The organism is Bacillus sp. HMSC036E02 (assembly GCF_001836235.1).
In the GTDB taxonomy this organism is placed as follows: domain Bacteria; phylum Bacillota; class Bacilli; order Bacillales; family Bacillaceae_G; genus Bacillus_A; species Bacillus_A cereus.
In genome coordinates, this window is the sequence record NZ_KV827846.1 from 57,672 (window position 1) to 113,697 (window position 56,026).

Genomic DNA, 56,026 nt, shown 5'->3' on the forward strand with positions numbered 1-56,026 from the left:
ATTGGACTCTGGAAGTCATTCGAGCTTGAAGGAAGTTGAATGAAACCACCTGCTCCAATTAATTGTAAAATTTCTATTGCACGGGGGTAATATTTGGAACCAAGATTCCTTGCAGTTTCGATATATTTAAATTTCGGCAAATAAGTTTTTGTTTCATTTGTAGTACCTTCAACTTCTGCAGCAATTAAAAGTGCGCGAATTGTTTCGATTTGCATAATTAATTCCCCAAGCTTCTCTTGAACATGCAAATAAGTAGTAGCACCAATCGCTTCAGCAATTTCATAAGCAATTGCAGTTATAAATTCTAGCTTTACTACTAATCGTACAATTGCTTGGTGATAAGCTAAACTACTAGAAGCTATATCTGACTTTATTGCCCATAACGCTTCAGGGTTGTTATATAGTAAGACACGTTCCCATGGTACAAATACATTATCAAAGATTAATAGTGCATCCATTTCATCGTACTGTGAGCTAAGAGGGGAATCAACTATAATTGAATGTGTATTCGCAAATGGTTCTCTACAAACCATATGTAATCCAGGAGAATTGGCTGCCACAATGAGAAAGTGAGCTAAATCTTTTTGAGTATCAGTCAGTTTTGCTAATGGATAGATTAATAAATCATTTGAATAAGGAGAAGCAGTACCAATCATTTTAGCACCACTTAAATAAATTCCGTCAGAAGTTTTCTTCGTAACTCTTAGTAATCCTAAGTCATTTGTATTCAACATTGATTCTGTAGATCGATTTATTTGTGGATCACGTTGAACTACGCTTAAGAACAAGTGATTATCTCTCGCTTCTTCATAATAAGATGTAATTTTATCTGGAAACTGTACATCGAATTTTTTATAAAAATATTTTGATACGTACCAGCCGGTAAGTCTCGATCTTGCGTAATCAGATAGTCTACTCATTACACCGTCTGTAGCATAACTCCACGTTTCAAAAGCGGTTCTCCTCATTAATAATTCGTTATAGGAATTCGGAATTAAAAAGGCTGTATGGACAAATTCTTTCGTTTTTGGGCTAACATATCCAACAGAATCTCTTCGTATTGGATCATCAAACAATGAAAATAAATTAGAAATGGTACTTAATGTTCCTGCAAAATGTTTGTCTGTAGTTACATCTACTTTTTGTCCATAGAGCCAAACGTTACGACCATCTTGTAAGCTCTTTATATAGTATTCTTTCAAATTTTGCATATTTCCTCCTTCTAAAGACTATTCATATATTTGGACATCTTTTAATGGTGGGGAATATACGTGGAAAGTTATTACTGCCGAATCTGTTATACATTTTATGCACAGTATCTTTTTTTACTGTGAAAATATTTCCCTCTGTAAACTCTTCAATCCGCTCGCTATTATTTTCGTACGTTATATTTTGTAGCGTACCATTGACTATTAGTATACATCCTACAGATATTCCGTGATCGTGCACAAAAGTCTTTGCTTTGCTGGGGAAATTTAATACTAAAATCTCTACAAATTCAGACTGATAGATAACGTTCCGTCCGTATTCAAGATTAACTGGTGAAGTAATAAAAGGAGATATTTTATGAAGTGAAATATTTAATGATTGAATAACGTGTATTAAATTGACCGTATCGTAGTTACATAGGTTATTAAACGTTTTTTTGTATGTTATGAATCAATTGCATGTAAAACTTCCTCCTAAGCATGTACAGTAAAAGAAAACCTAATCTAATATTATATAGAGCGTATTGAATTACATAATATTGTATTGAAACATTTCCAAAAAGTTACTTCTTTTACTTAGGAAGTTCATTTAATTTGAAAATTTCGTTAATTATTTCCGTTAAAATGATATGCTTGAACTATATATTTTTTATCCCGCTAAATCCCGACTGGTGAGGGCTGATAATCAGTGGAGGATGAACAAACCCCCCACTGATTAAAGTTTCACTTTATTGGAAAGGTGATGAAATAAATGGCAGTTCTTTTAGTGGAAAATCTATATCAAATGTCTATTGTTTTACTGATTTTATGTTCATTTTGTTTTTATAGATATTTAAAGAAAATAAAAAGGGAAAGAAAGCTTACAGGTTTTGAAATTACGATGTATATCGTGACACAACTTGCGTATTTCATTTGGGCGGCAACAACTTTTCTTAAAATGTTATCAGAATAGTAATCTTAAAGTGTTAGATGCTGAACAGTAATGTACAGGAGCAGTAACGGTATAAACGTGGGCAAGGGTAATTTCTCTAGTGGGTAAATAAATATAGTCGATAACTAGATGGATAACAATATTACTTATAACATCTTTATAAAAAGAGAGGATATAAATGGAACAATATAAATTAATTTTAAAAGGGCCTAAACAACTCAAGTGGGAAATAAATGAAATTAAGGACATACAGGACGATGAAATTATCGTTAAAACAATCGCAGGAGCGATAAGCATTGGGGCCGAGTTACCACAGTATAATGGATCCGATGTTACGGAAACGAATCCTTTTTATCCAAGAAAAACTGGATATGAAAGTTATGGTGAAGTGATTCAAGTTGGTAATAAAGTAACACATGTAAACGTAGGTGATAAAGTAGTTTCTTTTTATGGACATGAAACGATAGGATAGGGATAGTTAAGGGGCATAAAGTAATCCGAGTGCCTAGTTCTATACAACCTAAAGTTGCTTTATTATCTATTCTTTCGTGTGATGCCGCTAAAGGAGTATTGAAACTAAACCCGCGACAGGATGAAAAAGTACTTATAACTGGAATGGGAGTTATTGGTTTACTCGCTTGTAATTTCTTAAAATACTATGTAGGCATTGAGCACGTGGATGTTGTTGAGCCTAATAAAAATAGAAGAGATTTTGCAAAGAAGTTTGGTGCGAAAAACATATATGATTCAGAAGAGAAAATAATAGAAACATATAATTATGGTTTTGAATGTTCTGCTACAAATAGTGGGTTCCATACTTTGCAAAAAACTCTTAAAACTAATGGTGAAATATGTATACTGTCTGATGGTAATATAGAAGAACTAACATTAACTGCTAACTTTTATCAGAAAGAATTGCAAATCATTGGATCAAGTGATGGATCCGATTATCAAAAGCATGCAGATTGGTTTTTTGAAGAAATAGGAAAAACACCATTTATAGAAGAGATCTTTCAACATGAAATACATTATACTTCACTCATAGAATGCTTTGATGAATTGAGTTTAGGGATAATTAAACCATTAAAAGTATATGTTTCATATGAATAACGAAAAAAATGAGTAAATATTTGTCACATACCTTACAAATGTTTCGTCACATTTATGATTACTAAATGAGGAGGAACATATATGAAAATATTTGTAGCAGGTGCAACTGGTGTAATAGGACGTTCTTTATTACCACTGTTAATAAAAAATGGGCACACGGTGTTTGCGATGATCCGTACTACTTCGCAAGTAGAAGCAATGAAAAAGGTTGGTGCCATACCAGTAATAGCTGATGTATTTAATAGAGAGTCTGTATTTTCTGTATTAGAAGAAACAAATCCCGATATAGTTATTCATCAATTAACGTCATTGTCATCATGGAATTTTGAGGATAATGCAAAAATTAGAACAAAAGGCACTCGTAACCTTGTCGATGCAGCTAAAAATGTAGGGGTACAGAAAATAATCGCTCAAAGTATTTCATGGGCGTATGAACCAGGGGATACATTTGCGACTGAAAAAGATTCACTACATATTACTGCTTCCGCGCCTCGGCAAGTCACTGTTAATGGCATATTAAAATTAGAAGAAGCTGTTACTGAGTTACCTGAATCGGTTATACTTCGTTATGGCACATTATATGGACCAGGAACATGGTATGCGGAAAACGGATTAATAGCAAATCAAGTTCGTAATAATGAGATTATCGCATCAGACGGGATAAGCTCGTTTATACATGTCGAAGATGCTGCAAGAGCTACTATGCTAGCCCTTAATTGGCCTTCAGGAATCGTAAATATTGTAGATAATTATCCAGCAACTAGTAAAGAATGGTTACCAATATATGCAGCAGCGATAGGGGCACCTAAGCCTAAAGTTCAAGATGGGAAAAATAGTTGGGAAAGAGGAGCTTCCAATAATAAGGCACGTAAAGAGTATGGTTGGATACCTTTATTTCCATCATGGTCTGAAGGATTTAACAACTTAATAGGTAAGTAAAACACAACTTTAATGGGAATGATAGTAAAATACACCATTAAAGGATTGGGTTATTATGAATATAATTTGGGAAAGTATTATATTAACTTTTACTGGAATAATTGTCTTGAAAATGACAGGTAGTGCATCTGTCAGCCAAATGACAAGAGCTGAAATCATTATAGTTGTATCAATCGGCCGTATTATTGTAGAACCTGTATTAAGTAGAAAAGTAGTCCCATCTATATTTGCGGCCATCATATTTGCAAGCATACTACTTATTATTCATTTCTTTGAATTGAAATCAAAGAAGGTGGAACAATTTCTAAATGGAAGTAGCATTATAATTGTTGAAAACGGAGAGATTGTAAAAGAGAATTTGATGCAGGCAAAAATGTCGGAGCAACAACTATATATGCAATTAAGAGAAAAAGGGATCCATGATGTAAAGAGTTTACAGCAAGTTACAGCGGAACCGAATGGGCGTATTGGTTATCGATTAATAAAAGAAGCAGAACCAATAACTTTAGAAATGTTAGAAAAAGTATTAGATCGGTACAATATAAAAAGATAATTTCTTATGTGAAATGCCAATATACAATTGAATTATTGGCATTTTTTATTTTTTCTAAATGTAAAAGTTAATATTTAGAATAGATATTCAGCCAATCTTTAAATTAGATATAGGCTTATTAATATGCTATATTCAATGGAGCTATAGTGACTGTGGTGAAAAAAGCAGCGTTAAAATGAATAGGTCTTTCATGTGATATTAAACATGAGATAAGAATAAGGAGATAGAAACATAATGGAATTTTGGGAATCAAGTTTTATTGAAAAACAAACGATGTGGGGATTGGAACCTACAGAATCTGCAATTTTGACAAAAGATTTTTTTATTGAAAAGAACGTTAAGGATATATTAGTTCCGGGTATTGGTTATGGAAGAAATGCAAAGGTTTTTATCGATAATGGTATAAATGTAACAGGTATTGAAATTTCGAAAACAGCGATCGATTTAGCAAGAGAAAACGGACTAGAAGATGTTAGTATGTATCACGGTTCAGTAAACGAAATGCCTTTTGATAATAAACTGTATGATGGGATATTTAGTCATGCACTTCTTCATTTGTTGAATGGACAGGAAAGAGAGAATTTTATTGAAGATTGTTATAATCAGTTAAAACCAGGCGGATATATGGTTTTTACAACTGTTTCTAAAAAAGCTCCCATGTACGGAAAAGGAAAACAGTTGGATAAAGATTATTATGAGATAATGGAAGGTGTAAAAATGTTCTTCTATGATTCTCAATCTATAAAAAAAGATTTTAATCAATATGGATTAGTACAAGTTTCGGAAATTGATGAACCAAATAAGAACATGGCAAATAAACCTCCAATTAATTTTTTAACGATAAAATGTAAGAGAGAACTATAATTAAAAGTTATTAAGAATTATTAAAGATGTTTATATATTGATTATGCACAAATAAAAAGGACAAGCATATAATAGAAGTACCTATTAACTTTAAGTAACCTTAACTTTCGTTAATAGGGTATCTCAAAATCCCCAAAAGAGCACTTGCGGAAACAAGTGCTCTTTTATTTTTTTGTTTCATAAATATTTATACTTGCAAATTTCGTGCAATAAAAATAAATCTGAGAGAAATAACCATATCTTTATTATACGATTATTTCTGAACTACAAACGTTATAGCATTTGTTTTTAATTGAATGTGTCTTTCATTACGAACCATATTATAAGCTAATTCTTTTATTTCAACTTTTACTTCTTTCCATCCTTTATAAATACTTTTTAATAGATGTATCATTTCATCAGTTGGGAGATTAATTTCAATTAAAGCTTCTAATTCTTCATTCGTTTTTAAAACAATTTCTTGTATGTTAGAGTTAATAATTAAACAATTAATACCGCCGTTTTTTGTCCCTTGTTTCATAGAATGGAGCACTTTTTTTAAATCTTCTTTTGATTTAACATGCTCTAAACTTGATACTGCAACGATATAATCATAAGCGTTAGAGTCAATATGATAGTTTTCAATTTCTGCTTGTTCTGTTTTTATAGCCTCGAATACATCATGTTCTTTACTATAAATTTTTAGCTTTGTTAAAGCGGAATCAAGTAAATCAACACATGTAACAGTGCCATTATAATTTTTTATTATTTGTGCAATTGGAATGCTATTTCTACCGATGCCAGAGCCAAGATCAAGTACTTGCAAGTTGTTTTGTCCTTCAAAGTGATCCATCAAGTCCATAACTGTTTTAACCGGTTTGTACAGCCAAGAGCCAATTTCAAATAGTTTATATTGTTCATAGCAAAGGTCGTGATATTTCTTTTCTTCTTGTCTTATGTATTCGATACGGTTCATATTGTTTCAGCCCCAATATTTTTATTGCAAAATGAATAGGTGGGACAGCCTTTAACATTTGTTTGAATTCGAAAAATACCACCAGCATGTGGATACTCTTTTAATTCGTCATCAGTCATTCTTGTTCTGGCTGTTGTGATATATAAATCTGTTAAATTAGGTCCTCCAAATGTACATGATGTTACATATAAAGCTGGAATTGGAATGCTTAATATTTTTTCTCCAGTAGAGGGATTCCATCTAGTTATTTTTGAACCTCCCCAATGTGCAATCCATAAACAGCCGTCTTCGTCAATTGTCATACCATCAGGTAGACCATCATTTTCAGAGAAAATGATTACATCAATTGGATTATGAATGTCTCCAGTACGTATATTATATTGATAGCGAACCACTTTTTTAGTAGGTGTATCTATAAAGTAAAAGTATGTATGATCAGGTGACCAAGCAATTCCATTTGATGTATTTACATGTGAAACTTTTTTCTCTACACTTAAATTATGATGTAAACAATACAAGGAACCTGCAGCATTCATACCGTATGTATCTGTAGAACCTGCCCAGAAACGACCAGCTGGATCACATTTTCCATCATTGAAACGATTTTCTATTAAATGTGGTTCAGGGTCAAAAATATGTGTCAGTTTTTCGGTATTTATATTAATAGAATAAAAGCCTTTTTCCATAGCTAAGAGTAGTACATCCTCTAAATATGGAACAACACAGCCGATTTGTTGATTGAGTGCAATTACTCGGTTCGTATTAGCGGTAGGATTGTATATGCATAATTTTCTCTCCATAATATCAACCCAATATAAAAGTTGCTTTTTTCCATTCCAACATGGTCCTTCAGCTAAACTTGCTTTAGCATCTAAAACTAATTCTATATTACTGAACAAGATGTTCACCTCGCGTTATAAGATATTAATATAATTCGATAAGAATAGAGGTAAACCTTTTAGTCAAAGGATATTAAAATTTATGCTGTAGAAAAATGACCTTCTCACAAGTGATTAAAAAAGTGTATAAACAAGGAGAGGAAAATGCATATGATGTTTTATGAGATTGTTTGCTTTTCTTGTAAGAATATATTTCGTGTTTACGAAGGCAGTGAAAAATATAAGCGATTTAAAGAAAAACCAAACGGGGCATATTGTTGTGATGAGTGTAGTCATAAAATTCAATTAGAAGCGATAAAGAATTTTTTTAGATAATTAAACTAAAATTCCGGAAGTCATAACTTAATTTTTATTTTAGAAGATTTTTTAAGAATAATGTCTAAATATAGAATGTAAATAAAGATGAAGTATACACAAAACAATTCGTTTAATCGATAAGTATATATTATGAAAATTGAGTTAGAAATAAAAACGGCAAGCTAGAATTCGCTTGCCGTTTTTTTTATAGTTTTGTATGTATTTGTATACCTTTTGCTTTTTCTTTTTCGTTCTTTACGCGTACAATTAAATTATAAGATCCAGATTTTGGTGCTTCAAAAGAAAGTAAACCTTCTTTTTGAGAAGTGACTTCTTCTTCGTAAATGACCTTATCGTCTTTAGTGATTTGTAATAAAATTGTACCCTCTTCAACGGTTGCATCAAAAGGAAATTGTACATTTCCTTGTTCAGTTTTGATCGTTTGTACATCGTAATACCCTTTCAGGGAGCCAATGTTTAAAGTTGTTTCGCCGTTTTTTTGAACCTTGGTGACTTTTACTGCTGTATTACCACATGCGCTTAATAATACAACAAGAGTTAGAATGAGAAATAAACGTAGTAATTTCATAGTGATCCCCTTTTTATCATTATAAAATTTTTCCAATGCGTAAATTAGTTTATCATTTTTTTATAAACAAATATATACATTAAAACTAAAAGTTGTTATTTAGTGATAACCTCTTATATACCATTTGGTTTCTATTAGTCTAAGAAACTTCAGTACATGTTGAATATTCGATTAATAAAATGTTATAGGAGTTAAATATTTTATCTTACTATTAGATTACTTGAATGAAAAGAAAACACCGAAAGTATATATAAAAGCAGGTACTTTCGGTGTTTTCTTTTTTACTATCGTGAATACATTTTTGGACATTCATCACCACTTGGTTCATAAAAACAATGGCTTTTAAACTGTCCTACAAATGGCTGATTATACCATTCAGGTGGACAAGCTCCAACTGGACGGAAATACCAAAGAGCCCATCGTGCAGGCCAGCGCCATTCACCTTGTAAAACTTTTCGTGCGATTTCTTTTTCTGATTCACGAGCACGTTGATAAAAATATCCATATTGTACTGCTTCAAATCCGCCGGGGCTTTGATATACAGCGTCTCGTACGGTACGGAGTTGTTTAAAATCTAAGCAATCACAAAATACACGGTTTACTACAACGCATCCAACTAACTCCTCACCTTGGCGGCCTTCGCCTTCAGCTTCAGCACGAATTAAACGAGCTAGTAAATCAACATCACTTTCGTTGTATGGAATAAGGGGCATAGTGATACCACCTTTCTGTTATAGTAAAGAGTGTATGTTATAAAACAATCTGCGTGCTTTTTTACATAAAAATAACATTTAATTTTAAGAGGAGCTTGTATAAAAAGAGCTAATTAGTAATAGTAGATAAATATAAAAGGGAGAGGTATTATGTATCGAATTCATAAAGACCATATCATTTACTCAATGTCACCAGAAAATAAGCCTTGTATGGAAGTGGAAATTGGGAGCAGTCTTGTATTTGAAACATATGATTGCTTTGAAAATCAAATCGATTCTGAAGATGTTGTGTTTCAAGAATTAGATTGGAATCGAATTAATCCAGCGACTGGACCTGTATATGTTAAAGGAGCAGAACCTGGCGATATATTAGCCGTAACGATTGAAAAGATTAAAATTGCAGAGCAGGGCGTTTTAACTACAGGTGCAAACCTTGGTGTAATAGGGGATGAGTTAAATGAAAATACAGTGAAAATTGTCCCAATACATAATGAACATGTTTTGTTTTCAAGTGAACTACAAATCCCGATTAATCCAATGATTGGGGTAATTGGTACTGCACCGAAAGAAGAGAGCATTTCATGTGGCACACCGCATGATCACGGCGGGAATATGGACTGTAAAGAAATTAAAGAAGGAACAACATTACTACTACCAGTTAATGTCCCAGGAGCACTATTAGCGCTAGGTGATTTACACGCAGCAATGGGTGATGGTGAAATTGGTGTTAGTGGTGTAGAGGTTGCTGGTGAGGTAACGGTAACAGTTCAAATTATAAAAGAAAAGAAATGGCCGTTACCAATGGCTATTCAAAAAGAAAAAATGATGACGATTGCTTCAGAGAAATTGTTAGATGATGCAGCAAGTCGTGCTGTACATAATATGGTGACATTTTTACATGAAGAATTAGCAATGTCTAAAGCTGATGCAACTCTTTTATTATCGGCAGCAGGTAATTTAAAAGTTTGCCAAGTTGTGGATCCGTTGAAAACGGCGCGTATGGAATTAGGGATGGATTATGTGGAGAAACTAGGATTTACTTTTAGTAAATTTCATATTAAATAGATAAGGGACGAAAAAGGATGCTTTTGTATAAAAGCATCCTTTTTTAATTTACGGATTTTGTGAAAAGAGGTAGTATTTATTTTATATAAGTATATTTGAGATTGTGGATTAAAAAGGAGTTCAATAATGGTCAAAATTATGATTGTAGAAGACGATATGAAAATTGCAGAACTATTATCAACACATGTTGCGAAATATGGTTATCAAGGAGTTATTGTATCGGACTTTCAAAATGTATTAGACATTTTTTTAGATGAACAACCAGAGTTAGTTTTATTAGATATTAATTTACCGAGTTTTGATGGGTACTTTTGGTGTCGTCAAATTCGCGGTGTTTCTACATGTCCGATATTATTCATTTCGGCTCGTGAAGGTACGATGGATCAAGTTATGGCGTTAGAAAATGGTGGCGATGATTTTATTCCGAAGCCTTTTCATTATGAAGTTGTAGTGGCGAAAATTCGTAGTCATTTAAGACGTGCATATGGAGATTATGCACCGAAACTAGAAGAGCGAATGATTGAGCAACAAGGCCTTTGTTTATATCCTGAAAGACTTGTATTGAAACTTAGAAACGAAGAGATTGATATAACGAGAAACGAAGCTATTTTATTAGAGACATTAATGAAAAATTATCCGCGTGTTGTGAGTAGAGAAGTGTTACTTAATAAATTATGGGATAGTGAATCTTATGTTGATGATAATACATTAAGTGTAAATACAACACGTGTGCGTAAAAAGTTACAAACGTTACATATAGAAGGTGCGATTGAAACGATTCGTAGTGTTGGATATAGATTGCATATTACTTGGGATACTGGTATAGAAAAATGATAAGATTGTTTATACGTGATCATATACCACTTATTTGCTTTACTATAATTCAACTACTAGCTATATTTCTCGTATATTGGTTTGATGGGCATAATCATATTACAACGGCGTTATATGCAATGTTTCTAGGTGTTTTCTTTATGGGAAGTTATTTAGTGTTTCGTTATTTTACACATCGTTCTTTTTATGAGCGCTTAGCAAACCCGATGCAATCTTTGGATGAATCTGTTCAAAAATCTGATTTTGCAGCTGTATCGGCTGCTCTTCAAGAACTACTTGAGGTGCAATATCGACATTATCAAAATCAGCTGCAAATGCAAGAGAGAAAAAATAATGACCATTTAACCTTTATGAATCAGTGGATTCATCAAATGAAAACACCTTTATCTGTAATAGAATTAATTACACAGGATGAAGTAGATTCACGTTTTGAAAGTATAAATGAGGAAACTGATCGATTAAAAAAGGGATTAGAAATGGCTCTGTATGTCGCACGTTTAGAAGCATTTACACAAGATTTTTATGTAGAAAGAGTACAACTACATAAAATAGTGAATGATTCGGTACATGAGCATAAACGGTTCTTTATCCGGAATTTTGTATATCCAGAGCTTGAAATTGATAAGGACATTACTGTAGAAAGTGATGCGAAATGGTTACAATTTTTAATTGGGCAAATACTATCGAATGCGATTAAATATTCATCAGGTAGTAGAGAAAAGATTAAAGTGAAAGCTTGTAAGGAAGGTAATACCGTTATACTTGAAATTGCTGATAATGGCGTAGGTATACCGAAGCAAGATTTAACAAGAGTCTTCAAACCTTTCTTTACAGGAGAAAACGGTAGAGATTTTAAAGAATCAACAGGAATGGGGCTATATCTCGTATATGAAATTACGAAGCAATTAGGACATAGTGTAGAAATCCATTCAGAAGTTGATAAAGGTACGGTAGTACGAGTAATATTTTTTAATGTGTAAAAAGTGATCAAGGCTAAAGAACGTTGGAGATAAGTTTTTTAGCCTTGTTTTGTATTTTTTAAAAAGTTTTCATATGAATAAATGATACAAATTAGTAAAAATTAAAGATATGAGCACATGAAATTGTAAAAATAAACTTGAAGAAAAATAATTGCTTTTGAAGTACAAATAATAATATTTACGCATACAGTATTATCATGGTACAATTATAGTTACTAATGACGGAAAGGAATGATGGGTGGACGATGATTAACTAATCTTATTTTTAAATGTTGAAATTCAATAAATTTCAATTTCTAAAAAATAGGATTAGTCTGCCCAATTTCCATAGAACGGTATTGCTATTTATGTTACGTAATAGCTTATTTGGGTGTAAATATTTTAACGACTAATCCTGCCAAATTTATTTGGGAGGATTTTTTAATTCTCCCTTAATGAAAGGGATCGGTATTATGAAAGAACTATTAAAATTAAATGATGTTTATGTTGAAATAAAAGAAAATATGTTGTTAGAGAAAATGAATGTGACAGTAAAACAAGGGGATGTTATCGGATTAATTGGTAAAAACGGTGCTGGTAAATCAACGTTACTTCAATTAATAAATGGAAAGATTGAGCCTTCAAAAGGGATTGTTGAATGGCAGCAAATGAATATGACAACCGCATATGTTGAGCAAGAAATAGAATCTTTTATTAATAATGATGTAATTGCAAAAGAAGCAGAACTTCTTGCGAAATGGGGCGTGCCAACGAACGATTTTCATACTTTAAGTGGTGGTGAAAAGCTGAAAATTCGATTAGCAAAAGGATTTGCTGAAAATCCTAATGTCTTAATATTAGACGAACCGACAAATCATTTAGATGAGATCAGTACGGGATTTCTCATTAAACAAATAAAAAACATGAAAGGTACAGTTATCGTTGTATCACATGATCGATATTTTTTAGATGTTGTCGCAACAAAAATATGGTCAATTGAGGACAAAAAATTAATTGAGCATAGTGGTAATTATACGAGCTACATGAAAGCACGTGAGCAAAAAAGAAAGTCACAACAGCGTGAATATGAAAAGCAGCAAAAAAAGATAGAACAAGTAGAAACACATATAAAAGAATTGAGTTCATGGTCACAAAAGGCACACGCGCAGTCTACAAAACAAGAAGGTGTGAAAGAATTCTATCGTGTAAAAGCGAAGCGAATGGATGCACAAGTGAAGTCAAAACGAAAAAGACTCGAAAAAGAGCTGGAGAAAACGAAAGTAGAACGTGTGAAAGAAGAGTATTCAGTTGAGTTTTCTATTCAAGCGAACAAAAAAGTAGGAAAACGCTTTTTAGAAGTGAAGCAATTAAAAAAAGACTTTCATGGGAAAGTATTATTTGAAAACGTTAATTTTACAATTCAGCACGGTGAGAAAGTTGCGATTGTTGGACCAAACGGTAGTGGGAAAACAACATTACTGAAGATGATTATGGGAACGGAAACTGCTGAAGGAGAAATATGGATTTCACCTTCAGCAAACATCGGCTATTTAACACAAGAAGTTTTTGATTTACCGCTTGATAAAACACCAGAAAATTTATTTTTTAAAGAGACGTTTGAAGAAAGAGGAAAAGTCCAAAATTTAATGAAACATTTAGGATTCCAAGCGTCTCAATGGAAAGAGCCGATTGAGCATATGAGTATGGGAGAAAGAGTAAAGTGTAAGCTAATGGCTTATATTTTAGATGAAAAAGATGTACTCATTTTAGACGAACCGACGAATCACTTGGATCTACCTTCACGTGAACAACTTGAAAATACATTAGCTGAGTATAACGGAACATTAGTAATTGTATCTCACGATCGATATTTTCTGGAGAAAACAACTAACACAAAACTCGTGTTTTCAAACAATACGATACAAAAGCAGCTAGAAGAACCTACTAAAACAAGAGATGATATTGAAGAGCTACGTTTAACGTTAGAAACAGAGAGACAAGAAGTATTAGGGAAATTAAGCTTTTTAACTTCTAAAGACAAAGAATATAAAGCACTGGATGAACGGTTTATGGAACTTACGAAGCAGATTAAAGAGCTATAACGTAAGTAAGGGGGATTAACATGGGAGAAGAGAGATTCACTAAGTTATTTAAAATAGATTGTGGAGATATATACTTGCAAGAATTTACGGTCAAAGATGCAGAGAGTATTTATAAAATAGCAAATCAACCGGAAATAGCAAAATTTTTACCGGACTGGAAATCAACGGAAGAACAAAGGGTGGATTGGATTGCAGATTATGAAATACCAGCAAACAAAGCATTTCTTGATGCAGTGAAAACTACGAATAACATAGATAATCATACGTTAAAGCTAGGAATATTTAAGAAAGCTACAAATGAACTCATTGGATGGTGCTGCACAGGTATGAAAGAAGAACTCCCTTCACCAAACAGAGAGATAATGTATGCTATCTCAAATGAATATCAAAATCATGGCTATGCTACAAAAGCGACTAAAGGTTTAATTGACTATTTGTTTAAAGAAACAAATTTAAATGTCCTTAACGCAATTGCTTTAATTAACAATGTAGCATCAAATAAAGTTATTGAAAAATGCGGGTTTATTTATAAGAGCCAACAGAGGATAGAAAATCAAATATATAATCATTATATATTGAGAAAATCTGAGTGGATAAAAATATAACGTTTGGTAGTAAAAGACCGATAGCAATCGGTCTTTTCTCATTTATATAATAAAGATTTATTATACATTATATTTCCTACTACTATACAATTATTATAAGATAGTTATGCGTTAATTTTAGTTTGAAATAATTATGTTGTCAGTTTTTTCAGAAATCTTACAAGCGTGTAAGGTAAATGAAAGATGAATCAATATGAGCTGTAAGACAATTCATTTACACTTTATAGTGAGCAGTGGAAATGAAGGGAGAATATACATGGAAATTTTACATGCAAAAAGTATTAGTAAAGTATATAAAGGGAAAGTACCTTATAAAGCATTAGTAGATATTGATTTATCAATTCAAGAAGGTGAATTTGTAGGAATTATGGGTCCATCAGGTAGCGGAAAAACAACGTTATTGAATATGGTATCTACTATTGATTCTCCATCATCGGGAGAAATATTTATTAATGGCACAAATCCTTTTCAATTATCATCAGAAGAATTAGCGTTATTCCGCAGAAAACAATTAGGATTTGTTTTTCAATCATTTAATCTTCTTAGCACACTTACTGTAAAAGAAAACATCGTATTGCCGATGACTTTAGATGGTGTTTCCGTGCAAGAAATGAACAAGCGATTGGAAGAGATTGCAGAGAAGTTAAATATTACAGATATATTGAATAAAAGAACGTTTGAAATATCAGGGGGACAAGCTCAAAGAACAGCAATCGCTCGTGCGATCGTTCATAAGCCGCAATTATTACTTGCAGATGAACCAACAGGGAACTTGGACTCTAAATCTTCAAATGATGTAATGGAGATGCTTGATACTCTTAATAAAGAAGAAAAAGCAACGATGATGTTAGTTACACATGATCCGTATGCTGCGAGTTTTTGCAGTAGAGTAGTATTTATTAAAGATGGTCAACTATATAACGAAATTTATTGTGGTGAAAGCAGACAAGCCTTTTATCAAAAGATTATGGATGTTCTTTCTTTGTTAGGAGGGAAAAGGCATGACTTTTCGTCAGTTCGCATTTAATAATATTTTTCGCAATAAGCGTACATATGCTGCCCATTTTTTAAGTAGTACATTTTCTATTATGGTTTTCTTTACGTATGCTCTTTTATTATTTCATCCTGATTTACAAGGGGAATTAAAATCAACAAGTGCAACAATGAGTGCATATGGTACGATGGGATTTACAATTTCGCAAGGTTTGATTTTTGTATTTTCATTTTTCTTTATTTTATATTCAGTTAGTTCATTTTTAAAAACTCGTAAGAAAGAATTTGGCATATTAATGATGCAAGGTATGTCAATGAGACAGTTTAAGAAATTATTATTAATTGAAAATATGTTGATTGGACTTGGTTCAATTTGTATAGGGATTTTCATTGGACTCATATTTTCTAAACTAGTTTTATTGATAAGCGCAAGTGTATTAATGATTAATAATGGTTTGCCTTTTTATACACCAGTGAAGGCTGTATTATTAACAGTTATCACTTTTCTTTTCTTATTTTTCATTGTTTCACTATTTACATTTAAAATGGTAAAAATAACGGAACTTGTGGAACTTATTCGAGCAGAGGAAAAACCAAAACCTGAACCGAAATCTTCAATTTTATTATCACTGCTTTCTTTAATTAGTATAGGATATGGATATTTCTCAGTATTTCGCTTTATTTCAAGTTCCAGTTTTACTACACTTGGAATGGGTGTCTTACTAGTAATTATAGGAACGTACTTTTTATATACACAGTGTAGCGTTTATATATTACATCTTGCTAAAAGGAGAGAATCTTTCTTTTTAAAAAGAACAAATATATTAACGTTTTCTGAATTAATTTACCGTATGAAAGATAATGCAACGATGTTTTTTATTGTATCTATTATTTCAGCAGTTGCATTTACAGCTATTGGTACAACAGCTGCTATTGGTAATAGAAATTTAGTGTGGATGACAAACCCATATACATTTCTGTATGAAAGCTCTGAAAACAACAAATTGGTAGATAAACATCTCTCTATTATAAAAAAACACCTCTTGGATGCAAATATTCTGTATCGAATGGCTTCATCTTCAAGTAAATTTACAGAAAGTAACGTAAATGTATTGAAATTAAGTGAATATAACGAACTTACGAGAGCACTCGGGTACCAACATGAAACGATTGAAAAAGAAGATGAAATTTTACTAATCCCTGGGAGGGTGTCACAAAAGCAAGAATTTAAAAATGGTGACTATAAAAAAAATATTGAAGTCATTCAAGGAGATTGGACAAAGACATTTCGTGTGAAGAAAACTGTAGAGAATTTAGTTTTACCACATGATTCTAGTAGTATTTATATTGCTGTTCAAGATCATGTGTATGATGAAATTCCTCTGACGAGTAATCCAGAGGATAAAGATATTCAACATCGTACTTACGGATTTGTTGTAGATGATTGGATAAGAACGAAAGAGATTTCAAATCAATTAAAGAGTATATTCGATAAAGATCTTAGGGACAGTGATTTCTACTTTGGAGCTTTAACATTAAACTTGTTGGAGGCAAAGCAAAAAAATGGTTTATTACTTATGGCAAGTGTTTTAGTCGGAATCGTTTTCTTTACATTTGCTGCTAGTTTTATTTATTTCCGATTATACACTGATTTGGACCGTGATCAACAACAATATAAAATGATTTCGAAAATGGGATTAAGTAAACAAGAGTTAAAAAAAGTTGTAACGAGACAGTTATTATTAATGTTCTTCTTACCGATTGCTGTTGCGGTGATTCATACTGTAGTAGCGTATACGGCACTGCAACAATTAGTTAGTTTTTCTATTTTAAATAGCTCGATTTTTATTTTAATTTCATTTATATGTATACAAGTTTTATATTTCTTTATTACTCGTTGGCGTTACCTACAAAAGCTTTATAAGACTATGGAGCAATAAAGGATATCAACTAATAAAATTACAGAAAAGCATGTAAAAAATGATATGAATTATGAAAGGAACCGTGATGAAAAGAACTTTAACTATTTTTATGTTAACTATAATACTTTTAATAAGCTTTAGTTCATGCTCTAAAAAGGATAACTCATTTCCTGCAAACGGTGTATTAATTATTGGAGATGAAAATAATATTTCACCAATTATTAATCGTTATCAGGAAATTACGAAAGAAAATGAAGTGTTTTCTGTGAAAAAAGGTGAAGTCGGAAATGGACATGTATTAATTTTAAATGAATCTACAGCACTAGCACTGATTAAAGAAAAAATTTTTCATAAACGAGGTAATGGCTCCAATTATATTTTAGATACGTTACCAAAATTCCCAAAAGAAGGATCACTATTGTTTACAAATGAAGACGAAAAGACTATGAAAAGTATTAAAATAGAAGGAAATGAGATTCCTGTTACATACGATAGTGACACTTGGATAGGAAACACTCGTAAATATCCAACGCAATCGTATGTGATTGTAGCAAAAAATAGCGTATATAAGGAAATAAAAGCAAATGAAACGAAAATGCACCTTCTTCAATTAAAGAGATCTTTAGGCGATGAAAGACCTAAAATGTCGACAGATAATACAATGGTTAATGAAAATGTCAAAGTAAAAAAACTAATTAAAGGTTTGGAAGGAGAAGTATCTTTTCAATTTGTAACGATTGGCGAAAAACCTTAAAAAAGAGTTCGGAGTTGATAAAAATTTCATCAGCTTCGAACTCTTTTTAGTCTATAGACAAATCAATTACTATGCTTTACATTACTTCATTTAATCGAGTCTCGTTTGTTTCCTCAATCCCATTTGAATTTTGAACTGAATTATTTTGGGCTTCTTTTTCTTTACGAGCCTTTTGTAGCATTTCAAGGATGATCCATAAGGGAACACCTTTATCCTTTAACATCTTCCATAAATCTAATTCATTAAATTTATGCTCAGGCTGTTTCATTTCTTTTTCAGATGAACGAATATCAAACTTGATAGGATCATTTATTTTCTTACTTTCAAGTTTAGTAGAAGAGATAGTATTATGCTCAAGAGTAGATGGAGTTATTTTAGTAGGTTGAGATAATGTATGAATATTTGATCCGATTTGCATGCTTTTTCCTCCTTTTCAAGCAATGAGATTAGTTTTCTTATGGTTTTTAAATCTTTTTAACATGAGGCAACTATATCTAATTATAAATTCAAATAAACAGATTTACAAGTTGTATTGTAAAAAGTAAATATTTACTTGAATTAATATTTATCAACATTTGTATATGTTTTCTATATATACAACGTATATAAAATACTTTACATTATGTTTAAGTTGTTAAAGTATTCTGTTATTTTTTAAAAAAGAAACATGTAAACGTTTTATTAGGGGGAGGAAGTATGGGGAAGTTATTTTTAAAAATATGTTTTTTCGCATTAGTGACCGTATGTTCATTCGCAGCAAAAATATCATACGCTGAAGAGAGGCAACAAAATAATTATCCTATCATATTGGTGAATGGATTTGCTGGATGGGGTAGAGAAGAAATGCTTGGCGTAAAATATTGGGGTGGTGTTCATGATATACAGGAAGATTTGAAACGCAATGGTTATACGGTACATACCGCAGCTGTTGGACCTGTTTCTAGTAACTGGGATCGTGCATGTGAATTGTATGCACAAATTAGCGGTGGGACAGTAGACTATGGTGCAGTACATGCTGAGAAACATGGACATAATCGTTTTGGCAGAACTTATAGTGGTTTTGCGCCGAATTGGAGTGAAACAAATAAAGTTCATTTAGTTGGACATAGCATGGGTGGACAAACGATTAGAACATTAGTACAGCTATTAAAAGAAGGTAGTTTTGAAGAAAAGAATTATGTAAAAAATCACCCAGACACCAAAATATCACCACTATTTGAAGGCGGAAAATCATATGTTCATAGTGTTACAACATTAGCAACCCCTCACAACGGTACAACACTTGCGGATGGTAGTCTTCTACTGCCGTTCGTTAAAGATTTACTCATTACAGCTGCAAGCTTTGGAGGAAACAATAATTTATCATTATATGATTTTAAATTGGATCAATGGGGTATAAAGAAAAATGCTGGAGAGTCCTTTTTCCAATATAGTAATCGTATTCTAAATAGTTCACTTTGGAAAAATACAAAAGATATAAGTCAATGGGATTTAAGTACAGATGGTGCAAAGGAGTTAAATAATTGGGTAAAGACGCAACCGGATGTGTATTACTTATCTTATAGTGGGCATGCATCACAAGCAGCACCTATAACAGGTTTACATTTACCGCATATTACGATGAATAAAGTGTTGATGGGGAATGCATTTTTCTTAGGTTCTTATGCTAGATATGAAGAAAACCGTCCGTTAGTTGATACTTCTTGGTGGCAAAATGATGGTGTAGTAAATACGAATTCTATGATTGCACCATCTTCTAATGTTGCTGTAAATAATAATGGGTCATTACAGATTGGAAAATGGAATCATATCGAAACGAAAGCGAATTGGGATCATCTCGATATGGTAGGATTAAGTGTTTCAGACTCATTAGGTTTTTCTAGCATTCAAGAGTTTTATAGAACAATTGCTGAAAAGCTATCACGTTTACCGAAATAGGTAATAATAAAGCGCTCTCGATGGAATTCGAGAGCGCTTTATATTATATTGAAAGAGGGATTTGGTAGAAAAATATGGGGGGATATTATGAAAATTCAAGTTGTATTATCAGGATACGGAACAGTAGGCAGAGAGTTTATAAAATTATTAAATGAAAAATATTCATATATATATGAAACATATGGGATTCAATTAGTTGTAAGTGGCGTATTAGGGAGAAATATTGCAATACATAATGAAGACGGCTTATCACTTCATCATTTATTGATGTATGGTGGCGGTACCGCTGCAATTGAAAAATATTTAGAGTATCATCCGAAGGAACGTGCAACAACTAGCATAAGTGGCACTGTATTGGTAGAATCAACAGTTACAAATCTTAAAGATGGAAATCCAGGAAGACAATATATGAAACAAGCGATTGAGAAACAGATGGATATAGTAGCAATTTCTAAAGGGGCGCTCGTTACAAACTGGAGAGAAATAAATGAAGCAGCAAGAGGCGCAAATGTACGAATTCGATATAGCGGTGCAACAGCCGCTGCATTACCGACCCTAGATATCGGACAATTTAGTTTAGCCGGTTGCAGTATTGAAAAAATAGAAGGAATATTAAATGGAACAACTAATTATATTCTTACGAAAATGTATGAGGAAGATATGACATTTGAAGAAGCATTGAAAGAAGGACAAGATAAAGGAATTGCTGAGACAAACCCTATATTAGATATAAGTGGTTCAGATAGTGCGTGTAAATTGTTACTTTTGACAAACAGCTTAATGGAAACAGAGAAAACACTTACTGATATACATATAAAAGGAATCGAGCATGTTACAAAACAGCAAATTAGAAATGCTAAGGAACAACATAAAATTATTAAATTAATAGCATCAATATATAAGGATGAGGGTGGCAATGTCAATTTAAATGTTGAACCGTGCGAAATAGAGAAAGATCATCCGTTAGCAAAAGTAAATGGGACCGAAAAAGGAATTACGTTCTTTACAGATACGATGGGACAAGTTACTACAATTGGTGGGGCTTCTAATCCACGAGGCGCTGCAGCTGCAGCTTTAAAAGATGTGATTAACTTATATCGAAAAGATTTGTAAGACCGTACCGCCCTTTATAAAAAATACATATGTCGTGGACCTTTTGAGAATGAAATAAATATGAAAAAATGATTGCAGGGGGTAAGGAATTGTTTAAGGATTTTAAAGTAGTTAAAGATCGTCCCGTTTATATTCAATTGAAAGATTATTTGAAGAAGATGATTATGAAAGGGCATTTGCTCGGGGATCAAAAAATCCCATCAACAAGGGAACTAAGTGAATTACTAAGTGTGAGTAGAAACACTGTACTCGCTGCTTATGCAGATTTAGAACAAGAAGGACTCATTTATGCAGTTAAAGGAAAAGGGAACTTTGTTGCGAAGGTGGATATATCTAACACTTCGTCTGTTGAAATAAATTGGAAAAATAAACTTAATACAGTGACCGCATTAGCGGATGAATTAGATTTAATGAAACATGGTGTTCGTTGGGAAAAGGGAATGATTGTCTTTAATAGTATAGCCCCGGATGAGAAGCTATTTGATGTTGAAAATTTCAAAAGAGCTTTTCTTACTCGTATGTCCATTGAAGGAGACATCGTATTGAACTACGGATATGCAAAGGGATATAGACCGTTAATGAATTATTTACTTCATTACATGGAAATGAAAGGTGTAGACATTTCGAATAAAGATATTCTAATTACAAATGGATTTACAGAAGGATTGGATATTGTACTCTCTTCTTTATCAAAAAAATCTGGTCGTGTCATTTGTGAGAATCCAACTCACCACGCTGCACTAAAGCTGTTCCGTTTACATGGACTTGAAGTTCATGGGATTGATATGCATGAGGATGGTATTGATACGAATGAAGTTGAAAAAAGTTTGCGTGAAAAAGATTTTGATTTTGCTTATTTAATTCCTTCTTATCATAATCCAACCGGTATTGTTACGAGTTCAGAGAAAAGAACGGAATTGATGAGGTTATTCTCAAAATACAACGTTCCTATTATAGAGGACGGATTTAATGAAGAATTACGTTATTCAGGTTCACATTTAGCTCCATTATTAACTTTTGCGGGAGCTGGCAATAATGTGATTTATATTAGTAGCTTTTCAAAGGTGCTTTTCCCTGGTTTACGTGTAGGCTGGATTATTGCAGATAAAGAGCTGATTCATTATTTAGAAAGCGTAAAAAGAGCAAGAACGATTCACACATCTACGCTAGATCAAGCTGTTCTGTTTCAATATTTACATGAGGGATATTTTGAGAAATATTTAAAAAAGGCAAGATCTGTTTATAAGAAAAAATATGAGTTAGCTGTCGGGGCATGTAACCAGTACATTCATTTCAAAAGAATGACTGGAGATGGTGGACTTCATTTATTTATAGAACTAGAAGAGCATATGAATGCCCGCACACTTTTACAAAAGTGTTATGAGAAAGGCGTTACGTTTTCACCTGGAGATGTTTTTTACTCTGATGGAGAAGGAGCGAACACTTTCCGATTAGGGTTTTCGCGCTTGAAAGAAGAAGAAATAGTTCGGGGAATTAAAATAATTGGTGATACATTAAAAAATGAAATTTGGAGTTGAGAAAATGAAAATCGGTGTTATTATGGGCGGGGTATCGTCTGAAAAACAAGTTTCAATTATGACGGGGAATGAAATGATTGCTCATTTAGATAAAAATAAGTATGAAATAGTTCCAATTACATTAAATGAAAAAGTGGATTTAATTGAAAAAGCGAAAGACATTGACTTTGCGTTGCTCGCGTTACACGGAAAATACGGAGAAGATGGGACAGTTCAAGGAACACTGGAGAGTTTAGGGATTCCTTATAGCGGAAGTAATATGTTATCTAGCAGTATATGTATGGATAAAAATATTTCGAAAAAGATTTTACGTTATGAAGGTGTAGAAACACCAGATTGGATTGAACTTACAAAAATGGAGGATCTAAATCTTGATGAGTTAGATAAGTTAGGATTTCCATTAGTAGTAAAACCAAACTCTGGCGGATCGAGTGTCGGAGTGAAAATCGTTTATAATAAAAATGAATTGATCTCAATGCTAGAAACTGTATTCGAATGGGATTCTGAAGTAGTAATTGAGAAGTATATAAAAGGTGATGAAATTACATGTTCAATTCTGGATGGAAAACAGTTACCTATAGTTTCAATTCGACATGCAGCCGAGTTCTTTGACTACAATGCAAAATATGATGATACTAGTACAGTTGAGGAAGTTATCGAACTTCCAGCAGAAATTAATGAACGTGTAAATAAAGCGTCACTTGCTTGTTATAAAGCATTAAAATGTAGTGTTTATGCAAGAGTTGATATGATGGTGAAGGACGGAATTCCATATGTAATGGAAATTAATACATTACCAGGGATGACACAATCAAGTTTATTGCCAAAAAGTGCAGAAGCGGCGGGAATTAGTTATAGCGAACTATTAGATATGATTATTGAAACATCATTAAAAGTTAGAAAAGAAGAAGGGTTTTAAGGGAATTATATAACTAATTTTTTGACAGTTTCACGAAGTATGCTATGATGAATACATTATAAAAACAAAATATTTATCCACTAGGGGGGCCTTTTATAGGCTGAGATCAAATGTGATTTTGAGACTCTTAGTACCTGATCTGGTTCATGCCAGCGTAGGGAAGTGGGAAAGACGTTGCTATTTAATGAGTAAATAAATACTGTCGATTTCACTTTCTTTACGCCTGTAAAGAAAGTTTTTTTATTTTAAAGCTTTAATAATTGTGGATAAATATCTATATTTTATATATTATTGGAGGGATTTAAATGACTTTTTCACAATCGTTACGTAAAGAAGTAGATTCAATTTGGGAAGCGAGTTTTAACCATCCTTTTGTAAAAAAACTTGGTGAAGGAACGTTAGATTTAGCTAGTTTTCGTTATTATGTGCTTCAAGATTCATATTATTTGAGCCATTTTGCTAGAGTACAAACTTTAGGAGCTGCGAAAGCTCTTGAATTAGAGACGACAGCTCGTATGGCACATCATGCTCAAAATACATATGAGGCAGAGTTATCTTTACATGAGAATTTTGCTAAAAAGCTAGGGATAACGAAAGAAGAAAAAGATAATTTTATTCCTGCGCCAACTGCATATGCGTATACTTCACATATGTATCGTGCTGCGTACGAAGGACATTTAGGCGATATCATTGCAGCAATTTTACCTTGCTATTGGTTGTATTATGAAATTGGCGAACGCTTAAAAGAGTGCCAGCCGGAAGAGCAAATTTATAACGAATGGATTTCTGCTTATGGATCTGATTGGTTCCGTACGCTAGTTGAAGAACAAATTACACGTTTAGATACTATCGCTGAAAAAGTAACAGAGGCAGATCGCAAACGTATGAAACAGCATTTTATTATTAGCAGTCAATATGAATATTCATTTTGGGAAATGGCTTATACATTAGAAAAGTGGCCAGTGGATACAGACGTAAAAGACGTAATTGGATAAAGAATAGAAGTAATGTTATAGCTAGGTATGGATCATACCTAGCTATATATTTTTTCTTGTCAAATTTGCGTAAAGTCATTAGTGCTACGGAAATGGCGAAATAGAATATCGATAATTTAGCTCATTTACTTGTCTACGCATTAACTGGATAAACTTCTGTCACATTTATTTTACAATCAAAGAACGTAAATGTTGGTGGTATGAAGTTAAATAAGAAAAGAAACCCGAGCTGTTAGCTGTAACGGAGTTGTTTTTTCTTTGCAGGAATTTCTAAATTATCATGGAGTGTTGTTAATACGATATGCAAATATGCATATCGTATTTTTTTGAGTTCTTTATGTGTTAAAATTAGATATAGAGATATAAAAATATAAAGAAGCAAAAGCAGGAATATCCAATGAATTTTGAGAGGTGTTATATGTTTACAAATAAGAAATTAATTCGATTTGGTTTATCGTTGTTTGTATTTTTAGGGATAATTAATTTTACAATCAGCTATTTCCAAACATATCTTGAAACAGCAGCAGATATTAAATGGGTAATTCCAGAAATTTGGAAAACTATTTTGCTAGATGTTCCTCAAGGTATACTTGTTCTTTTAGGCGCAATTGCTTTATATGATTTCACAAAAGAGGCATCACAAAAAGACGCATCAATCTAAGTGTGTCTTTTTTAATTAACAATTTCATAGAGAGCTTTGCTGGAGAAATAGAATGAAAAGCCCTAATTAGGGCTTTTTTTGTTGGAATTTCTTAACCGTCATAAAAACTGGTCACTTGGAGGTGTTATAGCGAAAGCCATTTACAGTACAGAAAAATCTAAGCAGCAGACGGAAATATATAGGATATGGATCATAATTATTGAAAAATTAATTGAACTTAGTAAGTATGAAGATATGACGCTAGAATTCATATTTTTTAATTTTTATTTATCCCGCTATTTGCCGGGCAGTAAGCCCCCCACCTCAAAATTCAGCGGAAGCAAAGAAGTTAGGTAGGGGATGAACAAAACCCCACTGATTAAAGTTTCACTTTATAAAAATGAGCCCATAGTAAAAATAGGTATATGAACAAGGTGCATCATCTAGTGATAAGTCATACTTTGTTGGTGTACGTATTGAACTTAGTTTATAGTATCGTGTGCTACTTCTACTTAGATTTAACGAACAGAAATATAGGAAAGCGTCGAAAGGTTTAAAGTTAATAAACGGAGGTCATGAAAATGAATCAGTTTCAACAAGAACTACAAGCGTTAAGCCTTAATGATTACCAGTCTGGAAATGTTGTGTATTGGGACCAGCAAAACCAATATCCATATTACTATATTGAAGATGCTGCTCGCCGCTGTGGTGGTTGTGGTCGCTGTGGCGGTTGTGGTCGTTGTGGCGGTTGTGCAGGTCGCTGTGGTGGATTTCGTTGTTTTGGTTGCTTCGGTTGTTTTGGTTGTTTTAGTTGTGGCGGTTGTGGAAGCTGTGGTAGTTGCTCTAATTGTTTTAATGGTACTTCTGATGCTATTGTAATATATGAATATTGACTACGAATATTCATATAAAATATTAGCTTTATATATGTACATGTCGACAAAGAATATAGCACCATCGCTAGTGGATATATTCAATCATTCAAGTAAAAGAGTAACTCGTACCTTACTCTTTGTTCATATAGTATAGGATTGTTAGCGGAAATCCAAGACTCTTTATATTGAGAAATCAAGAAGAATCATCTTAAAGAGTCTTATCTTTTTTTCATACATTAAAGAGAAGCTAGCAAAAGCTAACTACTCGACCCTGGGCATGAAGGGAATAAGAAACTGTACTTTTTTTATAGACAGAATATTTCGTTTTGTTGAAGAGGTGGATATTCGTATTTTTCAATAAACGAAACTATCTATGTAATATTTAAAAGTTTATAAGAGTGAAACGAGGTATAGGTGGTATGGATAAAAAGAATACTAGGGTTGTTAGGGTTTTTATAGCAAGTCCATTTTTTAATGATGAACAACTTAACAGGGTAAAAAGACTAGAAAATGCGCTTAGTAACAATCCTTTTGTTGCAGATATTTTTTCAGCCAGGTTTTATCAACATGAACATTTAACTTTTGGATCTATGGAGTGGAGAACTGCAGTTTTTCATAATGATTTAAAATATTTAAGAAGAGCGGATGTAGTAGTGGTAATTCATGACTTTGTGAATGGATGTGTAGATAGTGGTACGGCTTTTGAAATTGGTTATGCATATGTATTTCAAAAGCCTATTATTTTGATAAAAGAAAAAGAAAGCATACCTAATCTTATGTTAGTCGAAAGCTTACATGCCTATCTGACAAATGTAGAAGATATTGCCACGTATGATTTCATTAATATGCCACGTATTCCATATAAAGGGCCACTGGAGTAAATTGAAGCAGCATAACATTCCTTTTTGTATAGCGCTTTACCTCAACGAATTTCATTTCATTCCCTTTGTAAAGGATAATATCTTTTCCACCATCATTAGAACCAGAAGTAACCTGAACTTTATAACCAAGAGAGCAAAAGAAGTCGGCTACAAAGTATTGAAATTCTCTTGGATCCATTACTTCTAAATGACTTCGCAAAATATTCCTACCTCTTTATAAAAAAGTACTAGATTTTTCTGTTATTTTTTCGCTTGTATAGGCAAACTCCTTCTTTCTAGATTATATACCTTTATCAAGACCACGAGGAATACCGAGTGGAATCAAGGTCATCAAGAGGGAAGAGCGCGCGTATGCGTTGGCAATATTCACATTTGAATGAAACACCTTACCTGTATCCATCAAAAGAATTAAGTATAAGGGTTCTAGTGGAAAAAAGAAACAAATGCAATTGTGGATCACATGGAAAGACATGAGGTTTTCAATAATCGTGAGTATAAAGGTTATTACCGTTTATCAAACGATATAATGGATGATTTATATGAGGATGAAGTGTTTGATTGGGGAGATGTCATCAATGAGTATCAGCCGGTTATGACTTCTAAGGGGTTACAACTTATTCGAAAAGAGGGATTCAAATGACAATCGTAGGTGAAGCGGTAGTGGTATGGACGGCAACTAGCTTGTCAGTAATTACGATGAAGGTCGCAGAAAAAATAGAGAAGAGTGTTCCACGTTAGCTTCCACGTATGACTATGTACACAACGCTAACAGGCTCGTTCTTGTATATTCTACGTTATGTGCTTTTCGTGTTTCTATAAGGGAATACCGATATGGAATTGTAGGACATTTACTGGTATTTGATATAGAACATGTATGGGAGTCTTCCGAAAATAAGGGATATATACCCTTATAAAGGGTATATGGGGAGTTGATAAAATGCTTGAATTACTACTCGTTCCAGCTGCAGGTTTAACAGTTGCCAGTGAAAACAGAAGCGAAAAAAATAATAGGATAGTGAAAAGAGGTATTGACCATACATATTATGTATGGTCAATACCTCTTTTATAATTTTTTGTAAAATTATTGTAAATCACAAATACAATACGTAACTAATATTGTATAATCTGAATGTAATACATTTATGATTTATAAGGGGGATATGTATGAAAATTTCTTTTAACTTTTATCAGAGTCATGTCATTAATATATAAGTCGGATAAGCGGTATTTGCTTCTCTTTTAAATAATTAAATTATGTGATGATACTTTAGTTTTTTGAGATCAAGAAAAATGAAGAAAGGAAGTAATCATTTTATGGAAAAATTAAAGTTGTTAACATTTGAAAATATAGTAGAGCCCCTTTTAAATGAAAAGGTATCATTTATATACTTTCCTATTGAATGGCTGGACATCGTAGAGATACATTATAAGACGTTTTTATTAACGAGTAAGTTGAAACGTTTGAATGAAAGATTATATGATATGTTTTCGGATATATTGTTTATTCAGCATAATCCGTACGTATTAAATGAAAATATACCATGGATTGTATCAAAAGAACCTATTAAACAAGAGCAACTCGATTATATTTTTCAAAGTTGGTATGAGATTATTCATGATTGGAAGCCAAATAGATTAGTAGAACTACCAAAATATGAATGGCAATCCGATTTGATTTCTAATTTGCCAGTACTACATGATAATGAAACGTATTCTAAGTGGGTACCCGCTTTAATCTCACATATTTTTTGTGAGCGTCCTATATATTTAGAAAATACAAATGAAGAAGAAATCTATTTTTCTCCTCTTAGATCACAAAATATTTGTGAGGCGATGTCAGAGCCGATAAAAGATGAAAAAACACAAGATTTTTTCTCCTATGTATATCGATTCCAATGCATAACCCGCGGTGGTGAGAACGCTCCATTATTAAATATTTCAATAGGGATTCGGAGATTTTATCAAGAATATAATCATCCAGATATTCCTTTACTTTTAAGACGGAAACGAGGCATGATATTGATTTCTACCTCAGAGTTTGCGTCAAATAATAAAAAAATACGGTTTGTAAAACTAAAAATACAACAAGCTACAACCGGTATGAAATGGATTAAAATATTTAGAAATTTAAAAGATGATTTTCAAATAGGGGGAGAGGTGGATTTAGACCATATTCTCCAATATCCGAAAGATTATATTGTAGGGGAAAATAAAAGGGTGTTATTTCCATACAATGAGAGAATTTATAAAGTTCAAGGTACTAAAATAGAACCGGGTATAAAAGTAAAGGAAAGAGAGTATTTATTTAAAGAATTTCAGCGTAAATTCTCTTATTTCACAATACTTCCAGAATGTAAAAATGTAGCAACAAATAACAAAAATGAATTATTCCCTTTATTTGCACCAAAAGGATTAGAGACATTAACATTAGAGGTTTGGTCTGAAAATATAGTGCTGGAAATAGAACAAGCATTACTTGATAGTGAAATTATTTTGACTAAAGTTGGTGAAAATACTTACGTATTGAATACAGATTTTCCAGTGTTATTAAAGGTTGTGAGATACAATATTGAAAAGGTGTTACAAAATCCATATAAAATGCAATATTGCCAAAAATATAAAACAAATCTTGTAGATGATGTTACGAAAGCTGTCTATGCTACCGCGGGCGAGCGCAGTGATGCGACATTAGCATTAATCGCATTGAAAAATTGTGATGGACGAGAAAAAATTGATCCAAAACAAATCATTAGAGAGGGATTTGCACGAGCAAACCGTATTTCAACATTTATTAATTTATTTATAGGCCAAAGTGTATCGCGTAAAACAATTGTAAATAGTGTTTTTAGTTTATTAGAGCAAAAAGGATTTTTGAAGCGTAGTTGGAATAAGATAAATTTACCTTGTATATATGTTAATTTATCAATTGAACGAATATCGAAATTTGATTTCTTACCTATTCTTTCAAAAATAAAAGGAAAAGAAATTTTATATAAATTATATGGGAATACAGAATGGCAAACGATTGATTACGTATTATTAAATATAAATAAACATAATGCATTTTTACCACAACCATCAAAGAGAAATGATATGGGAGCTCTTTTTAAACAATATGTTTCCGAAACATTAATGGAAATTGTACAATATGCAAAAGAACAAAATGAACAAGTTTATTTCATTGTAGATGCAAATTTGAGAAGGTATTGGATAAAAGAGTTACAAAATAAAGAAATTAATACAGATATTTTACCTGATATTGTTCCAGAGGTGTTAAAGGTTCCAAATTTAAATATTATTAGAATAAATACAGGTTTTGATGTACCAAGTTACGGTTTAATAGAATGTGATGATGCTGTAGATAGCATTGGCTTATATGCAGATCAAAAAGGGATGTATTATAGCACTGGTGAATATTCCCTTAATTGTAGTGGGATTTTTCAGCGATATATACTTGAAATTCTACCATTAGGTGTAAAACCTGTAGAAAGGGATTATATCGCTAAAATGATACATTACATGTGCTGTAATTCTAGTATGCTTTCGAAAAAGAATGTACACATGACATATTCCATGCATATGGAAAAGGTAATAAAGAGTTATATTACTGACATAGATGCAAGAGAGTTTAAAGAATTTGATGATGAATTGGATGTAGATGTAGTAAAAGTAGAAAAGAAAGATTCAATTATTCTACTTTAAATACTAGTAAACAAATCCTGCTCGTTATATCGATCAGGATTTGTCATTTTTTTATGTAAATAAGGATATCCTTTGTCAAGTATCTTTTCGTTTACATATTTACTTTATGTGCAGACAGGATTAATATGTTTTTTAGAAATACAAAAACTATTTCATATGGAAAAACAATTTTTATTAATTGAAAAAATTTGAAAGGAATGGGGAATTGTGAAGAAATTAGATGTGCTCTTAATGCTACTGAGCGGCCTCTTTCCAATTGCAGGACTTACAAAGCAAATCCCTCTAGAACAATCTATATATATTGGAGGGCTTTTATTTTTTACTAGTTTCGGTAGTTATTTTGCTAAAAAGATGTATTCACGTATATGCAGTTGGATAGCGTATGCGCCATTTATAACATTACTGTTAGTTATTTGGCATCAAGATATTTCAACAAGCTCAATCATAGCAAATGCGAAAATTGCTGCATGTGTCGCGTTAATTCCATGTTTATTCCGTTTTCGTACATATGGACTTACTTTGGGCTTATTCTCATTATGGGCCGCTTTACTATGGGATATAAAAGAAGTACAGTCGTTATTCATACTTGAACGCATAACGAGTTTAATGACAAGCCATTATGTATATATATTACTATTAATTGGAGGACTTGTAATAGGAGGATTACTTGCGATGTTCATTCACCGCAAAGAGAAAGATAATAATAAAGAAAATATAAATCTACTTGGACCAAAAAAGAAACGCAAAAGATTATCATTTAAGATTCGTCTTCCAAGATTACCGAAATTAAGGATGAAACTATTTAAGTTTGGTGGGAAAGAATCTAAAAGTAAAATGCCAGAAAAAATCCATGAATATAAGTACGAAGAACCAGTTGCAACATATGAAATGACAGAGAAAATAGATCCATACAAAGAAAATGCAGTTCAAGGTCAAACAAGGATGGAACGCCGAAGAAATAGGTATAATGCATAATGAAGTTTAATAACCCCGTAATGACTTATCTTAATATTGATAAATCATTACGGTTTTTTTATGTAATGAAATGAAGGTTGCTATTGCGGAGGGGAATAGCATATTTTATAGATAGGAACTAAAATAAGGGGAGGATAAAATGCTTATCATTACATATATATCTGCTTGCATATTATTCTTAGTTAGCTTTTTACATGTATATTGGGCTTTCGGAGGTAATTGGGGGACAAATAGTGTTATTCCAACTAAATCAGGGGAAAAGGCGTTTACACCTCGCGCCGGAATGACATTGTTCATTGCATTATTATTAAGTATGGCAGCAATAATTTTGTTGCAACAAGCAAATATTGTTCATTTTGCAGTTCCTAATGTTATTATTCAAGTCGGTTCCTGGATTTGTATGATTGTCTTTTCTATTAGAGTGATTGGTGAGTTTAACTATTTTGGTATCTTTAAACGACAAAAAGATACGCACTTTGCAAGAATGGATACTGGTTTATATATTCCACTTTGTGCATTTTTATCTTTATCTTTCTTATTAGCAATAATTTTGTGAGTGAATAATAGTAGTTTCTTTTCTCAACATATATGTAAACGTGAGAAATCTAAGAGTAAATAAAAAGGATGTAAGCGCCTTCTTGTCGAAATGTAAATTATTATGAAAGGCGGTGACACTATGAAGTATGTAAAAGTTAGTATGAATGGTGGAAGTGAACATAAATTCTCAATGACTTTAGATCGGTTTAAAGAACTTATTACTACAGAGAATGGGATATTAGAAAATAAATTAGTATGTATTGAAAATGTAATGATTAATCCTACTAATATATCTTCTGTAGTTGAAAAAATTGGTGTACCGGCTAAGTTTATGGAAGCTTAAAATGTTAGATAAAAAACATCCATTAGGGATGTTTTTTAATTTATAAATATGATAATCGTACAGTAAATATTTGAGTAGATTTTATAGCAATGACTATGCATATATTAAGTACCTGAACATGGTTCTTAATACATGCACGAAATAATAAGTACAAGCATATATTATATAGTAGGACAAGATCTTCGTGTCCTACTTAATACTCAGAAAAAACCTCTAATCAAATAAGAGCATCCAATTGCAGGGTGCTCTTATTTTTTATGAAAATCTACTACGAGTCTTATTTTATAGTAGGATGCAATAATAAAGGGCTATTTTGAAATAGTGTTCTTTAGCCTTTAATGTTAAATTTATCTTTAACGTTAATAAATATTAAAAATAATATGATAGCAGAAATTAAGTTAGATAAGTAGAAATTTTGATGAAACAGTAGTTCGAAGATGACATAGAAAGTAACGAATAAGGCAATAGCAGGTAGTATGCAAATAAATATAAATCTCCAATTTTTTAAGTAATGTTTATAATTAGTAAGTACTTTCTCCATAAATATAGCTCCTATATTTTTGTTTTTATATAATTATACATTTAGATACAAAGATTTTCAAAGTAAAATATTTAGCAATTCAAAAATATAAGGAGAGCTTTTGTTGAAAATCCAGATTGCTGTAGCAATCTGAATTTGACTTTAAAGAACTATACTAAAATGATACACTATAATCTACGTTATTTTTGAAATGAATAGAGGGGTTTGTGTGATAGATAAAATTAAAAATGCTGTAGAGGATATGTACGAAGATGAGGCTAAAGATTTACTTCAAAGTATTCTCATACAGTTAAACTTATTAGAAGAAAACTACAGTGAAGATACAATTAAAAATTTGATGGATATTCCGAAACAATTAACGAGTAATCCTACTTATAAAAGGAATGTAAAAGAAAGTACGCACGTACATATTGCTTTTGATGATTCAACGGCTGGTTGCTTAAAATATATGTTAAGTCAAGAAGAATTATTTGAAGAGAGTGTTGTTGCTTTTTCGGAATTCTTTTCAATTGGACCGATATATAGGTTGCATACGAATGAGGGGCAACTAGCAAGACAGAAGTGGTTAATAAATAACTTAACTGCTTATGATAGTTATTTTGAAGAAGAATATTTATCAAGATTTATAGCAACTATAGAAGAACTACATACTATTCCTGTTGAAACGCCTATTACAATTTGGAAGGCTGATAATGCACATGAACATGTAGGCCTAAGTTTTGTAATGGCACAATTAAAGGATAAGAAAAATATTCGAGTTATTAATACGTCTGAAGCAAGTAGAGAAATATTAAAACAAGAGTATGATATTCGTGGAACGGGAGAATTACCACCTGAAAGTTTAGCTCTATTCCAAAAAAGTTTTATAAAGCTACCTTATTTAACTGAAGAGAAGCGCATGAAGTTTGAAAATGAGTGGGATAGATTATCGGAAAGCATAGAATGTTTAAGAGTGTGGAAAGAAAATGAAGTGCATTCTGTACAGGAAGATTATTTTGATAAATTTATAATTGAATGCGCGAAAAGTGTGGGTGCTGATCGAGAGTTCCTCAAAGCTCCTAGAGTAATTGGTGAAGCACTTGGTCTTGTTGAACAATTAGTTGGAGATACTTTCTTAGAATATCGCTTGAAACAATTAATTAAACAAGAAGTATTTGAATTTGAAGGTTCGTTAGATGAAATGCGTTTTTATAGTGTGAAGTTAAGGAAATAATAAACACATTCTATTTTTGAAAGGCTCGTATTTTTAATAATACGAGCTTTTTAAGTTGAATTTGGGCTATACATAAGCTTCCCAGAGAGGACATATCACATATGAATGGTAAAGGTAATGAATGAAAAGAAGGTGATTTGTTAATATGTATAACCAACAAAATTATCCATATGATCAAGCGATGTATTATAATCCACATGACTACGGGTATGAACCTACAAATGAAGTGAGAGATATTGAACAAGAAGATTACAGACCAGATGATGCAGAAGATGCTCCAACGTCACCACCTCCGTCACAAGCGCCGTCGTTACCGTCTACATTTGCTTCTCCAGCACAACCAGGTAATATGAAATCATGGATGTGTAACTGTCTAGGAAGATGGGGCTATTTACGCTTACATCGTCCTGGTCCTTTCGGAAGAGATTTATGGTTCTTCCCGACTGAAGTGAGAAGAAATGGAGTGTCAGGTTACACGTGGCAAGGTGGTCGTCGTCGTAAAGTAAGTTATCGCTATCAACAAATTAGTAATTTTATGTGCTTCGCATAAAGAGAAGTGGGAGAGTGAAACGATTTTACTCTCTCACTTTTTTATTTTTCAATATACGAAGTAAGATTTTGATTAAAAATTTACAATTTTCACGTTTTTATTAGAGTATAATGCATATGTTGGGTTGATTTTCAAAAACAAATGAGAGTGAGGGAATACAATGTCAATGAAAAACAAAGTTGGGTTAAGCATAGAGGATGGCATTAATTTAGCTTCAGCTCAGTTTAAAGAAGATGCGTATGAAATTTATAAAGAATCGCGAAAAAAACAACCTATATTATTTGTAAACCAAGTTGAAATCGGTAAAGAATGGCTCATTACTAGATATGAAGATGCTCTGCCACTTTTAAAAGATAATCGTTTAAAAAAAGATTGGACAAATGTGTTTTCTCAAGATATAAAGAACATGTATCTTTCCGTTGATAATAGTGACCACTTAACAACACATATGCTAAATTCAGATCCACCTAACCACAGTCGTTTACGATCTTTAGTTCAAAAAGCTTTTACACCGAAGATGATTGCACAATTAGACAAAAGAATTGAGAGAATAGCAGATGATTTGATAAGTGATATAGAGCGAAAAGGTACATTAAATCTTGTGGATGATTATTCATTTCCATTACCGATTATTGTAATAAGTGAGATGCTCGGTATTCCAAAAGAAGATCAAGCGAAATTTAGAATTTGGTCTCATGCTGTTATTGCATCACCAGAAACACCTGAAGAAATAAAAGAGACCGAAAAACAACTATCTGAGTTTATTACATATCTTCAATATTTAGTTGATATTAAACGAAAAGAGCCAAAAGAAGACTTAGTGAGTGCTTTAATACTTGCAGAGAGTGAAGGGCATAAACTTAGCGCTCGGGAACTATATTCAATGATAATGCTATTAATTGTAGCAGGACACGAGACGACAGTGAATTTAATTACAAATACGGTATTAGCACTTCTTGAAAATCCAAATCAATTACAGTTATTAAAAGATAATCCAAAACTAATTGATTCGGCTATTGAGGAAGGATTGCGTTATTATTCTCCAGTTGAGGTTACAACTGCAAGATGGGCAGCGGAACCTTTTCAAATTCACGACAGAACAATCGAAAAAGGAGATATGGTTGTCATTGCCTTAGCTTCTGCAAATCGTGATGAAACTGTATTTGAAAACCCAGAAGTATTCGATATTACTCGGGAAAATAATCGTCATATTGCCTTTGGTTATGGTAGCCATTTCTGTTTAGGCGCTCCACTTGCGAGGTTAGAAGCAAAGATTGCTATTACTACTTTGTTTAATCGAATGCCTGAACTACAAATAAAAGGGAATCGTGAAGAAATTAAATGGCAAGGTAACTATTTAATGCGTTCTTTAGAGGAATTGCCTTTAACTTTCTAGAATAGTTAAAAGGAGACATGCATACATCGAAAATGATTTACATAGAGTATGTATGTGTTATTTAAATTCGAAACGGAAGGGTGAAAACATCCCAATGATCAACTAATTCTATTTGTAAGAGATCTTCGTTAAAAAACGAAATATTCTTCTGAATAGGGTTAGTCTGTACATTTATAGAAAAGGGATGTATTTCGCTCTGCGAATATATAGTCTTTTTATATGATTTGTGCTGCCTCCTGTTCAGAACATGAAATAGGAGGCTTTTTTATGTCGACAAATGTAGTAACGAAACAAAACAATGGGGTATCACAAGTATTAAAAAATCGGTTTGTTCAAGGGATTTTAGCATCAGCATTATTTTTACAAATAGGAATATGGGTTCGCAACTTTGCGGTATTACTATATGTAATGGAAATGACAAAAGGTGATGCTTTTGCTATTTCGATGATTTCAGTTGCTGAATTCGCTCCAATTTTTATTTTTTCATTTATTGGCGGTACTTTTGCTGATAGGTGGAAGCCAAAGAAGACAATGATATGGTGTGAAACGTTAAGTTCCATTTCAGTATTCGCTGTATTAATTACGCTTATGTTTGGAACGTGGAAAATTGTGTTTTTTGTGACACTCATCTCTGCAATCCTTTCACAGTTTTCACAACCATCTGGAATGAAGTTGTTTAAACAACATTTATCAACGGAACAAATTCAATTAGCAATGTCTATATATCAAACGATATTTGCAATATTTATGGTATTAGGACCAATACTAGGGACATTTATCTTTCATAGTTTTGGAATTTATATTTCAATCATCATAACAGGTATTTCGTTTTTACTTGCGGCAGTTGTATTGTTATTCCTTCCGAAAGATCTTGAAAACGCCGTAGAAAAGAAGGATATCACTCTGTTGCAGGAGATGAAGGATGGTATTAAGTATGTCAAAAAGAAAAAAGCATTAACTTTGCTAGGGCTTTGTTTTATGGCTGCAGGACTAGGTATAGGATTAATTCAGCCATTAGGTATATTTATTGTGACTGAGCAGTTAGGATTATCAAAAGAGAGTTTACAGTGGCTACTAACAGTAAATGGTGCGGGAATGATTGTTGGCGGAGCATTAGCAATGGTATTTGCGAAAAACGTTGCTCCGCAAAAGATGTTAATTATCGGTATGCTTGGTCAAGCAATTGGTATTGGCATTATAGGATATTCTACAAATTTATGGGTGACACTTACAGCGCAGCTTTTTAGTGGTTTAGCTCTTCCTTGTATCCAAATTGGTATTAATACGCTTATTATTCAAAATAGCGATACCGATTTTATAGGTCGTGTAAATGGTATTTTAAGTCCGCTTTTTACCGGTTCAATGGTAGTAACGATGAGTATAGCTGGCCCATTAAAAGAGATGTTTTCATTAAGTATGATGTATGAAGGGACGGCTTTACTTTTTATAATTGGATTATTGTTTATTTTACCTATATACAATTTAAAGCCAGTAATAGCGGTAGAAAGTGAAATAAGTGGTAAAGGAAGTGCTATACAAAATGAATCCTAATCCAAATGTTAAATACCCTATTGAAGGAAATCAAAACGTTCAATTTATAAAAAATATAATAACAAAACCTAATATACTTGTTGGTGACTATTCTTATTATGATGCGAAAGATGGAGAAACATTTGAAGATCGAGTATTACATCATTATGAATTTCTTGGAGATCGCCTTACTATTGGAAAGTTTTGTTGTATTGCATCTGGAGTTAACTTTATTATGAACGGAGCCAATCATCGGATGGATGGATTTTCGGCATATCCATTTAATATATTTGGAAATGGGTGGGAGAAGTATACACCTAGTTTGTCTGATTTACCTTATAAAGGTGATACAGTTATAGGAAATGACGTTTGGATTGGTATGGATACAACAATTATGCCCGGAATAAAAATAGGGGATGGTGCAATCATTGCAGCTAAATCTGTTGTGACTAGAGACGTCGCACCATATACAATTGTTGGTGGAAACCCTGCAAATAAAATAAAAGAGAGATTTTCAAATGAAATAATTCAAGAATTATTGCAAATTCAATGGTGGCATTTTGATATTGAAAAAATAACTGGAAATATTGATGCTATTGTACGCGGAGATATTGAACCATTAAGAAAGCTAAAAAGGGAATGAAAAATGGATGACAAATAGTATCATACCTCCGAATTTTGTTAATGATAATAGAACAAGGAGGTGTGATACTATGGCACAAGACGTTTTATGTGAAGTAAACAACTGTAAATTTTGGGCGAACGGTAATAAATGTAGTGCAGAGGCAATTTACGTAGTAAGTCATAAAGGTAAACATGCATCTACAACGGAAGAAACAGATTGCAAAACATTTGATCCAGAAGTGTAAATTCTTTAAGGGTAGCCAAATCGTGGTTGCCCTTTTATTAATGATAGTATTGATAATAAATATCATTTTCATTCATTAATTTTAGCTTTTTTTGTTATTTTTTCATATTTTCTTCATAAGTGATGTAATCCAACTCAATTCATGTTCAATTCGTGATTTACTAAATTCAATGACTTCAGTAATAAAGGCTGAGGTAACCTCTAGAGACTGAATAGCGGTAAGTTGACTATGTAGTACGTTTTGACGTACAGTCAAAATCTCTTTTCTAGCTTCATATTCAAGTTTTTCAAATAGCGCGATACGAACAAGAAATTCTGCATTATTTGTCGCAAGTTTTTCGGGAAACTCTCGTAACATTTCAGAAAAAATTTCTTCTCCTGTTTCTGTTATATCGTACATATTTCGGTTTGGTTTTCCAACTTGTTTATGTATTTTTTTCGTTATAGCACCCATATTTTCAAAGCGCCGAAGGGCAGGGTAAAGCATGTTGTGATTTAATTCAAAATTCTCACCTAAACGATTTTGAACATTTTTTTTGATTTCATATCCATGTTTTGGTCCGGTCGTTAATTCTGCTAGTAGTAAAATATCAACGTACATAAAAATCCCCCTTATATATTTCTCAAGTTCTTTAATGAAAAATCCCCTTTAGTATATGTTAAAATAACATATGATAGTTTATACAACTTTGAACTGCCGACCTATCACTTTTATTGTAAAAGAAAAGGGAGGAAAGAACTATGGCTTCACCTGAAAATGTTATTTTAGTTCATGAAATTTCAAAGCTGAAAACAAAAGAAGAATTATGGAATCCATATGAATGGTATCGTTTGATGAGGGATAATCACCCAGTTCATTATGATGAAGAGCAGGATGTATGGAATGTTTTTTTATATGATGATGTAAATCGTGTTTTATCAGATTATCGCTTATTTTCAAGTAGAAGGGAGCGCAGACAATTCTCAATCCCTCCTTTAGAAACTAGAATAAATATAAACTCTACAGATCCACCAGAACATCGCAATGTACGTTCCATTGTTTCTAAGGCATTTACTCCAAGAAGTTTAGAACAGTGGAAACCTCGAATACAGGCTATCGCAGATGAACTTGTACAACATATCGAAAAATGTAGTGAAGTTAATATCGTTGAACAGTTTGCTGCACCTTTACCTGTTACCGTTATTTCTGATTTATTAGGAGTCCCAACAACAGATCGTAAAAAAATTAAAGAATGGTCTGATATTTTATTTATGCCGTATAGTAAAGAAAAGTTTAATGATCTGGATGCTGAGAAAGGGATAGCATTAAATGAATTCAAAGCATACCTTCTACCGATTGTTCAGGAAAAGAGATATCATTTAACCGATGATATCATTTCTGATTTAATTCGAGCTGAATATGAAGGCGAAAGATTAACCGATGAAGAAATTGTAACCTTTTCATTAGGTTTACTAGCAGCTGGGAATGAAACCACTACAAATTTAATTATTAATAGCTTTTATTGCTTTTTAGTAGATTCACCTGGAATTTATGAAGAGTTAAGAAAAGAACCTAACTTAATTTCAAAAGCGATTGAGGAAGTATTACGCTATCGCTTTCCTGTTACATTAGCCCGGAGGATTACAGAGGATACAAATATATTTGGTTCTTTAATGAAAAAGGATCAGATGATTGTTGCGTGGGTTAGTGCAGCGAATTTAGACGAGAAAAAATTTTCACAAGCCTCTCAATTTAATGTACATCGAACAGGAAATGAAAAGCATTTAACCTTTGGGAAAGGTCCTCACTTTTGCTTAGGAGCACCACTTGCACGTTTAGAGGCTGAGATTGCATTAACTACCTTTATAAATGCTTTTGAAAAAATAGAGCTATCTCCATCTTTCTGTTTAGAAAAATGTATATTGGAAAATGAACAAACATTAAAATACTTACCTATTCGATTGAAAGCTAAATAAAAATCTTAACAAGGTGCATACATTTGCATCTTGTTTTTTGTTTCTCAATTGTGAGTTTTCGGTAATCACCTTAATATGGAATTGTATAAAACGTAGAGGAGGATTCTTATGTTGACTTGTAATGGAAGTAAATCATTTCAAAAGTTTATTAAAGGTGTTACAGATCTTATGGAAAACGGTTTATTTGAAGAAGAAATAGTGTGTGGCATTGAAAAGTTACTAGAAGAACTTTTAGAAAAGAAAACATGGCTTCCGTTAGATAAACAGAAGGCCAATTTGACTCAATATGCACGACATTTATTGTATGAAGATCCGCTCAAACGTTTTGAAGTACTAGCTCTCGTATGGAAAGATGGACAATCTACACCTTTACATGATCATGACGGCACATGGGGAGTAGAAGGCGTTTTTTCAGGAAGGATTATGGTGCAGAACTTTATACAAACGAAACAACTTGGAAATTCACTTGTTTATTTAACACATACAGGAAATCTTTATTTGGGAGAAGGAGAAACAGATAAAGTAATTCCACCAGCGGATTGTCATATTCTTGAAATTAGCAAAAATGAAAGCGTTATTACGATTCATGTCTATGGAAAACGGTTAGAAAAGTTTAAAGTATATATACCAACTGAAGAAAAAAATGTGTACATGTGTGAGACAAAATACATTAGTTATAATTCATAGTTTAAAATCCAAAGCTTTTTTAAAAAGAAAAGCTTTGGATTTTATTTTTAATTATTTCTTGACCTGAAACGCTTTTCATAAATTATAAATAAGAAGTACCTCACGAGGATTGTATGAAAACGATACCTAATAATTAATTAGAACTCGTGTATTTATAGAAAGTGGTGAAGAAATAATGAAATTAATCGCAATTGATTTAGATGGAACTCTTCTTTCGGGGAATAAAATGATAAGTAAAGAAAATGCAGAAGCAATTCGAACATGTCAAGAAGCTGGCCATGTTGTAGCAATTTGTACAGGACGTTCAATTGTTGACATTGAGCGATTATTGTTAGAAGTTGATTTAGAGTGTCCAATCATTGCGGAAAATGGTGCTCTTATATATAAAGATAAAAAAATGATGAAGAGATATCCAATTCAAAATATGCAGGCACTTGAAATTGTAGAATATCTTGAAGAGAATGGTTTATATTATCAGCTCTATACTGATAAAGGTGTGTATGTGCCGGATTATGGAGTAGAGAGTGTACGTAATGAAATTGAGCATGTGAAGAATTCAAAAGAAAATTTCGACTTGAAAGAGTTAGAAACAATCGCAGCATTATATCTTGAGCATACAGCGTTTCATAGTGCGGAAAGTTGTAAACCAATTGTAGAAACAGATATACATGTGCATAAACTATTACCATTTTCTTATGAAATTGAGAAATTAAAAAAACTCAAAGAAACATTTCTTCATAATACAGATTTAGCAATTACATCTTCATATTGGCACAATTTAGAGATTAATCATCGAGATGCTCAAAAAGGGAATGGATTATATACTTTAGCAGAACATCTTAATATTCCAGTTGAAAACACTGTAGCGATAGGTGATGGGCTAAACGATGTTTCTATGATGGAAAAAGCGAACATATCAATTGCAATGGGGAATGCAGTAGAAGAAATAAAAGCAATGTGTAAATACGAAACGTTATCAAATGAAGAACATGGTGTGGCACATGCTTTATATAAATATGTAATGTAATTAAAAAAGAAAAAAGAATCCAAATGGATTCTTTTTTCTTTTTTATTAGGGGTAAGGTATTCTATGAGATTCATAGAAGCCTTATTACATTTTATTATATAGAATATATTGGAATAAATGTTTATATTTTTCATAAAAATTGTGAATATTTTATGAACTTTATACTTATTGCATGTTTATACCGCTATTAGTGACGCGTATGACTCTCAAGTGAAAATTCAGTGAATGTAAGAAGGAATTCAAGTTACCTAGACAATAAGTGAGGAATCAACGAAATATATACTAATTAAAGGTATATTCAGTATATATATTCTTTTCTTATTTTAATTGAAAAATAAAATTTGTTCGAATAATTATTCTACAGCTATATACCTACAATAGCTTTCTTCGTATAATGGAGAAGTATGAATTTTAGATTTGTATTAATTTTACATATTGAGGTGAAAAAGGAATGAATTCGCGGCTAATGGAACTTATTGATGTGAGTACAATAGAAACCATGGCAGAACAATTTTATAAATTAACTAACATATCACATCAACTTCTTGATGCTGAAAAACAGTGTGTTTTTTCATTCGGAATGAATGAGATAAAAAAGAGTAAACTTCCAAAGATTGAAATCCCCATTTTCTTATACAATCAACATTTAGGATCTTTTGTTGTATGGTCCAAAAAAAGCGAAATTTTCAGTTGTCAAAAATACTTTGAAATGCTCTCAAGTTTAATTTTAGATGGCGCAATAAAAGTATTTCAAAGCAAAAATACAACATTGCTTTCTCGGAAAGAGGAGGAACTACATACGATTTTACAAAACATGCCTGTTATGGTCGATGCGCTTGATTATAATGGAGATTTTGTTTTGTGGAATCGAGAATGTGAAATTGTAACAGGTTATACCGCTGAAGAAATAATTGGAAATCCCAATGCACTGCAATTACTGTATCCTGATTATAATTATCGCCATCAAATACAAAAGAAATTTTTAACTTGTGGAAAAAATTTCAGAGATTGGGAAATGCACTTAACATGTAAAAATGGTGAAGTCAAAACAATAATGTGGTCGAATATATCAGAACAGTTTCCTGTAACAGGATATAGTTATTGGGCTGTTGGTGTAGATATTACACATTTAAAAGCGATAGAAGAGCAGTTAAAACAACAAACATCTGAACTGGAATTAATTTTTAAAGCTTTACCAGATTTATGTTTCTTAACAGAAGATGATGGCACAATTATAGATTACAAGGCAGGATCTCCTACAAAGTTTTACGTACCTGCAGAAGCTTTTATGGGAAAAAAGTTTTACGAAGTATTACCATCTTCAGTAGCACAGCAGTTTCAGGAAGCCATTAATCAAGTGAAGGAAAAAGGAACGAATGTAATTGTAGAATATCCACTCACACTTAATGGAAGTATTAATTTCTTTGAGGCTAGGTGCTTACCATTATTACATGATAAAATTATGATTATTGTACGCGACATTACAGAGAGAAAAAAGACAGAAGAATTGCTAAATAAATCAGATACGCTTGCAGCAATTGGTCAATTAGCAGCTGGCGTGGCTCATGAAGTAAGAAATCCTTTAACTGTAATTAAAGGATTTATACAGTTATTTCAAATTAATAAAGAAGATCAAGAAAAATATTTTGATCTTATGCTCTCTGAAATTGAAAGGATAGAAGCGATCCTGCAAGAATTTCTGGCAATTGCTAAAACAGATGAGATAAATACAGAAAAGAAAAATATTTATCAAATTTTTAAAAATGTCGTATCGTTAATGAATACAAAAGCAATTATGACAAATATTCAAGTTGAACTATTTACGGATGACAAAGATATAATTATTGAATGCTCAGAAAATCAATTGAAACAAGTATTTATTAATATTTTGCAAAATTCAATCGAAGCTATGCCAAATGGTGGGAAAATTTCAATTCACATAAAAGAAATAAATGATGATGGTGTCATCATTCATGTAATAGATGAAGGAATAGGAATACCTGAAGAAAGAATTAAGAGATTAGGTGAACCTTTTTATAGTACGAAAGAAAAAGGGACTGGTATTGGATTAATGTTAAGTTATAAAATTATTGAAAGTCATCAAGGGACAATTAGTATCATGAGCGAGGTTGGTATCGGGACAACAGTAACTATTTACTTACCGAAAGTACTAAGTAAACAATCTCTTTCTAATTGTGACGATAAATGTATAGCAATACGCACTAGTAGTAATTCTTAAATCAATTAATACCCAATAACAAAGCGATTAGTGAAAACTAAGCTTTTTGTTATTGGGTATTTTTTATATTTAATTTAGTAAACTTTACCTTTTCTTTACCTTTGTTTTAATTTCTATTAAGTTTTAAACATTATATTAATATTTGTACAAAGCAATGTATAGAAATTGTACATTACTTTTAATATAGAAATGTGATTATTATTTGAAATATTGTAAGGAGGAGATTATGACAAAGTGAAAAAGCAAGAGAAGAAAAGTGGTAGAGTAGTACCTCTCCGGTTAAATATTTTATTCCTTTGTGTATTTTTATTATTTTCTGGCATTATTATTCAATTAGGGAAAGTGCAAATTTTTGATGGAGAAACATATAAAAATGAATTAGAGAAGAGAGAAAATGCAACCGTGGGCCTTTCTGTACCACGTGGGAAAATATTTGATCGTGAAGGAAATCCAGTAGTTGATAATAAGTCTTTACGTACGATTACATATACAAAGGTGAAAGGTGTAAAACAAGAAGAAATATTAAAATCAGCAAGACAACTTGCAGATATTATTGAAATGCCACAAGAAGATATAGATAAGTTAACTGAGACTGATAAGAAAGACTTTTGGATGCAATTAAATCCAGAACTTGCTCAAGACTTAGTATCAAAAAAAGAAATAGATAAGTTCCGAGATAAGGATATTACCGGAAAAGAGCTAGACAAAAAAATAGAAGATTTAAAAAGGAAACGCGTTACAGATAAAAATCTTCAAGAACTAACGGCTAAAGATATAGAAGTGTTAGCTATTAAAAGTAAAATGACCTCAGGTTTTCAAATGGCACCTCAAATTATTAAAAAGGACGTTAGTGAACAGGAATATGCGGTGATTAGTGAAAATTTAGCGAACCTTCCAGGAGTAGACGCATCAGTTGATTGGGAGAGAATCTATGTAAATGATGGATTATTCCGTTCTGTCCTTGGTAACGTTTCAAATGCTGATGAAGGATTGCCACGTGAACGATTAGATTATTATTTAGTGCGTGATTATAGCCGAAATGATAGGGTCGGCAAAAGTTATATCGAACAGCAATACGAAGATGTACTTCATGGTACAAAAAAAGAAGTAAGAAGCATTGCTGATAAACAAGGAAATACTATTAGAACGGAAACGGTTTCGGAAGGAAAAAGCGGTAAAAATTTAACTTTAACAATAGATATGGAATTGCAAAAAAAAGTAGAGGAGAGCATAGAAAAAATATTAAAACAATATAAAGGATCAGAATCAATGTTAGACCGTGCTTTCGTAGTGATGATGAATCCTAAAAATGGCCAAGTATTATCAATGGCTGGGAAAAGGCTTGTAGAAAAAGACGGGAAAATGGAAGTAGAAGATTATGCTTTAGGCACGCTGACAAGTTCATATGAGCTTGGATCAACGGTTAAAGGTGCGACAGTGTTAACAGGGTTTGAAACAAATGCAATAACTCCTGGAACACATTTTTATGATGCACCTATGAAGTTTAAAGGAACTAAGGAAAAGAAGTCTTGGAAAAATTTTGGTGATATAGACGATCTAAGAGCGTTACAAGTTTCTTCAAACGTTTATATGTTTAATATAGCATTAAAAATTGCTGGTGTGGATTATGTGAAAAATAGTTCACTAGATATTAAACAAGAATATTTTGATAAAATGAGATATTATTTCAGGCAATTTGGACTAGGTGTACAAACTGGTATTGATTTACCAAATGAAACTGCAGGGCAAATTGGAAAAAAAGATAATCAGCCTGGTTTCTTATTAGATTATTCTATTGGGCAATATGATACGTATACACCACTTCAGCTTGCACAATATATTTCGACTATCGCAAATGGAGGATATCGAATGAAACCACAAATTGTTCAAGAGATTAGAGAACAAACCGTTCAAAAAAATGAGGTTGGTAAAGTAGTACAATCAATAGAACCCGTTGTTTTAAATAGAATCGATATGAAACAAGAATATATTAATCAAGTAAAAGAAGGATTTAGAAAAGTATTTCAAGAAGGAGATGGAACAGGAGTAAGAGCGTTCCAAAAAGCACCATATAAACCAGCTGGTAAAACAGGGACCGCACAAACTGTATATGGTGGAGAAAATGCAATTGGGCGAAATGCGAAAGGCGATCGTAGAGAATGTTATAACTTAACATTAGCTGGATATGCGCCATATGATGATCCAGAAGTAGCATTTTCTGTTGTAGTACCGTGGGTTGAAAATGATAAATCGGGCATTAACTCCGATATTGGAAAAGAAGTTTTAGATGCTTATTTTGATTTGAAAAATAAGCGGTTAACTGGTGAAGCGCCAAAAACGGATGCCTCTAAAGAGAATTAAAATGTACGAAACGTCTCTAGCATTCCTGTAAACTAGAGGCGTTTTTATCTGGGGATAGATTAGAAATGAGGTATATATGAAGCTGTTTATTCTAAAATATTGGAGGAACATATGTAGCTACATATTAATTATAATAGGGGTTATTTTTATTAATAAGTTCTTTTTATTTTGTATGGTAGAAGGAATTTCGATGCAACCTACTTTGAATGAAAAAGATTATATACTTGTTAATAAGGTAAACGTCTGTTTATCGTCTTTTCATCATGGAGATGTTGTCATTATAAAAAAAGAAGACGAGCCTACTTACTATGTGAAACGAATTATTGGATTATCGGGGGATAACATACAACTAAAAAAGGATGAGGTATTTATTAACGGTAAAAAGCGTGATGAGTCGTATATACATTTAGATATGTCACAAGTATCCAATCGTTTTTCCAATTTTAGAGAAATAAAAGTTCCTATGCATAAATTATTTGTGTTAGGTGATAATCGTAATCATAGTAAAGATAGTAGGAATACACTTGGACTTATTGATGAATCAAATATAATAGGTAAAGTAGAAATGGTATTTTATCCATTTGACCATATAAAATGGATAAAATAATTCTATTAACGATTCACATTTTATAAAATAAATCATATATTGATAGCATAGGACAAGCAGAAACGCTTGTTTTAACCTCACAGAACACTCCTTATCACGGTTAGGCATCTACATAGGTAGATGCTTTTTTTATGTTGATGACTGAAAATTATTTATCAATATAATGTAGCAAGCATATTAGGACTATTAGGGGAAGATTACTTGTACAAATAACAGTATGCTTAATTAAAACAATGAAATGTAAGGAGTGAGGAATAAGTGCTAAATATTTTAGTGGTTAATTTTCCAGCAGAGGGACATGTAAACCCTACATTAAATTTAGTAAAAGCTTTTACTGAACGAGGGGATAACGTACATTATATTACAACGGCAAACTTTAAGGATAGAATTGAAGATTTAGGAGCTACTGTACATATTCATCCGGATTTATTAAAAGAGATTTCTATTGATGCTGAAACCTCATCTGGGTTAAATGCTTTCTTTCATGTGCATGTTCAAACTTCTTTATATATATTAGAAATTACGAAACAATTATGTGAAAGTATAAATTTTGATTTCGTAATTTATGATATATTTGGCGTAGGAGAGTTAGTAAAGGAGTATTTACAAGTTCCAGGTGTAGTGTCCTCACCTATATTTTTAATTCCGCCAGAATTTTTGAAGACATTACCTTTTCATCCAAATGCAGATATGCCATTCCAACCAGAGGAAATCTCTGAAAAATTACTAAATCAGATGGAACATAAATTTGGAGTAAAACCAAAGAATAATCTTCAATTTATGAATAATAAGGGTGATGTTTGTCTCGTATACACAAGTCGCTATTTCCAACCTAATAACGAATCGTTCGGAGAAAATAACATTTTTATTGGACCGAGTATTTCAAAGCGTAAAACAAATATAAAGTTTCCACTGGAATCACTTAAAGAAAAGAAAGTTATTTATATTTCAATGGGAACACTGCTTGAAGGACTCGAACCATTCTTTAATACTTGTATTGATACTTTTTCAGATTTTGATGGGATAGTTGTAATGGCAATTGGTGATAGAAATGATATTTCTAAAATTAAGAAAGCACCAGATAATTTTATAATTGCTCCATACGTACCTCAATCAGAAATATTAAATGAAGCAGATGTTTTTATTACACATGGCGGTATGAATAGCGTACACGATGCCATTCATTATAATGTCCCATTTGTAATAATACCGCATGATAAAGACCAGCCAATGATAGCGCAAAGATTAATTGAGCTTGAAGCGGCACATAGACTATTGAAAGAACATGTTAATGTGCACACTTTAAAAGAGGCCGTAACAGATGTTCTTTCAAATGAAAAGTATAAACATGGTATAAGAAAACTTAATGATAGCTTTTTAGAATGTGGTGGTTCAAAAGAAGCAATTGCAGTTATTGAATCTCTTTTAAATAAAGTAAAACTTTAATCGGTAGGGATTTTTTTACTACCCATAAATAGCGGGATAAATAGTCGTAACTGTATACAAGCATAGAGGTTCTCACCTTTATGCTTGTATATTCTTATCCAGCAAATTGCACAGCAGTATTTGCATGTAAAAAAGCAGTATCAAAAACGGGAACAGTAAGATCATTTTGGGAGATGAGTAAAGGTATTTCAGTGCAGCCTAATAATATACCTTCAGCGCCGTTTTGAATTAATGATTTTGTAATTTGTAATAACTTTTCTTTAGATGTTTCTGAAATGATCCCTCTACTTAATTCATCTAATATGACATGGTGGATAAAAGTTCTTTCCTCGTCATTTGGGATAATTGTCTCAATGTTATATTTCGCTAATCGTGATTTATAGAAATCTTGCTCCATCGTTTGTTTTGTTCCTAATAGTCCGATACGTTTTATATTCTGTTCTACCATTTCTTTAGCACTTACATCACCAATGTGAAGAAGCGGGATAGATATTGCTTGTTCTACTTCCTCGGCAAATAGATGTACGGTATTTGAACACATTAGTAAACATTCAGCCCCAGATTTTTCAACTTTCTTTGCAACTGTAACTAGTTCATTTTTCACTTCTTCATATTGATGGTTTTGTAATAAAGTAGTTACTTCACCAAAGTCCATACTATATAAAACTAACTTTGCATTTTGATCGTATTGAGAGAGTGTAAGTGTATTAATATGTTTATAGTATAATGATGTAGATTCCCAACTTAATCCTCCAATCAAACCAATAACTTTCATAATGCATTCCTCCCGAAACGATTTTGAATTTATTATTTCATAATTCCGATAAGAATACAATGATTTAAATGATCTATTTAACAAAAAATAAAAATAGTAAGAAAAGTGTTGAAATTAACATTCTTTAGTGCCATAATACGAATTACAAATTAATACTTATCCAGAGAGGTGGAGGGAACGGCCCTAAGAAACCTCAGCAACCCCTATGCAATTTTATAGGAAGGTGCTAATTCCGCAGAGGACACGATGTGTTTTTTGAAAGATAAGAGGATTCTTGAACGTGAAAGAAAATGACCTCTTATGTAAGAGGTCATTTTTTTGTTGTATAGAAAGGGAGTGTCGATGCATAATTCATTTTTAAATTAAATATAGAGTAATAAAAGTTGACTAATATGAGAGGGGAATTGTCATGAACAAATTATCAACAAAGTTAGTAGTAGCAATCGGTATTGGAGCAGCATTATACGGGATATTAGGACTTTGGGGATTTTCTATTGCACCGAATACATTTATTAAACCAGCATTAGCTATATTAACTGTTTTTGGAGCATTATTTGGTCCAGTGGCAGGACTGTTAATCGGACTTATCGGTCATACCGTAACAGATACGATTGCTGGATGGGGGATTTGGTGGGGATGGGTTATTAGTTCAGGTATTATTGGTTTTTCAATGGGGCTTATTCAAAAAAGAGTTGGTTTTAGTGTGAAAAACGGGTCATTTAAGAAGGGGGATATTTCTTATTTAGCAATTACTGGGCTAGTTGGTATTGTCATTGCTATTATATTTGCTGGGGCATTCGATATTATTGTGATGGGGGAACCATTTGACAAAATTGTTATACAAGTATTAGGAGCAACAATTTCCGATGTCATCGTTTTCTTAGTACTTGGATTGCCACTTACAATTGGTCTGGCGAAATCCAATAAGAAACATACACATTTAAAAATTGAAAAGTAGGGATGTCAACATGCAACCAATTATTTCGTTTGAACAATTCACCTTTCAATATGGGCATGCTGCGCAGCCTACTTTAAGTGATATTACCTTTCATATATACCCTGGGGAAAAAGTGCTAATTGCTGGACGAAGTGGTTCAGGAAAGTCGACATTAGCTCATTGTATAAATGGGCTAATCCCATTTTCTTACGAAGGGAATAGCACAGGTAACGTTTTAATTGCCGGTAAAGACCCGAGGGAAGGAAGTATTTTTGAACAAAGTAAACAGGTAGGAACAATTTTGCAAGATCAAGATGCTCAATTTATTGGTCTGACAGTAGAAGAAGATGTAGCTTTTTATTTAGAAAATGAATGTGTAAAGCAAGATGACATGAAAAAGATTGTTTCGGACTCATTAAGAAAGGTGAAGATGCATACGTTTCATAAACAAAGTCCACATGAATTATCAGGAGGTCAAAAGCAAACAGTTTCTCTTGCTGGTTTATTAACAACAAATGCGGATATATTATTGTTCGATGAACCGTTAGCTAATTTAGATCCACTAAGCGCCTTACATACGATAGAACTTATGAAAGATATACATGAACAATATAATAAAACGATTGTTATTATCGAACATAGAATAGAAGAAATTTTAAAACTGGATTTAGACAAAATTATATTAATTGATGAAGGTAAAGTCATTGCGATAGGAACACCAAAAGAAATCTTAGCGTCAAATATATTACCACGTATCGGCTTAAGAGAGCCTATTTACATCGAAGCATTAAAGAGATTACATTTTGATAGTAATAATGACGTAATATATCCAATGGAAAACCTTCAAAAAGAAAAGGTAAGCAACGTTATAAAAGAGTGGATGGAGAAACAAGTCATATTAAAAGGGAATACTAAAAACAAGGAATTACTTAAAGTGGAGAATTTATCATTTTCATACTCTAATAAACAAAAAGTATTAGAAAATGTAAACCTTTCAATATATGAAGGAGAAATTGTGGCACTGTTAGGACATAATGGAGCAGGGAAATCAACATTAGCTCATAGTCTTATAGGCATAAACAAAATGAAAAATGGGAAAATCTTGTTAAAAGGTGAAGATATTAGTTCTTGGTCTATTCGTAAACGTGGGGAAATCATATCTTACGTGATGCAAAATCCAAATCATATGATTACACAGCCTACTGTTTTTGAAGAAGTTTCATTTACATTAACATTACATAATTTTTCTAAGGAAGAAATTAAGAATAGAGTAGAAGGAACTTTAAAAATTTGTGGTTTATATCCATTTCGTAATTGGCCAATTCAAGCACTAAGCTATGGGCAAAAGAAGAGATTAACAATCGCATCTGTATTAACAACAAATCCTAAACTTATCATATTAGATGAACCGACAGCGGGACAAGATTATTATCACTATAAACAATTTATGTCTTTTATTAAAAACCTAGCTAAAAAGGGAATTTCATTTGTTTTTATCACTCACGATATGAATCTCGCGCTAGAATATACAGACCGTGCAGTAGTTCTACATGAAGGGAAAATTATTGCGGATAATACAGTGTTTGATGTATTAGGCGATCAAGAAACGTTACAAAGAGCCAACTTAAGAGAGAGTTCTTTAACCAAGCTTGTTAAATTTAGTGGGATTGCATGTCCAGAAAAATTTATGGAGCTTTATTTAGACAGTAATAGGAGGGAGGAAGGTGCATAGTACATATTTTCATCGTATGGATGGGATAGTGAAATTGTTTTTATTTATTTTTTGTATGACGCTTACTTTTTTGTTTTTTGATTTTCGGGTGTTGCTAATATTATTTATTATTGGGTGTATCGGGCTCAGCATTGCTAAAATTCCATTTCGTAAAATTTTAATTGTTTTTAGTGTCATATTTACATTTAGTTTATTAAACTCTGTCATGATTTTATTGATTACACCAACTCATGGATCTGAATTAACTGAATCATATACCGCGTTTTTACATGTTGGATATGCAACGATTACATATGAAACATTATTTTATGCAGCTACACTTTCATTAAAGTATTTTACGTTATTACCATTTACACTTCTTTTTATTTACACGACAGATCCAAGCGAATTTGTAAGTAACTTAAGTAAACTTGGTATTCATTATAAGATTACTTATGCAATAAATATTGCACTACGTTATATTCCTGACATCCAGTCTGAGTATAAAATTATTAAACACGCGCAAGAAGCGAGAGGGGTGGCTTTTGAAAAAGGAGAAGCAAGTTTATGGGTTCGTATGAAGAACCGTGTTTTAATTTTCTGGCCACTGATCATTCATTCTCTAGAAAGAATAGATACGGTTTCAAATGCAATGGATTTAAGAGGATTTGGAAAGAAGGATAAACGTACATGGTTTTATACAAGTAAGGCGAAACGTGAAGATTTCATCGCTTTATTTGCCGGTATTTTCATATTTATTGTTGCGGTATATTTAAAATTAAACGTATTTCAAAACTTTTGGTATCCATTTTAAAGCACTCTTTAAACGAGTGCTTTTACTTATTTTTATGTAGACATGCTCAAAAAAGGGATATATACATAATGTATAATACGAACCAGTTAAAATGATCAACTACCTATTAGTTTTCAAACCAAAAGGAGGAGAAAATATGAGTTACGGTGGTTCTTGTGGTTTTGGTGGAGGTTTCGCTTTATTAGTTGTGTTATTCATTCTATTAATAATTGTAGGATGCAGCTGCTGGGGCGGAGGATACTAATTTTTAATTAGTCTTCACAAATGTAAACTAAAAAAACATTGAAGATACTTATGTATCGAAACAAATAAAAAAGGAGCGACTATGCTCCTTTTTTATTTGTTTTAATGCGTATTCTTACTATATTTCGGGAACGTAATCGTTAAAGTCGTTCCTTTACTAACGATACTTCGGATTTTTAAACTTCCATGCATCGTCTCAATAATCTTAACAGCAACCATTGTACCTAAACCGGTTCCTTTTGTTTTTGTACTAAAATACGGTTCACCGAATCGATGTATTTGCTCCTGTGACATTCCAACTCCGCTATCTTCAATTCGTATTTCAACTTTACTATTATTGATAGATGAGGAAATATTTAAGGTACCACCATTAGGCATCGCTTCAATACTGTTCTTTATTAAGTTTAAAAAACATTGTTGAAAGTGCTGTTTATTACCAACAATGGTTGCCTCAGAAAAATCCTGTGTAATATGTATCGTATTCATATTACACAATGGCAATATCATATTAATAACCCGATTTAACTCTTGTTTTATTGAAATTTGATCTAATTTTTCTGGAGCAGGTTTGGCAAACGTTAAATAATCATCGATAATTTCTTGGGCACGATTTAACTCTTCAAGTATATGTTTAATATATTCGTCTCTTGACTCAGGAGTTAAATTCGGTGTTTTTAAAAGCTGTGTAAATCCTTTTACAACCGTTAAGGGATTCCTTACTTCGTGCGATATACTTGCAGCGAGTTGGCTAACAATCTCCATTTTTTCCATTTTAATTAATTTTGAGCGCATTAATACAGCATCTTTAATAACTTCATTTATATAAACAATAAATAACATTAAAGTAGTCGGTAATACCATGAAATAAATAATATACAAATTATTCACTTCAAAATCTGATAAGGTTAATACAATTAAAGTTGTAAATATTGCTAGGAAAAAGGTTAAAAACATGGAAAAAGTTACTTTAAGTTTTCTATTATATGTATTAAATTTTGAAGATGCGAGTGCTGTAACGATGAACATTATTCCGTAAACAACAACTGTCAGCATGTTAAAGCCATAAAATAAAAATCTCGTAATTAATAAAATTGTAAACAATATGATACCGACAGGGAATCCACCATAAAGCGTACCTATTATGACCGGAATTTGTCTTAAATCATGAATACAACTTTCATCCATATAGATAGGGTATCGCATACATAAAATAAGCGGGATACTAGAACAAAGGGTGATCAGTAGTATTTTATATTTCTTTAAATAGTGCCGGCTATCATATATGAAATAAAAAACAAATATACTACATAAAATGTATAGAAGATTATTTAATACGTTTTGATTAATATAAACAAAGTCCATAATATTTGCCTCGTTATTCTGAATTTCCTTTTCATATGTATTATACATGATAACATGTGTTAAGCTGCACGAAACTTGTTAATAAAATTCACTTGTTTTCGCGGTATTTCTAGAAATAATATTTTATTTAACTGCTAGATTTAAAGCTGCTTTTATTATCCAATGCAATAGGAGTATGGAATTATTTAAAATACCATTATCTAGTGCTGATTTATACTATTCTTGAATGTGCATAACATTTAATTTCTGAAGTGCAATCATTCCTATGTTAGTTATAACATGGTGGGGCATGTTGCTACTATAAGAAACGTAGATATTCTTTTCTATACGTTTCATTTTAATTTCTAACCACTGAACCAGATAGTCTTTTAAAGCAAGCTTAGACGGCTCCACAAAAGTCCCTTTATTTAACTCCGTAATTTTTTTCGTCTTCTTTTTTGTCTTATAACCAGTAAACCACTTTTATCTTCTTTTTACTGTCTCTGGATCAGGACCGATATCAATAATGATGCAATATTTATTTCCTCTTTTTCGTATATGTCCTTTCACTTAAAACACTCCTTCATTTGTTTTGAATCATGTTGTATAAAGTCTAGTTGTAATTTTGCTGCTATGAAAATTACATAGTTGGACATATCAGCGATGGATATATTTTACCATATATAAACTGAATTGATTATTTAATATATTAGTTGTTTTTTTACAAAAGTTAATTTTATAAAATGATTTTGTATATTTGAAGCAATATTTTTATTTAAAACACCTTATTTGGAATAGTACATCTTGTATATATCATATTTTGTACAATTAATATTTTCTTATTTTAGAAATGATTTTAATTTGGAGTGAGATATATGGAGAGGAAAAAGAAATGGGAAGGATTAAACTTTAAAAATCCATCTGCTGATTCACTGGATTCGAGTTTAATAGGACCGACATTGCCACCGATTTCTTCATTTACTCTACCAACGGGAATAAGTGGAGCAACAGGTCCGACAGGTCCAACGGGAGCAAC

General features: G+C 32.2%; 54 protein-coding genes, 6 pseudogenes and 2 riboswitches (1 of these 62 running past the window's edge). Of the genes and pseudogenes, 47 read left to right on the forward strand and 13 right to left on the reverse strand.

Annotated elements, in window-relative coordinates:
- Both HMPREF2590_RS13745 and HMPREF2590_RS28935 read right to left on the reverse strand, forming a co-directional pair.
- A protein-coding gene (locus HMPREF2590_RS13745; RefSeq protein ID WP_001180388.1) for a 4-hydroxyphenylacetate 3-hydroxylase family protein crosses the window boundary here: on the reverse strand, window positions 1–1,211 show its 5' portion. Its footprint begins 223 nt before the window's first position; the window shows 1,211 of its 1,434 coding nt (coding positions 1–1,211); its start codon is at window positions 1,209–1,211; its stop codon lies beyond the left edge, outside the window.
- A gap of 18 nt (window positions 1,212–1,229) precedes the next feature.
- Window positions 1,230–1,669, reverse strand: a pseudogene (locus tag HMPREF2590_RS28935) (cysteine dioxygenase).
- A gap of 290 nt (window positions 1,670–1,959) precedes the next feature.
- Between HMPREF2590_RS28935 and HMPREF2590_RS13750 the strand changes: the two are divergent.
- From HMPREF2590_RS13750 to HMPREF2590_RS13770, 5 genes and pseudogenes are all read left to right on the forward strand, one after another.
- Entirely contained in the window at window positions 1,960–2,160 is a 201-nt protein-coding gene (locus HMPREF2590_RS13750; RefSeq protein ID WP_000279697.1) for a hypothetical protein, read from the forward strand.
- 157 nt (window positions 2,161–2,317) lie between these two features.
- Window positions 2,318–3,249: pseudogene (locus HMPREF2590_RS13755) on the forward strand (zinc-dependent alcohol dehydrogenase).
- Between the two features lie 81 nt (window positions 3,250–3,330).
- The gene (locus HMPREF2590_RS13760) at window positions 3,331–4,188 is read left to right on the forward strand and encodes an NAD-dependent epimerase/dehydratase family protein (protein WP_000689417.1); all 858 of its coding nucleotides are present in this window, start codon (window positions 3,331–3,333) and stop codon (window positions 4,186–4,188) included.
- A gap of 55 nt (window positions 4,189–4,243) precedes the next feature.
- Window positions 4,244–4,741: a DUF421 domain-containing protein gene (locus HMPREF2590_RS13765; RefSeq protein WP_001021697.1), complete on the forward strand. Its 498-nt coding sequence runs from the start codon at window positions 4,244–4,246 to the stop codon at window positions 4,739–4,741.
- Window positions 4,742–4,975: 234 nt separating this feature from the next.
- On the forward strand, window positions 4,976–5,605 hold the full coding sequence (locus HMPREF2590_RS13770) for a class I SAM-dependent methyltransferase (RefSeq protein WP_000397629.1): 630 nt from the start codon (window positions 4,976–4,978) through the stop codon (window positions 5,603–5,605).
- A 253-nt stretch (window positions 5,606–5,858) separates the two neighbouring features.
- Here the strand turns inward: HMPREF2590_RS13770 and HMPREF2590_RS13775 are convergent, their stop codons facing one another.
- Window positions 5,859–6,560: a class I SAM-dependent methyltransferase gene (locus tag HMPREF2590_RS13775; RefSeq protein WP_001079538.1), complete on the reverse strand. Its 702-nt coding sequence runs from the start codon at window positions 6,558–6,560 to the stop codon at window positions 5,859–5,861.
- Window positions 6,557–7,459, reverse strand: a complete 903-nt coding sequence (locus tag HMPREF2590_RS13780; RefSeq protein ID WP_000492429.1) for an SMP-30/gluconolactonase/LRE family protein — start codon at window positions 7,457–7,459, stop codon at window positions 6,557–6,559. The genes HMPREF2590_RS13775 and HMPREF2590_RS13780 overlap by 4 nt, the downstream gene beginning before the upstream one ends.
- 144 nt (window positions 7,460–7,603) lie before the next feature.
- Here HMPREF2590_RS13780 and HMPREF2590_RS13785 point away from each other — a divergent pair, with 144 nt between their 5' ends.
- Complete coding sequence (locus HMPREF2590_RS13785) at window positions 7,604–7,774, forward strand: DUF2197 domain-containing protein (RefSeq protein WP_000551047.1); 171 nt, start codon at window positions 7,604–7,606, stop codon at window positions 7,772–7,774.
- Window positions 7,775–7,961: 187 nt separating this feature from the next.
- Here the strand turns inward: HMPREF2590_RS13785 and HMPREF2590_RS13790 are convergent, their stop codons facing one another.
- Both HMPREF2590_RS13790 and HMPREF2590_RS13795 read right to left on the reverse strand, forming a co-directional pair.
- On the reverse strand, window positions 7,962–8,345 hold the full coding sequence (locus tag HMPREF2590_RS13790; RefSeq protein ID WP_000771814.1) for a BA_1872 family lipoprotein: 384 nt from the start codon (window positions 8,343–8,345) through the stop codon (window positions 7,962–7,964).
- Window positions 8,346–8,629: 284 nt separating this feature from the next.
- A complete protein-coding gene (locus HMPREF2590_RS13795) occupies window positions 8,630–9,058 on the reverse strand; it encodes a cell wall hydrolase (protein ID WP_001128398.1) in 429 nt (142 codons plus the stop codon).
- A gap of 150 nt (window positions 9,059–9,208) precedes the next feature.
- On the opposite strand from HMPREF2590_RS13795, the gene HMPREF2590_RS13800 reads away from it, so the two are divergent.
- The 8 genes from HMPREF2590_RS13800 to HMPREF2590_RS13835 all read left to right on the forward strand — a co-directional run bounded on the left by HMPREF2590_RS13800 (window position 9,209) and on the right by HMPREF2590_RS13835 (window position 18,292).
- Window positions 9,209–10,123 carry an acetamidase/formamidase family protein gene (locus HMPREF2590_RS13800; protein ID WP_000285660.1) on the forward strand — a complete coding sequence of 305 codons (915 nt, stop codon included), beginning with the start codon at window positions 9,209–9,211 and terminating at the stop codon, window positions 10,121–10,123.
- Between the two features lie 126 nt (window positions 10,124–10,249).
- Window positions 10,250–10,957, forward strand: a complete 708-nt coding sequence (locus tag HMPREF2590_RS13805) for a response regulator transcription factor (protein WP_000238990.1) — start codon at window positions 10,250–10,252, stop codon at window positions 10,955–10,957.
- A complete protein-coding gene (locus HMPREF2590_RS13810; protein WP_002098367.1) occupies window positions 10,954–11,937 on the forward strand; it encodes a sensor histidine kinase in 984 nt (327 codons plus the stop codon). The genes HMPREF2590_RS13805 and HMPREF2590_RS13810 overlap by 4 nt, the downstream gene beginning before the upstream one ends.
- A 452-nt stretch (window positions 11,938–12,389) precedes the next feature.
- Window positions 12,390–14,018 carry a ribosomal protection-like ABC-F family protein gene (abc-f, locus tag HMPREF2590_RS13815; protein ID WP_002098365.1) on the forward strand — a complete coding sequence of 543 codons (1,629 nt, stop codon included), beginning with the start codon at window positions 12,390–12,392 and terminating at the stop codon, window positions 14,016–14,018.
- 20 nt (window positions 14,019–14,038) lie between these two features.
- Window positions 14,039–14,623, forward strand: coding sequence for a GNAT family N-acetyltransferase (locus HMPREF2590_RS13820; protein WP_000503526.1), 585 nt, complete (start codon window positions 14,039–14,041; stop codon window positions 14,621–14,623).
- A 256-nt stretch (window positions 14,624–14,879) separates the two neighbouring features.
- Window positions 14,880–15,650, forward strand: coding sequence for an ABC transporter ATP-binding protein (locus HMPREF2590_RS13825; RefSeq protein ID WP_000404277.1), 771 nt, complete (start codon window positions 14,880–14,882; stop codon window positions 15,648–15,650).
- On the forward strand, window positions 15,625–17,556 hold the full coding sequence (locus tag HMPREF2590_RS13830; protein ID WP_000144181.1) for an ABC transporter permease: 1,932 nt from the start codon (window positions 15,625–15,627) through the stop codon (window positions 17,554–17,556). The genes HMPREF2590_RS13825 and HMPREF2590_RS13830 overlap by 26 nt, the downstream gene beginning before the upstream one ends.
- A gap of 67 nt (window positions 17,557–17,623) precedes the next feature.
- Complete coding sequence (locus tag HMPREF2590_RS13835) at window positions 17,624–18,292, forward strand: lipoprotein BA_5634 family protein (RefSeq protein ID WP_000831684.1); 669 nt, start codon at window positions 17,624–17,626, stop codon at window positions 18,290–18,292.
- Window positions 18,293–18,368: 76 nt separating this feature from the next.
- Here HMPREF2590_RS13835 and HMPREF2590_RS13840 read toward each other — a convergent pair whose 3' ends face one another.
- Complete coding sequence (locus tag HMPREF2590_RS13840; RefSeq protein WP_001165516.1) at window positions 18,369–18,710, reverse strand: DUF3914 domain-containing protein; 342 nt, start codon at window positions 18,708–18,710, stop codon at window positions 18,369–18,371.
- Between the two features lie 278 nt (window positions 18,711–18,988).
- Between HMPREF2590_RS13840 and HMPREF2590_RS13845 the strand changes: the two genes are divergently transcribed.
- From HMPREF2590_RS13845 to HMPREF2590_RS13885, 8 genes are all read left to right on the forward strand, one after another.
- Window positions 18,989–20,230: an esterase/lipase family protein gene (locus HMPREF2590_RS13845; protein WP_000517069.1), complete on the forward strand. Its 1,242-nt coding sequence runs from the start codon at window positions 18,989–18,991 to the stop codon at window positions 20,228–20,230.
- A gap of 87 nt (window positions 20,231–20,317) precedes the next feature.
- Window positions 20,318–21,343: a homoserine dehydrogenase gene (locus tag HMPREF2590_RS13850; RefSeq protein WP_000701768.1), complete on the forward strand. Its 1,026-nt coding sequence runs from the start codon at window positions 20,318–20,320 to the stop codon at window positions 21,341–21,343.
- An 89-nt stretch (window positions 21,344–21,432) separates the two neighbouring features.
- On the forward strand, window positions 21,433–22,881 hold the full coding sequence (pdxR, locus tag HMPREF2590_RS13855; protein WP_000471629.1) for a MocR-like pyridoxine biosynthesis transcription factor PdxR: 1,449 nt from the start codon (window positions 21,433–21,435) through the stop codon (window positions 22,879–22,881).
- Between the two features lie 4 nt (window positions 22,882–22,885).
- Window positions 22,886–23,800, forward strand: coding sequence for a D-alanine--D-alanine ligase (locus HMPREF2590_RS13860; protein ID WP_002063153.1), 915 nt, complete (start codon window positions 22,886–22,888; stop codon window positions 23,798–23,800).
- A gap of 72 nt (window positions 23,801–23,872) precedes the next feature.
- A riboswitch (TPP riboswitch) is annotated at window positions 23,873–23,978 on the forward strand.
- Between the two features lie 127 nt (window positions 23,979–24,105).
- Window positions 24,106–24,795 carry a thiaminase II gene (gene tenA / locus HMPREF2590_RS13865; RefSeq protein WP_000144513.1) on the forward strand — a complete coding sequence of 230 codons (690 nt, stop codon included), beginning with the start codon at window positions 24,106–24,108 and terminating at the stop codon, window positions 24,793–24,795.
- Window positions 24,796–25,192: 397 nt separating this feature from the next.
- Window positions 25,193–25,456 (forward strand): DUF3937 domain-containing protein, encoded by a 264-nt coding sequence (locus HMPREF2590_RS13870; RefSeq protein ID WP_002082716.1) that lies wholly within the window; start codon window positions 25,193–25,195, stop codon window positions 25,454–25,456.
- Window positions 25,457–26,010: 554 nt separating this feature from the next.
- Window positions 26,011–26,328: a heterocycloanthracin/sonorensin family bacteriocin gene (locus tag HMPREF2590_RS13880; RefSeq protein WP_002006106.1), complete on the forward strand. Its 318-nt coding sequence runs from the start codon at window positions 26,011–26,013 to the stop codon at window positions 26,326–26,328.
- Between the two features lie 401 nt (window positions 26,329–26,729).
- A complete protein-coding gene (locus HMPREF2590_RS13885; protein ID WP_000358744.1) occupies window positions 26,730–27,191 on the forward strand; it encodes a nucleoside 2-deoxyribosyltransferase in 462 nt (153 codons plus the stop codon).
- A 13-nt stretch (window positions 27,192–27,204) separates the two neighbouring features.
- On the opposite strand, the pseudogene HMPREF2590_RS28945 reads toward HMPREF2590_RS13885, so the two are convergent.
- Window positions 27,205–27,387 (reverse strand): annotated as a pseudogene (locus HMPREF2590_RS28945) (restriction endonuclease); the annotation flags it as partial.
- Between the two features lie 155 nt (window positions 27,388–27,542).
- Between HMPREF2590_RS28945 and HMPREF2590_RS30760 the strand changes: the two are divergent.
- From HMPREF2590_RS30760 to HMPREF2590_RS13910, 7 genes and pseudogenes are all read left to right on the forward strand, one after another.
- Window positions 27,543–27,831, forward strand: a pseudogene (locus HMPREF2590_RS30760) (hypothetical protein).
- Window positions 27,828–28,010, forward strand: a pseudogene (locus tag HMPREF2590_RS30555) (hypothetical protein). Before HMPREF2590_RS30760 ends, HMPREF2590_RS30555 begins: the two co-directional pseudogenes overlap by 4 nt.
- Window positions 28,011–28,128: 118 nt before the next feature.
- Window positions 28,129–28,260 carry a hypothetical protein gene (locus HMPREF2590_RS30765; protein WP_000891530.1) on the forward strand — a complete coding sequence of 44 codons (132 nt, stop codon included), beginning with the start codon at window positions 28,129–28,131 and terminating at the stop codon, window positions 28,258–28,260.
- Window positions 28,261–28,505: 245 nt separating this feature from the next.
- Window positions 28,506–30,893: an RNaseH domain-containing protein gene (locus HMPREF2590_RS13895; RefSeq protein ID WP_003312170.1), complete on the forward strand. Its 2,388-nt coding sequence runs from the start codon at window positions 28,506–28,508 to the stop codon at window positions 30,891–30,893.
- Between the two features lie 207 nt (window positions 30,894–31,100).
- Window positions 31,101–31,868, forward strand: a complete 768-nt coding sequence (locus tag HMPREF2590_RS13900; protein WP_000732182.1) for a DUF3959 family protein — start codon at window positions 31,101–31,103, stop codon at window positions 31,866–31,868.
- Between the two features lie 139 nt (window positions 31,869–32,007).
- Entirely contained in the window at window positions 32,008–32,424 is a 417-nt protein-coding gene (locus HMPREF2590_RS13905) for a DUF3995 domain-containing protein (RefSeq protein WP_000905571.1), read from the forward strand.
- A 120-nt stretch (window positions 32,425–32,544) separates the two neighbouring features.
- Entirely contained in the window at window positions 32,545–32,748 is a 204-nt protein-coding gene (locus tag HMPREF2590_RS13910; protein ID WP_000878372.1) for a hypothetical protein, read from the forward strand.
- A 328-nt stretch (window positions 32,749–33,076) separates the two neighbouring features.
- Here HMPREF2590_RS13910 and HMPREF2590_RS13915 read toward each other — a convergent pair whose 3' ends face one another.
- Window positions 33,077–33,289: a hypothetical protein gene (locus tag HMPREF2590_RS13915; protein WP_000416828.1), complete on the reverse strand. Its 213-nt coding sequence runs from the start codon at window positions 33,287–33,289 to the stop codon at window positions 33,077–33,079.
- Between the two features lie 208 nt (window positions 33,290–33,497).
- Between HMPREF2590_RS13915 and HMPREF2590_RS13920 the strand changes: the two genes are divergently transcribed.
- The 6 genes from HMPREF2590_RS13920 (at window position 33,498) to HMPREF2590_RS13945 (ending at window position 38,847) form a co-directional block, all read left to right on the forward strand.
- The gene (locus HMPREF2590_RS13920; protein ID WP_000565688.1) at window positions 33,498–34,502 is read left to right on the forward strand and encodes a DUF1835 domain-containing protein; all 1,005 of its coding nucleotides are present in this window, start codon (window positions 33,498–33,500) and stop codon (window positions 34,500–34,502) included.
- A gap of 145 nt (window positions 34,503–34,647) precedes the next feature.
- Complete coding sequence (locus HMPREF2590_RS13925; protein ID WP_000282680.1) at window positions 34,648–35,052, forward strand: hypothetical protein; 405 nt, start codon at window positions 34,648–34,650, stop codon at window positions 35,050–35,052.
- A 160-nt stretch (window positions 35,053–35,212) separates the two neighbouring features.
- Window positions 35,213–36,448: a cytochrome P450 family protein gene (locus tag HMPREF2590_RS13930; RefSeq protein WP_000062128.1), complete on the forward strand. Its 1,236-nt coding sequence runs from the start codon at window positions 35,213–35,215 to the stop codon at window positions 36,446–36,448.
- A 267-nt stretch (window positions 36,449–36,715) separates the two neighbouring features.
- Window positions 36,716–37,999: an MFS transporter gene (locus HMPREF2590_RS13935; protein ID WP_000106392.1), complete on the forward strand. Its 1,284-nt coding sequence runs from the start codon at window positions 36,716–36,718 to the stop codon at window positions 37,997–37,999.
- Window positions 37,989–38,621: a Vat family streptogramin A O-acetyltransferase gene (locus HMPREF2590_RS13940; protein ID WP_001069249.1), complete on the forward strand. Its 633-nt coding sequence runs from the start codon at window positions 37,989–37,991 to the stop codon at window positions 38,619–38,621. Before HMPREF2590_RS13935 ends, HMPREF2590_RS13940 begins: the two co-directional genes overlap by 11 nt.
- 70 nt (window positions 38,622–38,691) lie before the next feature.
- The gene (locus HMPREF2590_RS13945; RefSeq protein WP_000046095.1) at window positions 38,692–38,847 is read left to right on the forward strand and encodes a DUF1540 domain-containing protein; all 156 of its coding nucleotides are present in this window, start codon (window positions 38,692–38,694) and stop codon (window positions 38,845–38,847) included.
- A 102-nt stretch (window positions 38,848–38,949) separates the two neighbouring features.
- On the opposite strand, the gene HMPREF2590_RS13950 is transcribed toward HMPREF2590_RS13945, so the two are convergent.
- Complete coding sequence (locus HMPREF2590_RS13950; protein ID WP_000289122.1) at window positions 38,950–39,447, reverse strand: PadR family transcriptional regulator; 498 nt, start codon at window positions 39,445–39,447, stop codon at window positions 38,950–38,952.
- 140 nt (window positions 39,448–39,587) lie between these two features.
- Between HMPREF2590_RS13950 and HMPREF2590_RS13955 the strand changes: the two genes are divergently transcribed.
- The 7 genes from HMPREF2590_RS13955 to HMPREF2590_RS13985 all read left to right on the forward strand — a co-directional run bounded on the left by HMPREF2590_RS13955 (window position 39,588) and on the right by HMPREF2590_RS13985 (window position 49,169).
- Window positions 39,588–40,802 carry a cytochrome P450 gene (locus HMPREF2590_RS13955; RefSeq protein ID WP_000168014.1) on the forward strand — a complete coding sequence of 405 codons (1,215 nt, stop codon included), beginning with the start codon at window positions 39,588–39,590 and terminating at the stop codon, window positions 40,800–40,802.
- 108 nt (window positions 40,803–40,910) lie between these two features.
- On the forward strand, window positions 40,911–41,489 hold the full coding sequence (locus HMPREF2590_RS13960) for a cysteine dioxygenase family protein (protein WP_000954437.1): 579 nt from the start codon (window positions 40,911–40,913) through the stop codon (window positions 41,487–41,489).
- Between the two features lie 175 nt (window positions 41,490–41,664).
- On the forward strand, window positions 41,665–42,516 hold the full coding sequence (locus HMPREF2590_RS13965; protein WP_000766385.1) for a Cof-type HAD-IIB family hydrolase: 852 nt from the start codon (window positions 41,665–41,667) through the stop codon (window positions 42,514–42,516).
- Between the two features lie 451 nt (window positions 42,517–42,967).
- Window positions 42,968–44,755 carry a PAS domain-containing sensor histidine kinase gene (locus tag HMPREF2590_RS13970; RefSeq protein ID WP_001088568.1) on the forward strand — a complete coding sequence of 596 codons (1,788 nt, stop codon included), beginning with the start codon at window positions 42,968–42,970 and terminating at the stop codon, window positions 44,753–44,755.
- A gap of 234 nt (window positions 44,756–44,989) precedes the next feature.
- A complete protein-coding gene (locus HMPREF2590_RS13975; RefSeq protein ID WP_000743768.1) occupies window positions 44,990–47,116 on the forward strand; it encodes a peptidoglycan D,D-transpeptidase FtsI family protein in 2,127 nt (708 codons plus the stop codon).
- A gap of 76 nt (window positions 47,117–47,192) precedes the next feature.
- Window positions 47,193–47,723, forward strand: a complete 531-nt coding sequence (gene lepB / locus HMPREF2590_RS13980) for a signal peptidase I (protein WP_000765191.1) — start codon at window positions 47,193–47,195, stop codon at window positions 47,721–47,723.
- Between the two features lie 258 nt (window positions 47,724–47,981).
- The gene (locus tag HMPREF2590_RS13985) at window positions 47,982–49,169 is read left to right on the forward strand and encodes a macrolide family glycosyltransferase (protein WP_000932143.1); all 1,188 of its coding nucleotides are present in this window, start codon (window positions 47,982–47,984) and stop codon (window positions 49,167–49,169) included.
- A gap of 94 nt (window positions 49,170–49,263) precedes the next feature.
- Here the strand turns inward: HMPREF2590_RS13985 and HMPREF2590_RS13990 are convergent, their stop codons facing one another.
- Window positions 49,264–49,944, reverse strand: a complete 681-nt coding sequence (locus HMPREF2590_RS13990) for an aspartate/glutamate racemase family protein (protein ID WP_000864394.1) — start codon at window positions 49,942–49,944, stop codon at window positions 49,264–49,266.
- A gap of 153 nt (window positions 49,945–50,097) precedes the next feature.
- Window positions 50,098–50,213, forward strand: a riboswitch (SAM riboswitch).
- Between the two features lie 140 nt (window positions 50,214–50,353).
- Between HMPREF2590_RS13990 and HMPREF2590_RS13995 the strand changes: the two genes are divergently transcribed.
- The 4 genes from HMPREF2590_RS13995 to HMPREF2590_RS28960 all read left to right on the forward strand — a co-directional run bounded on the left by HMPREF2590_RS13995 (window position 50,354) and on the right by HMPREF2590_RS28960 (window position 53,650).
- Window positions 50,354–50,902, forward strand: coding sequence for an ECF-type riboflavin transporter substrate-binding protein (locus HMPREF2590_RS13995; protein WP_001038208.1), 549 nt, complete (start codon window positions 50,354–50,356; stop codon window positions 50,900–50,902).
- 10 nt (window positions 50,903–50,912) lie between these two features.
- Window positions 50,913–52,613 carry an ABC transporter ATP-binding protein gene (locus HMPREF2590_RS14000; RefSeq protein ID WP_001182506.1) on the forward strand — a complete coding sequence of 567 codons (1,701 nt, stop codon included), beginning with the start codon at window positions 50,913–50,915 and terminating at the stop codon, window positions 52,611–52,613.
- Window positions 52,606–53,406 (forward strand): energy-coupling factor transporter transmembrane component T family protein, encoded by an 801-nt coding sequence (locus HMPREF2590_RS14005; protein ID WP_000556362.1) that lies wholly within the window; start codon window positions 52,606–52,608, stop codon window positions 53,404–53,406. Before HMPREF2590_RS14000 ends, HMPREF2590_RS14005 begins: the two co-directional genes overlap by 8 nt.
- Window positions 53,407–53,542: 136 nt before the next feature.
- Entirely contained in the window at window positions 53,543–53,650 is a 108-nt protein-coding gene (locus HMPREF2590_RS28960) for a YjcZ family sporulation protein (RefSeq protein ID WP_000120182.1), read from the forward strand.
- A 101-nt stretch (window positions 53,651–53,751) separates the two neighbouring features.
- Here HMPREF2590_RS28960 and HMPREF2590_RS14010 read toward each other — a convergent pair whose 3' ends face one another.
- Complete coding sequence (locus HMPREF2590_RS14010; RefSeq protein ID WP_002098330.1) at window positions 53,752–55,011, reverse strand: LytS/YhcK type 5TM receptor domain-containing protein; 1,260 nt, start codon at window positions 55,009–55,011, stop codon at window positions 53,752–53,754.
- A gap of 126 nt (window positions 55,012–55,137) precedes the next feature.
- Window positions 55,138–55,560, reverse strand: a pseudogene (locus HMPREF2590_RS31095) (tyrosine-type recombinase/integrase); the annotation flags it as partial.
- A 305-nt stretch (window positions 55,561–55,865) separates the two neighbouring features.
- Here HMPREF2590_RS31095 and HMPREF2590_RS28970 point away from each other — a divergent pair.
- On the forward strand, window positions 55,866–56,026 hold a 161-nt coding region (locus HMPREF2590_RS28970), incomplete at its 3' end, for an exosporium leader peptide-containing protein (protein ID WP_141763541.1).

What these genes read in the sequence shown, in the direction of transcription:
- HMPREF2590_RS13770 (WP_000397629.1), top strand. Translation starts at nt 4,976, where the DNA reads ATGGAATTTTGGGAATCAAGTTTTATTGAAAAACAAACGATGTGGGGA.
- HMPREF2590_RS14000 (WP_001182506.1), top strand. Translation starts at nt 50,913, where the DNA reads ATGCAACCAATTATTTCGTTTGAACAATTCACCTTTCAATATGGGCAT.
- HMPREF2590_RS13860 (WP_002063153.1), top strand. Translation starts at nt 22,886, where the DNA reads ATGAAAATCGGTGTTATTATGGGCGGGGTATCGTCTGAAAAACAAGTT.
- HMPREF2590_RS13805 (WP_000238990.1), top strand. Translation starts at nt 10,250, where the DNA reads ATGGTCAAAATTATGATTGTAGAAGACGATATGAAAATTGCAGAACTA.
- HMPREF2590_RS13925 (WP_000282680.1), top strand. Translation starts at nt 34,648, where the DNA reads ATGTATAACCAACAAAATTATCCATATGATCAAGCGATGTATTATAAT.
- HMPREF2590_RS13905 (WP_000905571.1), top strand. Translation starts at nt 32,008, where the DNA reads ATGCTTATCATTACATATATATCTGCTTGCATATTATTCTTAGTTAGC.
- HMPREF2590_RS13835 (WP_000831684.1), top strand. Translation starts at nt 17,624, where the DNA reads ATGAAAAGAACTTTAACTATTTTTATGTTAACTATAATACTTTTAATA.
- HMPREF2590_RS13885 (WP_000358744.1), top strand. Translation starts at nt 26,730, where the DNA reads ATGGATAAAAAGAATACTAGGGTTGTTAGGGTTTTTATAGCAAGTCCA.
- HMPREF2590_RS13765 (WP_001021697.1), top strand. Translation starts at nt 4,244, where the DNA reads ATGAATATAATTTGGGAAAGTATTATATTAACTTTTACTGGAATAATT.
- HMPREF2590_RS13800 (WP_000285660.1), top strand. Translation starts at nt 9,209, where the DNA reads ATGTATCGAATTCATAAAGACCATATCATTTACTCAATGTCACCAGAA.
- HMPREF2590_RS13810 (WP_002098367.1), top strand. Translation starts at nt 10,954, where the DNA reads ATGATAAGATTGTTTATACGTGATCATATACCACTTATTTGCTTTACT.
- HMPREF2590_RS13825 (WP_000404277.1), top strand. Translation starts at nt 14,880, where the DNA reads ATGGAAATTTTACATGCAAAAAGTATTAGTAAAGTATATAAAGGGAAA.
- HMPREF2590_RS13795 (WP_001128398.1), bottom strand. Translation starts at nt 9,058, where the DNA reads ATGCCCCTTATTCCATACAACGAAAGTGATGTTGATTTACTAGCTCGT.
- HMPREF2590_RS13995 (WP_001038208.1), top strand. Translation starts at nt 50,354, where the DNA reads ATGAACAAATTATCAACAAAGTTAGTAGTAGCAATCGGTATTGGAGCA.
- HMPREF2590_RS13850 (WP_000701768.1), top strand. Translation starts at nt 20,318, where the DNA reads ATGAAAATTCAAGTTGTATTATCAGGATACGGAACAGTAGGCAGAGAG.
- HMPREF2590_RS30765 (WP_000891530.1), top strand. Translation starts at nt 28,129, where the DNA reads ATGCTTGAATTACTACTCGTTCCAGCTGCAGGTTTAACAGTTGCCAGT.
- HMPREF2590_RS13965 (WP_000766385.1), top strand. Translation starts at nt 41,665, where the DNA reads ATGAAATTAATCGCAATTGATTTAGATGGAACTCTTCTTTCGGGGAAT.
- HMPREF2590_RS13990 (WP_000864394.1), bottom strand. Translation starts at nt 49,944, where the DNA reads ATGAAAGTTATTGGTTTGATTGGAGGATTAAGTTGGGAATCTACATCA.
- HMPREF2590_RS13915 (WP_000416828.1), bottom strand. Translation starts at nt 33,289, where the DNA reads ATGGAGAAAGTACTTACTAATTATAAACATTACTTAAAAAATTGGAGA.
- HMPREF2590_RS13950 (WP_000289122.1), bottom strand. Translation starts at nt 39,447, where the DNA reads ATGTACGTTGATATTTTACTACTAGCAGAATTAACGACCGGACCAAAA.
- HMPREF2590_RS13785 (WP_000551047.1), top strand. Translation starts at nt 7,604, where the DNA reads ATGCATATGATGTTTTATGAGATTGTTTGCTTTTCTTGTAAGAATATA.
- HMPREF2590_RS13935 (WP_000106392.1), top strand. Translation starts at nt 36,716, where the DNA reads ATGTCGACAAATGTAGTAACGAAACAAAACAATGGGGTATCACAAGTA.
- HMPREF2590_RS14010 (WP_002098330.1), bottom strand. Translation starts at nt 55,011, where the DNA reads ATGGACTTTGTTTATATTAATCAAAACGTATTAAATAATCTTCTATAC.
- HMPREF2590_RS13830 (WP_000144181.1), top strand. Translation starts at nt 15,625, where the DNA reads ATGACTTTTCGTCAGTTCGCATTTAATAATATTTTTCGCAATAAGCGT.
- HMPREF2590_RS13760 (WP_000689417.1), top strand. Translation starts at nt 3,331, where the DNA reads ATGAAAATATTTGTAGCAGGTGCAACTGGTGTAATAGGACGTTCTTTA.
- HMPREF2590_RS13945 (WP_000046095.1), top strand. Translation starts at nt 38,692, where the DNA reads ATGGCACAAGACGTTTTATGTGAAGTAAACAACTGTAAATTTTGGGCG.
- HMPREF2590_RS13820 (WP_000503526.1), top strand. Translation starts at nt 14,039, where the DNA reads ATGGGAGAAGAGAGATTCACTAAGTTATTTAAAATAGATTGTGGAGAT.
- HMPREF2590_RS13845 (WP_000517069.1), top strand. Translation starts at nt 18,989, where the DNA reads ATGGGGAAGTTATTTTTAAAAATATGTTTTTTCGCATTAGTGACCGTA.
- tenA (WP_000144513.1), top strand. Translation starts at nt 24,106, where the DNA reads ATGACTTTTTCACAATCGTTACGTAAAGAAGTAGATTCAATTTGGGAA.
- HMPREF2590_RS13750 (WP_000279697.1), top strand. Translation starts at nt 1,960, where the DNA reads ATGGCAGTTCTTTTAGTGGAAAATCTATATCAAATGTCTATTGTTTTA.
- HMPREF2590_RS13775 (WP_001079538.1), bottom strand. Translation starts at nt 6,560, where the DNA reads ATGAACCGTATCGAATACATAAGACAAGAAGAAAAGAAATATCACGAC.
- HMPREF2590_RS13960 (WP_000954437.1), top strand. Translation starts at nt 40,911, where the DNA reads ATGTTGACTTGTAATGGAAGTAAATCATTTCAAAAGTTTATTAAAGGT.
- HMPREF2590_RS13790 (WP_000771814.1), bottom strand. Translation starts at nt 8,345, where the DNA reads ATGAAATTACTACGTTTATTTCTCATTCTAACTCTTGTTGTATTATTA.
- lepB (WP_000765191.1), top strand. Translation starts at nt 47,193, where the DNA reads ATGAAGCTGTTTATTCTAAAATATTGGAGGAACATATGTAGCTACATA.
- HMPREF2590_RS28960 (WP_000120182.1), top strand. Translation starts at nt 53,543, where the DNA reads ATGAGTTACGGTGGTTCTTGTGGTTTTGGTGGAGGTTTCGCTTTATTA.
- HMPREF2590_RS13870 (WP_002082716.1), top strand. Translation starts at nt 25,193, where the DNA reads ATGAATTTTGAGAGGTGTTATATGTTTACAAATAAGAAATTAATTCGA.
- HMPREF2590_RS13955 (WP_000168014.1), top strand. Translation starts at nt 39,588, where the DNA reads ATGGCTTCACCTGAAAATGTTATTTTAGTTCATGAAATTTCAAAGCTG.
- HMPREF2590_RS13880 (WP_002006106.1), top strand. Translation starts at nt 26,011, where the DNA reads ATGAAAATGAATCAGTTTCAACAAGAACTACAAGCGTTAAGCCTTAAT.
- HMPREF2590_RS13895 (WP_003312170.1), top strand. Translation starts at nt 28,506, where the DNA reads ATGGAAAAATTAAAGTTGTTAACATTTGAAAATATAGTAGAGCCCCTT.
- HMPREF2590_RS13910 (WP_000878372.1), top strand. Translation starts at nt 32,545, where the DNA reads ATGAAGTATGTAAAAGTTAGTATGAATGGTGGAAGTGAACATAAATTC.
- HMPREF2590_RS13930 (WP_000062128.1), top strand. Translation starts at nt 35,213, where the DNA reads ATGTCAATGAAAAACAAAGTTGGGTTAAGCATAGAGGATGGCATTAAT.
- abc-f (WP_002098365.1), top strand. Translation starts at nt 12,390, where the DNA reads ATGAAAGAACTATTAAAATTAAATGATGTTTATGTTGAAATAAAAGAA.
- HMPREF2590_RS13970 (WP_001088568.1), top strand. Translation starts at nt 42,968, where the DNA reads ATGAATTCGCGGCTAATGGAACTTATTGATGTGAGTACAATAGAAACC.
- HMPREF2590_RS13940 (WP_001069249.1), top strand. Translation starts at nt 37,989, where the DNA reads ATGAATCCTAATCCAAATGTTAAATACCCTATTGAAGGAAATCAAAAC.
- HMPREF2590_RS13840 (WP_001165516.1), bottom strand. Translation starts at nt 18,710, where the DNA reads ATGCAAATCGGATCAAATATTCATACATTATCTCAACCTACTAAAATA.